57 protein-coding genes and 1 pseudogene (1 of these 58 only partly in view) are annotated in these 57671 nt (G+C 47.8%); 44 read left to right on the forward strand and 14 right to left on the reverse strand.

The window, feature by feature from the left end; genetic code table 11:
• The 18 genes from rlmD to cyoE all read left to right on the forward strand — a co-directional run.
• Positions 1-970, forward strand: partial view of a 23S rRNA (uracil(1939)-C(5))-methyltransferase RlmD gene (rlmD, locus tag AR442_RS03665; RefSeq protein WP_014417212.1) — the 3' portion only. 431 nt of this gene lie to the left of the window's left edge; the window shows 970 of its 1401 coding nt (coding positions 432-1401); its start codon lies beyond the left edge, outside the window; its stop codon occupies positions 968-970.
• Between the two features lie 392 nt (positions 971-1362).
• A complete protein-coding gene (locus AR442_RS03670) occupies positions 1363-1662 on the forward strand; it encodes a YfzA family protein (RefSeq protein WP_021493861.1) in 300 nt (99 codons plus the stop codon).
• A gap of 839 nt (positions 1663-2501) precedes the next feature.
• On the forward strand, positions 2502-3485 hold the full coding sequence (locus AR442_RS03680; protein ID WP_007408522.1) for a tRNA dihydrouridine synthase: 984 nt from the start codon (positions 2502-2504) through the stop codon (positions 3483-3485).
• Positions 3486-3641: 156 nt separating this feature from the next.
• Positions 3642-4121, forward strand: coding sequence for a DUF6884 domain-containing protein (locus AR442_RS03685; protein WP_014417213.1), 480 nt, complete (start codon positions 3642-3644; stop codon positions 4119-4121).
• 276 nt (positions 4122-4397) lie between these two features.
• Complete coding sequence (gene acoA / locus AR442_RS03690; protein WP_053285219.1) at positions 4398-5399, forward strand: acetoin:2,6-dichlorophenolindophenol oxidoreductase subunit alpha; 1002 nt, start codon at positions 4398-4400, stop codon at positions 5397-5399.
• Between the two features lies 1 nt (position 5400).
• Positions 5401-6429: an acetoin:2,6-dichlorophenolindophenol oxidoreductase subunit beta gene (gene acoB / locus AR442_RS03695; protein ID WP_007408525.1), complete on the forward strand. Its 1029-nt coding sequence runs from the start codon at positions 5401-5403 to the stop codon at positions 6427-6429.
• Positions 6430-6443: 14 nt separating this feature from the next.
• Positions 6444-7637, forward strand: coding sequence for a dihydrolipoamide acetyltransferase family protein (locus AR442_RS03700; protein ID WP_022552767.1), 1194 nt, complete (start codon positions 6444-6446; stop codon positions 7635-7637).
• 14 nt (positions 7638-7651) lie between these two features.
• Positions 7652-9031, forward strand: coding sequence for a dihydrolipoyl dehydrogenase (lpdA, locus tag AR442_RS03705; protein ID WP_053285218.1), 1380 nt, complete (start codon positions 7652-7654; stop codon positions 9029-9031).
• Positions 9032-9137: 106 nt separating this feature from the next.
• Positions 9138-10946, forward strand: a complete 1809-nt coding sequence (locus AR442_RS03710; protein ID WP_053285217.1) for a sigma-54-dependent Fis family transcriptional regulator — start codon at positions 9138-9140, stop codon at positions 10944-10946.
• Positions 10947-11011: 65 nt separating this feature from the next.
• Positions 11012-11194 (forward strand): H-type small acid-soluble spore protein, encoded by a 183-nt coding sequence (locus AR442_RS03715; RefSeq protein WP_003155535.1) that lies wholly within the window; start codon positions 11012-11014, stop codon positions 11192-11194.
• Positions 11195-11364: 170 nt separating this feature from the next.
• Positions 11365-12714, forward strand: coding sequence for a maltose-6'-phosphate glucosidase (gene glvA, locus AR442_RS03720; RefSeq protein WP_053285216.1), 1350 nt, complete (start codon positions 11365-11367; stop codon positions 12712-12714).
• A gap of 68 nt (positions 12715-12782) precedes the next feature.
• Entirely contained in the window at positions 12783-13544 is a 762-nt protein-coding gene (locus tag AR442_RS03725) for a MurR/RpiR family transcriptional regulator (protein WP_014417219.1), read from the forward strand.
• Positions 13545-13560: 16 nt separating this feature from the next.
• Positions 13561-15147, forward strand: a complete 1587-nt coding sequence (locus AR442_RS03730) for an alpha-glucoside-specific PTS transporter subunit IIBC (RefSeq protein ID WP_053285215.1) — start codon at positions 13561-13563, stop codon at positions 15145-15147.
• A gap of 137 nt (positions 15148-15284) precedes the next feature.
• Positions 15285-17018, forward strand: coding sequence for an ABC transporter ATP-binding protein (locus AR442_RS03735; RefSeq protein WP_053285214.1), 1734 nt, complete (start codon positions 15285-15287; stop codon positions 17016-17018).
• Complete coding sequence (locus tag AR442_RS03740) at positions 16999-18816, forward strand: ABC transporter ATP-binding protein (RefSeq protein WP_053285213.1); 1818 nt, start codon at positions 16999-17001, stop codon at positions 18814-18816. The genes AR442_RS03735 and AR442_RS03740 overlap by 20 nt, the downstream gene beginning before the upstream one ends.
• A gap of 167 nt (positions 18817-18983) precedes the next feature.
• Positions 18984-19388 (forward strand): DoxX family oxidoreductase CatD, encoded by a 405-nt coding sequence (locus tag AR442_RS03745; protein WP_012117101.1) that lies wholly within the window; start codon positions 18984-18986, stop codon positions 19386-19388.
• A 16-nt stretch (positions 19389-19404) separates the two neighbouring features.
• On the forward strand, positions 19405-20262 hold the full coding sequence (gene catE / locus AR442_RS03750; protein WP_014417223.1) for a catechol 2,3-dioxygenase: 858 nt from the start codon (positions 19405-19407) through the stop codon (positions 20260-20262).
• Between the two features lie 363 nt (positions 20263-20625).
• The gene (gene cyoE / locus AR442_RS03755; protein ID WP_053285212.1) at positions 20626-21573 is read left to right on the forward strand and encodes a heme o synthase; all 948 of its coding nucleotides are present in this window, start codon (positions 20626-20628) and stop codon (positions 21571-21573) included.
• Between the two features lie 37 nt (positions 21574-21610).
• On the opposite strand, the gene AR442_RS03760 is transcribed toward cyoE, so the two are convergent.
• A complete protein-coding gene (locus AR442_RS03760) occupies positions 21611-22162 on the reverse strand; it encodes a PadR family transcriptional regulator (protein ID WP_014417225.1) in 552 nt (183 codons plus the stop codon).
• 233 nt (positions 22163-22395) lie between these two features.
• On the opposite strand from AR442_RS03760, the gene AR442_RS03765 reads away from it, so the two are divergent.
• The 5 genes from AR442_RS03765 (at position 22396) to bstA (ending at position 27591) form a co-directional block, all read left to right on the forward strand.
• Positions 22396-22998 carry an NAD(P)H-dependent oxidoreductase gene (locus AR442_RS03765; protein ID WP_007408540.1) on the forward strand — a complete coding sequence of 201 codons (603 nt, stop codon included), beginning with the start codon at positions 22396-22398 and terminating at the stop codon, positions 22996-22998.
• Positions 22989-24077 (forward strand): acyltransferase family protein, encoded by a 1089-nt coding sequence (locus AR442_RS03770; protein WP_053285211.1) that lies wholly within the window; start codon positions 22989-22991, stop codon positions 24075-24077. Before AR442_RS03765 ends, AR442_RS03770 begins: the two co-directional genes overlap by 10 nt.
• Before the next feature lie 241 nt (positions 24078-24318).
• Entirely contained in the window at positions 24319-26730 is a 2412-nt protein-coding gene (locus AR442_RS03775; RefSeq protein WP_022552778.1) for a PEP/pyruvate-binding domain-containing protein, read from the forward strand.
• Between the two features lie 22 nt (positions 26731-26752).
• Positions 26753-27025, forward strand: a complete 273-nt coding sequence (locus tag AR442_RS03780; RefSeq protein WP_007408543.1) for a ribonuclease inhibitor Barstar — start codon at positions 26753-26755, stop codon at positions 27023-27025.
• 23 nt (positions 27026-27048) lie between these two features.
• Positions 27049-27591, forward strand: coding sequence for a bacillithiol transferase BstA (gene bstA / locus AR442_RS03785; RefSeq protein ID WP_022552779.1), 543 nt, complete (start codon positions 27049-27051; stop codon positions 27589-27591).
• On the opposite strand, the gene AR442_RS03790 is transcribed toward bstA, so the two are convergent.
• Both AR442_RS03790 and AR442_RS03795 read right to left on the reverse strand, forming a co-directional pair.
• Positions 27551-29143 carry an MFS transporter gene (locus AR442_RS03790; RefSeq protein ID WP_014417230.1) on the reverse strand — a complete coding sequence of 531 codons (1593 nt, stop codon included), beginning with the start codon at positions 29141-29143 and terminating at the stop codon, positions 27551-27553. The genes bstA and AR442_RS03790 overlap by 41 nt on opposite strands.
• Positions 29144-29252: 109 nt before the next feature.
• Positions 29253-29735 (reverse strand): MarR family transcriptional regulator, encoded by a 483-nt coding sequence (locus AR442_RS03795; protein ID WP_014417231.1) that lies wholly within the window; start codon positions 29733-29735, stop codon positions 29253-29255.
• Positions 29736-29903: 168 nt separating this feature from the next.
• Between AR442_RS03795 and mprF the strand changes: the two genes are divergently transcribed.
• From mprF to AR442_RS03810, 3 genes are all read left to right on the forward strand, one after another.
• Entirely contained in the window at positions 29904-32474 is a 2571-nt protein-coding gene (mprF, locus tag AR442_RS03800; protein WP_053285210.1) for a bifunctional lysylphosphatidylglycerol flippase/synthetase MprF, read from the forward strand.
• A gap of 93 nt (positions 32475-32567) precedes the next feature.
• Positions 32568-33452: a PhzF family phenazine biosynthesis isomerase gene (locus AR442_RS03805; protein WP_053285209.1), complete on the forward strand. Its 885-nt coding sequence runs from the start codon at positions 32568-32570 to the stop codon at positions 33450-33452.
• A 76-nt stretch (positions 33453-33528) separates the two neighbouring features.
• A complete protein-coding gene (locus AR442_RS03810; RefSeq protein ID WP_007408549.1) occupies positions 33529-34113 on the forward strand; it encodes a nitroreductase family protein in 585 nt (194 codons plus the stop codon).
• A 39-nt stretch (positions 34114-34152) separates the two neighbouring features.
• Here AR442_RS03810 and AR442_RS03815 read toward each other — a convergent pair whose 3' ends face one another.
• The 3 genes from AR442_RS03815 to AR442_RS03820 all read right to left on the reverse strand — a co-directional run bounded on the left by AR442_RS03815 (position 34153) and on the right by AR442_RS03820 (position 35482).
• Positions 34153-34344 (reverse strand): YfhD family protein, encoded by a 192-nt coding sequence (locus tag AR442_RS03815; protein WP_003155508.1) that lies wholly within the window; start codon positions 34342-34344, stop codon positions 34153-34155.
• A gap of 70 nt (positions 34345-34414) precedes the next feature.
• Positions 34415-34525 carry a YfhE family protein gene (locus AR442_RS19765; RefSeq protein ID WP_003155504.1) on the reverse strand — a complete coding sequence of 37 codons (111 nt, stop codon included), beginning with the start codon at positions 34523-34525 and terminating at the stop codon, positions 34415-34417.
• Between the two features lie 57 nt (positions 34526-34582).
• Positions 34583-35482: a TIGR01777 family oxidoreductase gene (locus AR442_RS03820; RefSeq protein ID WP_053285208.1), complete on the reverse strand. Its 900-nt coding sequence runs from the start codon at positions 35480-35482 to the stop codon at positions 34583-34585.
• A 91-nt stretch (positions 35483-35573) separates the two neighbouring features.
• Here AR442_RS03820 and recX point away from each other — a divergent pair, with 91 nt between their 5' ends.
• The 3 genes from recX to AR442_RS03835 all read left to right on the forward strand — a co-directional run bounded on the left by recX (position 35574) and on the right by AR442_RS03835 (position 38025).
• The gene (recX, locus tag AR442_RS03825; RefSeq protein ID WP_053285207.1) at positions 35574-36365 is read left to right on the forward strand and encodes a recombination regulator RecX; all 792 of its coding nucleotides are present in this window, start codon (positions 35574-35576) and stop codon (positions 36363-36365) included.
• A gap of 6 nt (positions 36366-36371) precedes the next feature.
• Positions 36372-36686: a YfhH family protein gene (locus AR442_RS03830; RefSeq protein ID WP_007408553.1), complete on the forward strand. Its 315-nt coding sequence runs from the start codon at positions 36372-36374 to the stop codon at positions 36684-36686.
• Between the two features lie 145 nt (positions 36687-36831).
• On the forward strand, positions 36832-38025 hold the full coding sequence (locus AR442_RS03835) for an MFS transporter (protein WP_025284446.1): 1194 nt from the start codon (positions 36832-36834) through the stop codon (positions 38023-38025).
• Between the two features lie 39 nt (positions 38026-38064).
• Here the strand turns inward: AR442_RS03835 and AR442_RS03840 are convergent, their stop codons facing one another.
• The 3 genes from AR442_RS03840 to AR442_RS03850 all read right to left on the reverse strand — a co-directional run bounded on the left by AR442_RS03840 (position 38065) and on the right by AR442_RS03850 (position 39625).
• A complete protein-coding gene (locus AR442_RS03840) occupies positions 38065-38454 on the reverse strand; it encodes a DUF2606 family protein (RefSeq protein ID WP_053285206.1) in 390 nt (129 codons plus the stop codon).
• Positions 38417-39328 carry a trypsin-like serine peptidase gene (locus AR442_RS03845; RefSeq protein ID WP_029973980.1) on the reverse strand — a complete coding sequence of 304 codons (912 nt, stop codon included), beginning with the start codon at positions 39326-39328 and terminating at the stop codon, positions 38417-38419. The genes AR442_RS03840 and AR442_RS03845 overlap by 38 nt, the downstream gene beginning before the upstream one ends.
• A gap of 144 nt (positions 39329-39472) precedes the next feature.
• Positions 39473-39625: a small, acid-soluble spore protein K gene (locus AR442_RS03850; protein WP_003155495.1), complete on the reverse strand. Its 153-nt coding sequence runs from the start codon at positions 39623-39625 to the stop codon at positions 39473-39475.
• Positions 39626-39748: 123 nt separating this feature from the next.
• On the opposite strand from AR442_RS03850, the gene AR442_RS03855 reads away from it, so the two are divergent.
• The 6 genes from AR442_RS03855 (at position 39749) to AR442_RS03880 (ending at position 45765) form a co-directional block, all read left to right on the forward strand.
• Positions 39749-40018 carry a YfhJ family protein gene (locus tag AR442_RS03855; RefSeq protein WP_003155492.1) on the forward strand — a complete coding sequence of 90 codons (270 nt, stop codon included), beginning with the start codon at positions 39749-39751 and terminating at the stop codon, positions 40016-40018.
• 131 nt (positions 40019-40149) lie between these two features.
• Complete coding sequence (locus AR442_RS03860) at positions 40150-40677, forward strand: SH3 domain-containing protein (protein ID WP_053285205.1); 528 nt, start codon at positions 40150-40152, stop codon at positions 40675-40677.
• Positions 40678-40762: 85 nt separating this feature from the next.
• A complete protein-coding gene (locus tag AR442_RS03865; protein WP_053285204.1) occupies positions 40763-41098 on the forward strand; it encodes an SdpI family protein in 336 nt (111 codons plus the stop codon).
• Positions 41091-41951 carry an alpha/beta fold hydrolase gene (locus AR442_RS03870; protein ID WP_053285203.1) on the forward strand — a complete coding sequence of 287 codons (861 nt, stop codon included), beginning with the start codon at positions 41091-41093 and terminating at the stop codon, positions 41949-41951. The genes AR442_RS03865 and AR442_RS03870 overlap by 8 nt, the downstream gene beginning before the upstream one ends.
• 211 nt (positions 41952-42162) lie before the next feature.
• The gene (locus AR442_RS03875; RefSeq protein ID WP_003155484.1) at positions 42163-43143 is read left to right on the forward strand and encodes a glycosyltransferase family 2 protein; all 981 of its coding nucleotides are present in this window, start codon (positions 42163-42165) and stop codon (positions 43141-43143) included.
• A 36-nt stretch (positions 43144-43179) separates the two neighbouring features.
• Positions 43180-45765 (forward strand): YfhO family protein, encoded by a 2586-nt coding sequence (locus tag AR442_RS03880; protein WP_053285202.1) that lies wholly within the window; start codon positions 43180-43182, stop codon positions 45763-45765.
• On the opposite strand, the gene AR442_RS03885 is transcribed toward AR442_RS03880, so the two are convergent.
• Positions 45762-46745, reverse strand: coding sequence for a metal-dependent hydrolase (locus AR442_RS03885; protein ID WP_017419155.1), 984 nt, complete (start codon positions 46743-46745; stop codon positions 45762-45764). The genes AR442_RS03880 and AR442_RS03885 overlap by 4 nt on opposite strands.
• A gap of 225 nt (positions 46746-46970) precedes the next feature.
• On the opposite strand from AR442_RS03885, the gene mutY reads away from it, so the two are divergent.
• Complete coding sequence (gene mutY / locus AR442_RS03890) at positions 46971-48068, forward strand: A/G-specific adenine glycosylase (protein ID WP_053285201.1); 1098 nt, start codon at positions 46971-46973, stop codon at positions 48066-48068.
• Between the two features lie 6 nt (positions 48069-48074).
• Here the strand turns inward: mutY and AR442_RS03895 are convergent, their stop codons facing one another.
• Entirely contained in the window at positions 48075-48299 is a 225-nt protein-coding gene (locus AR442_RS03895) for a hypothetical protein (protein WP_013351495.1), read from the reverse strand.
• A gap of 81 nt (positions 48300-48380) precedes the next feature.
• Between AR442_RS03895 and fabL the strand changes: the two genes are divergently transcribed.
• The 5 genes and pseudogenes from fabL (at position 48381) to AR442_RS03920 (ending at position 52288) form a co-directional block, all read left to right on the forward strand.
• Positions 48381-49133, forward strand: a complete 753-nt coding sequence (gene fabL / locus AR442_RS03900) for an enoyl-[acyl-carrier-protein] reductase FabL (protein WP_017419158.1) — start codon at positions 48381-48383, stop codon at positions 49131-49133.
• A gap of 83 nt (positions 49134-49216) precedes the next feature.
• Positions 49217-49369, forward strand: a pseudogene (locus tag AR442_RS03905) (gamma-type small acid-soluble spore protein); the annotation flags it as partial.
• Between the two features lie 160 nt (positions 49370-49529).
• Positions 49530-49796 carry a YgaB family protein gene (locus AR442_RS03910; RefSeq protein WP_003155476.1) on the forward strand — a complete coding sequence of 89 codons (267 nt, stop codon included), beginning with the start codon at positions 49530-49532 and terminating at the stop codon, positions 49794-49796.
• A gap of 135 nt (positions 49797-49931) precedes the next feature.
• The gene (gene ntdP / locus AR442_RS03915; RefSeq protein WP_003155475.1) at positions 49932-50462 is read left to right on the forward strand and encodes a nucleoside tri-diphosphate phosphatase; all 531 of its coding nucleotides are present in this window, start codon (positions 49932-49934) and stop codon (positions 50460-50462) included.
• 83 nt (positions 50463-50545) lie between these two features.
• Positions 50546-52288 carry an ABC transporter ATP-binding protein gene (locus tag AR442_RS03920; protein ID WP_017419159.1) on the forward strand — a complete coding sequence of 581 codons (1743 nt, stop codon included), beginning with the start codon at positions 50546-50548 and terminating at the stop codon, positions 52286-52288.
• A 79-nt stretch (positions 52289-52367) separates the two neighbouring features.
• Here the strand turns inward: AR442_RS03920 and AR442_RS03925 are convergent, their stop codons facing one another.
• The gene (locus tag AR442_RS03925) at positions 52368-53432 is read right to left on the reverse strand and encodes an aromatic acid exporter family protein (protein ID WP_007610190.1); all 1065 of its coding nucleotides are present in this window, start codon (positions 53430-53432) and stop codon (positions 52368-52370) included.
• A gap of 209 nt (positions 53433-53641) precedes the next feature.
• Complete coding sequence (locus tag AR442_RS03930) at positions 53642-54931, reverse strand: glutamate-1-semialdehyde 2,1-aminomutase (protein WP_007408567.1); 1290 nt, start codon at positions 54929-54931, stop codon at positions 53642-53644.
• Between the two features lie 157 nt (positions 54932-55088).
• Here AR442_RS03930 and bcp point away from each other — a divergent pair, with 157 nt between their 5' ends.
• Positions 55089-55562: a thioredoxin-dependent thiol peroxidase gene (bcp, locus tag AR442_RS03935; RefSeq protein WP_003155466.1), complete on the forward strand. Its 474-nt coding sequence runs from the start codon at positions 55089-55091 to the stop codon at positions 55560-55562.
• Positions 55563-55686: 124 nt separating this feature from the next.
• Positions 55687-56124 carry a peroxide-responsive transcriptional repressor PerR gene (perR, locus tag AR442_RS03940; protein ID WP_003155465.1) on the forward strand — a complete coding sequence of 146 codons (438 nt, stop codon included), beginning with the start codon at positions 55687-55689 and terminating at the stop codon, positions 56122-56124.
• A gap of 34 nt (positions 56125-56158) precedes the next feature.
• Here perR and AR442_RS03945 read toward each other — a convergent pair whose 3' ends face one another.
• The gene (locus AR442_RS03945) at positions 56159-56512 is read right to left on the reverse strand and encodes a YgzB family protein (RefSeq protein ID WP_022552794.1); all 354 of its coding nucleotides are present in this window, start codon (positions 56510-56512) and stop codon (positions 56159-56161) included.
• 202 nt (positions 56513-56714) lie between these two features.
• On the opposite strand from AR442_RS03945, the gene AR442_RS03950 reads away from it, so the two are divergent.
• Positions 56715-57599 carry a nucleotidyltransferase-like protein gene (locus AR442_RS03950; protein WP_014417244.1) on the forward strand — a complete coding sequence of 295 codons (885 nt, stop codon included), beginning with the start codon at positions 56715-56717 and terminating at the stop codon, positions 57597-57599.
• Positions 57600-57671 lie beyond the last annotated feature (72 nt).

Raw genomic sequence — 57671 nt, forward strand, 5'->3', positions numbered from 1 at the left:
CCAAGTCGGACGCTCGCAAAGCGGCAGCATCATTGCCGGCTTATACGGACTTGATTCCCATAAAATCGTCCCGATTAAGGAATGCATTGTCCAGCATCCGGCGACAAACAAAACAACGGGTATCGTCCGCCGTATTTTGGAAAAACACAACGTATCTGTTTATAACGAACGGACCAAAAAAGGCGATGTCCGCACCATCGTGACGAGAGTCGGTTTTGAAACAGGCGAAGTGCAGGTCGTGCTTGTCACCGCGAAAGAGACACTGCCGAATAAAGACGAGATCGTCAAAGCCATTCAGAACCGTCTGCCGGAAGTGAAATCGATTATTCAAAACATCAACGGCGCGCGCACATCCGTCATTTTCGGTGACAAAACAAAAGCGCTGGCCGGAAGCCATGCCATTCAAGAAGTGCTCGGTGACGTGTCCTTTGAACTGAGCGCCCGCGCCTTCTTCCAGCTCAACCCTGAGCAGACGGTTAAGCTGTATGACGAAGTGAAACAAGCGGCTCAGCTGACAGGAAAAGAAAAAGTCGTAGACGCGTATTGCGGCGTCGGTACGATCGGCATGTGGGTTTCAAACGGCGCAAAAGAGATCCGCGGCATGGACGTCATTAAAGAATCAATTGACGATGCGAAGAAAAACGCCAAAAAACACGGCATCAAAAACGCGGCATATGTCACAGGAACAGCCGAACACTGGCTCCCGAAATGGACGAAAGAAGGCTTCCGCCCTGACGTGGTCATCGTCGACCCGCCGAGAACGGGCTGTGACAGAACATTTTTAGATACCATCAAAAAAGTAAAACCGAAACGCTTCGTCTACGTATCCTGCAATCCTTCCACATTGGCGAAAGACTTGCAGACGCTGTCGAAGGACTATCGCGTCGAATATATTCAGCCTGTTGATATGTTTCCGCAGACGGCTCATGTGGAAGCCGTGGCGAAGCTTGTATTAAAATCGTCTAACTAAAATAAACAATTCGTAATCAGACCTGGATTTCGGTATAAACATTTCCGATTTCCGGGTCTTTTTCATGTTTTGCCCTTGTCCTGACTGTTTTTTGTCTTTATTTAACTGATAAAAAGAGTTGAAAAAACGGCGGGGAAATCGAGTGGAAAACAACCAAGCAGGCTGCTTTCTATTAACACTTTCTTTTTTCCGTTTGGAAACGGCATTACAGATAAAATATGAAGATCTTGTTGTGAATCAGAAGCAATAACAAGTCGTTCAAGTTCTGTGAATACTTGTAATTTCAGTTAATATTTTGTAAACTTCTTTAATAAGTAATTATCGCGACAATCATGCTTCATCATATAATGATGTTAGATTGTCACTTGCTAAAAAGTATTGGAGAAAAGGAAATGGATAAAGTAAACAAAAAACGACCGTTATTTAAAAGAAGTTGGTTTCAAACGTTGTTGGCATTTTTAGTTTCACAGCTTTATTTTAATTTTGCAGTATTAACGGGATGGGGTCCTAATTATAGAGAAATGAATGGATTCCCAGCAAACATAGTTGAACTGGATTTCTTTCAAACATATCTTTCATTCTATGATAATCCATGGTTTAATATTGTCACTGTTTTCTTGGGGGTTTTCACTGTTATACACATAATCACAGGTATAACAAAGGATATTCGAAATGAAAGCCATAACTTCTGATGCCTTATTTAATGATGAAAGAAACTTTCTTATTAATCTTATGAATGAAGACTGCGGCAATTAGTCAGCAGTCTATTTTATTGGTTCTGGATCAGGATTACCGAATCGTAATCTTATACAAACATATATAGGTGATTGTATAAAGATATTAACATAAGGGGTTTGAAAGCCAATCGACCCTTAGTACATATACTGTATAGAGCCAGAAGCCACTTGTTGCGTTGGTTATATTTCTAAACCATGAGCAAATCTCAAATGGTCCAGATTGAAGTTTTGAATTCTTTTAAGTTCGAGTTTATTTTCTCTTCCCATCCCCTTACTCCATACCATCCCCAACTCATTTTGCTTAATCATATTATTTCTTGAAATTCGTTTTCCGCAAATGATATTGAGATACGGATATGGTGCAGCGTTAAATATTTTATCTTCGATAACAGGACAAATATTTTGCATTGGTAATAGGGAGAACTCATATGATATTCTATTTAGGTTGGAATCCTTTTTGTCCAAAAAGAGCAAAAGTAAGGCCGCTAAGAAAGATGAAGGTCAGCGCTACTACTAATAAACCACAATATAAAAAAATAGGTGTAGATAATCATCACACTTTTTTCTCTTTCGAACCGATTATATGGTTAAGGAGTTGTAAGGTGTTCTATCATATCTATTCTACTTCAGTTTGCTTTTCACTTTTTAACGAGTAAAAAGTGAAATGTTCAAAATTTACTATCGTTTGATAAGAAGTGCTGACACATGCTATAAGTGTAAAAGAAGCATGGTCAGTTTTTAATTTTGGGATAAAGGTTTGGCTGTATCCCATCATGAAAGGATTTGGATTTGTTATGACCGATAATTTCTGGCGTGAATTACCACGGCCATTTTTTGTACTGGCACCAATGGAAGATGTGACGGATGTCGTTTTTCGCCATGTTGTGAGTGAAGCAGGCAGACCTGATGTGTTTTTCACAGAGTTTACAAACTCAGAAAGTTATTGTCACCCGGATGGGAAGGATAGTGTGCGCGGCCGTTTGACTTTCACGGAGGATGAACAGCCGATGGTTGCCCACATATGGGGAGATAAGCCTGAAAACTTTCGCCAAATGAGTATTGGGATGGCCGAATTAGGGTTTAAGGGCCTGGATATCAATATGGGCTGTCCTGTACCTAATGTGGCGGGGAATGGAAAGGGAAGCGGCCTGATTTGCCGTCCTGAAGTTGCAGCCGAATTAATACAGGCGGCGAAAGCAGGAGGTCTGCCGGTAAGTGTGAAGACCAGACTTGGCTACACGGATATAGACGAATGGCGCGGCTGGCTGACACACATACTGAAACAAGACATTGCGAATCTTTCCATTCATCTGCGTACAAGAGCGGAAATGAGTAAAGTAGATGCGCATTGGGAGCTCATCCCGGAAATCAAGAAACTTCGTGATGAGATAGCGCCGGATACCCTTTTGACGATCAATGGGGATATTCCTGACCGTGAAACCGGCTTGAAACTCGCTGAACAATACGGTGTTGACGGGATTATGATTGGACGAGGCATTTTTACCAATCCATTCGCCTTTGAAAAGGAGCCGAGAGAGCATAGCAGTAAGGAATTGCTTGATCTTTTGAGATTGCATCTGGATCTTCATGATGAATATTCAAAAGCAGAAGCTCGAGCATATAAACCGCTCCCCCGCTTTTTCAAGATATATCTCCGCGGATTCCGGGGAGCAAGTGAATTAAGAAATCAATGCATGAATACAAAGTCAACAGATGAAGTGCGTGCATTGCTCGATGACTTTGAGAGAAAGTATCTTGATGGGATGGAGCAAGAGTGACATAAACAACCTTCATCCGGCCCGGATTTCGATTTGAATTCCGGGTCTTTTTGTGTGCAGTTTTTACCCAGACAGATCCATGGCCAGTTTCGTCATGCAGAAATAAACGAATAATGGTACATTGATAGGAGATACATCATAAAGGGGGAGAGAAAAATGAAACGACTGTGCATCATCCCCTGCGGCAAGAAAAAAATTTGGGATGTCCATTCAGATACAGGTCCGGTAAGGGCGGAAGACGCTTATCTCAGCCCGTTGCATCAGGCGTGCGAGCGATATGCGAAAGCATTTTTCGATGAGTGGGTGATTTTGTCGGCGAAGCACGGATTCCTTTGTCCGGATGATATTGTTCCCGGAAATTACGATGTCACTTTTGGAACCGGTCATCCGGAGATCATGGCAGCGGACGAGCTGCGCCGTCAATTTCATGAAAAAGGCTTCTCCGACATCGAAGAGCTTGTCATGCTTGGCGGGAAAAAATACCGAAGCGTCCTAAACGCCGTCATCGGAGAGCATCAGCATATCACCTGGCCTCTGTCATCGTATAAAGGCATTGGCTACATGCTTCAAGCGCTGAAACGGGCTGTTGAAGAAAAGCATGAACTGCAGCACGTGGATATGAAAAAAAGAGTGTAACCACTCAAACGCCACGATAGACTGTATGCAGAAGAATGAAGCAGTTAAAAGATTTCCGAGGAAATAAATACGTCGATCATTGTCAAAGACAGGGTGATGCCCGGTCTTTTTTGTATGCCATAAAACGAGACAAAGGGAACAGATCGAGACAAAATGAGACACCTGTCTCAAACTGTCTCCATTGTAAAAATAAAAACATTCATTTTACGGGCTTCAAAGGCTGGCATGCTTCTTGCATTTATAAGTGTGAACCCTAAATAGAAGGAGGCGCACAAAATGGAATTGTTAAAACGAGAAGGCTTGTCATTAACTGAGGAAAAAGCGCTGTGGATGTACCAAAAGATGCTGGAAATCAGGGGCTTTGAAGACAAAGTGCATGAACTTTTCGCACAAGGAGTGCTTCCCGGATTCGTCCATTTGTATGCCGGTGAAGAAGCGGTAGCTGCGGGGGTGTGCGCTCATTTAGATGATGGCGACAGCATTACAAGCACACACAGGGGACATGGCCATTGTATCGCCAAAGGCTGTGATCTGGACGGCATGATGGCGGAAATATTCGGAAAAGCGACCGGACTGTGTAAAGGCAAAGGCGGTTCTATGCACATTGCGGATCTTGATAAAGGCATGTTAGGCGCAAATGGAATCGTCGGGGGCGGATTCACGCTCGCATGCGGATCAGCGCTCACGGCTAAATATAAACAAACTAAAAATGTAAGCGTTTGCTTTTTTGGGGACGGAGCCAATAACCAAGGGACTTTCCATGAAGGGCTGAACTTAGCGGCAGTATGGAACCTTCCTGTCGTGTTCATCGCCGAAAACAACGGCTACGGCGAAGCCACGACATTTGAGTACGCGTCAGCCTGTGATTCAATCGCCGATCGGGCGGCTTCCTATAACATGCCGGGGGTCACGGTGGACGGAAAAGATATTTTAGCGGTTTATCAGGCAGCCGGGGAAGCGATAGAAAGAGCAAGAAACGGCGGAGGCCCGTCTTTGATTGAATGTATGACTTACAGAAACTACGGACATTTCGAAGGAGATGCCCAAACTTATAAAACAAAGGATGAAAAGGCTGAGCATCTTGAAGAAAAAGATGCCATTCAAGGCTTTAAAAACTATCTTCTAAAAGAAACAGATGCAAATAAACTGTCAGACATCGAACAGCGTGTCAGCGAATCGATTGAAAAAGCCGTCTCGTTCAGCGAAAAGAGTCCATATCCGAAAGAGTCGGAGCTGTTGACAGACGTCTACGTGTCATATGAAAAAGGGGGAATGTGAGATGGCGAGAGTCATAAGCATGTCGGACGCGATCAATGAAGCAATGAAGCTTGCGATGAGAAAAGACGACAATGTGCTTGTAATCGGTGAAGATGTCGCCGGGGGAGCGGCGGTCGATCATTTGCAAGATGATGAAGCATGGGGCGGTGTACTGGGGGTCACAAAGGGGCTCGTACAGGAATTCGGGCGCAGCCGAGTGCTGGATACACCGATTTCTGAGGCGGGCTACATGGGTGCGGCCATGGCTGCGGCATCCACGGGGCTGAGACCGATTGCAGAACTGATGTTTAACGATTTTATCGGCACGTGCTTTGATCAGGTGATCAACCAAGGGGCGAAATTCCGCTATATGTTCGGCGGTAAAGCGCAAGTGCCGATCACCGTCCGCACCACATACGGAGCCGGGTTCCGGGCAGCCGCTCAGCATTCGCAGGCGCTGTATGGCCTGTTCACCAGCATCCCGGGTCTGAAGACGGTTGTGCCGTCCAATCCATATGACGCCAAAGGTTTGCTGCTTTCGGCAATAGAAGACAATGATCCGGTATTCTTTTTTGAAGATAAAACGTCCTACAACATGAAGGGCGAGGTGCCGGAAGATTATTATACAATCCCGCTCGGAAAAGCGGATATCAAACGCGAAGGCAGCGACATCACGCTGTTTGCGGTCGGCAAGCAGGTCAATACCGCGCTTGAAGCGGCTGCGCAGCTTTCTGAGAAAGGCATCGACGCCGAGGTGCTTGATCCCCGGAGTCTGTCTCCTTTAGATGAGGAAGCGATTTTCACATCGTTAGAAAAAACAAACCGGCTGATCATCATAGACGAAGCCAATCCGCGCTGCAGCATCGCCACGGATATTGCTGCGATTGTCGCCGATAAGGGCTTTGATTTGCTTGATGCGCCGATTAAGCGGATTACAGCGCCGCATACACCGGTGCCGTTTTCGCCGGTGCTTGAAGATCAATATTTGCCGACACCAGACCAAATTGTCAGCGTCACGCTTGAATTGCTTGGCGAGCCGGCAATGAATTAAAGGAGGGATATAGAATGGCTGTAAAAGTAGTAATGCCGAAGCTGGGAATGGCGATGAAGAAAGGTGAAGTATCCGTCTGGAATAAAAAAGTCGGCGACCCGGTTGAAAAGGGAGAAAGCATCGCCAGCATCAACTCGGAAAAAATAGAAATGGAAATAGAAGCGCCTGAAAGCGGCACGCTTCTTCATATTAAAGTCAAAGAGGGGGAAGGAGTCCCGCCGGGAACGCCCATCTGTTATATCGGGGAAAACGGCGAAGAAGTGCGGGAGAAGGAGGCGCCGGCTCCTGAAAATGCAGGGAAACCGCAATCTGAACCTGAACATATGCCCGCTCCCAAAGCCGGGCAAAAGCGTAAACACCGCGTGAAAATATCTCCCGTTGCCCGAAAAATGGCGGAGAAAGCCGGGTTGAAAGTTGATACGCTGAACGGGACGGGGCCCGGAGGCAGAATCGTAAAAGCTGACGTCATCAAGGCCATGAAGACGGAATCTGAACCGCAGTCTTCGGTTCAGACGGCACAGCCGGAGGGAAAACCGGCTTCAGCGATGAGAAAAGTGATTGCAGACCGAATGCACAAAAGCCTGCAAAACAGCGCCCAGCTGACGCTGACGATGAAAGCGGACATTACGGAGCTTGTGAAATGGCAGCAGCAGCTCGCCGACAGCGCGAAAAAGCGGAGCGGTGTTAAACTGACGATCACACATTTCGTATCCCGGGCCGCGGTGCTCGCGCTGAAACAGCATCCTGAGCTGAACAGCTCTTATCAAGAGGAGCGGATCATCACCTATCCATATGTCCACCTCGGGATGGCGGTTTCTCTTGAAAACGGTCTCGTCGTGCCGGTGATCCGGGATGCGGAAAAGCTTTCATTCCTTGAGCTTGCGGATCACATCAGCACATCGGCACGCCGGGCGCGGGAAGGCAATGCTTCCGGAGATGACCTGCACGGATCGACATTTTCTATTACAAATCTCGGGGGTTACGGAATTGAGCATTTCACCCCGATTCTTAATCCGCCTGAAGCCGGTATTCTCGGAGTAGGCGCAAGCTATGAAACGCCGGCGTTTAAAGGAGATGAGCTTGTTAAAAGCACCATGCTGCCGCTAAGTCTTACCTTTGATCACAGAGTATGTGACGGCGCACCGGCTGCGGACTTCCTGAAAACGGTCAAAGCGCTGCTTGAAGAGCCGGCCGGATTGATTTTATAGAGAGGGTGAAGAGATTGACACTAGCCATTATCGGCGGCGGGCCTGCCGGATATGCAGCTGCCGTGACTGCCGCGCGGAGGGGAGAAGAAGTCGTTCTGATCGACAAAGGGCCGCTCGGAGGCACTTGTCTCAATGAGGGGTGCATCCCGACAAAGTCGCTTTTGGAAAGCGCGAATGTGCTCGATAAAATCAGGCATGCAAATACATTCGGCATCGAACTGCCGCAAAACATTACACTCAATTGGGCCCGCATGCAGGGGCGCAAACGGCAAATCGTCAGCCGGCTCGTGCAGGGAATTCAATACTTAATGAAAGCAAATCAGATTAAAGTCATCAGCGGGACAGCTTCATTTCTCACAGAGCAGACATTGCTTGTTGAAGGAGAAGGAGGCGCAAAAGACATTCTGGAAGCGGATCGGATATTGATTGCATCCGGATCTGAACCGGCGGAGCTGCCGTTTGCCCCATTTGACGGCGATTGGGTGATCGACAGCAAAGATGCGCTTTCTTTACAGAAAATCCCTTCTTCTCTGCTTATTGTCGGGGGAGGTGTGATCGGCTGTGAATTTGCCTCTTTATTCAGCCGGTTTAAAACGAAAGTGACGGTGATTGAATCGGCTGACCGGCTGCTCCCGGCAGAAGACGGGGAAATCGCCGCCGTTTTCGAAGACTCTTTAAGAGACAGCGGGGCTGATATTCAGACAAAAGCCGCCCTTCAACGGATTGATAAAGAAAGGAAAACTGCCGTGTGGACAAAAGACGGCAAAGAAATTGAGGCGCAGGCTGATCACGTTTTGGTTGCAATCGGGAGAAAGCCGCGTTTGCATGGCTTGAATCTGGAGCAGGCCGGCATCCGGTATTCTCCGCGCGGTATTGAAGTCAATGACCATATGCAGACCAATGTGCCTCATATATACGCATGCGGCGATGCGGCCGGAGGAATGCAGCTCGCGCATGCCGCCATTCATGAAGGAATCACAGCCGCCGCGCATGCCACGGGAAAGGACAGCAAAGTCGATATGCGGGCGGTGCCCCGCTGTATTTATACATCGCCGGAAATGGCCGCTGTCGGGCTGACGGAAACACAGGCGAGAGAAACATACGGAGATGTGAAAATCGGAGAATGTTCATTTTCTGCTAACGGAAAAGCGTTAATTAAACATCAGCATGGCGGCAAAATGAAAATCATTGCCGAACCGGAATTCGGAGAAATCGTCGGCGTGTCAATGATCGGGCCGGACGTGACGGAATTGATCGGTCAGGCGGTCATGATGATGAACGGTGAAATGACGGCGGATATGTCGGAGCACTTTATCGCGGCGCATCCGACTCTGTCAGAGACGCTTCAGGAAGCCCTGCTGAATGTCACCGGACTTGCGGTGCATTCCGTATAACCGGAATACCCTTTCTCAGATGAGAAGGGGTATTTTTCGTTGAAAGCGCTTTATTTTTCCCCTACAATATATGAAAAGATGGTCTGAACAGGGGGGAGCGAATACAATGAATGTCATTCGGAATGATTTTAAAACCTGGAAGCGCTTTGTGAAAGAAGGCGTGCTTGATGAATCCCGTATTCAGAAGCGGGTGGCGGCCTCATGGCACCGCTGCAAAAAAGCCGACGTCAACCCTTATCTCGAAAAGGGGCCGAATGTAATGCCGGCAGATCATTTAGAAAGGCAGGCCGAAAAGCATGCGTTATTTTTAGCGGCCTCAACGCCGTATGCAGAAAGAATGAAAACGGCAATGCGGGAAATGGAAATGATGGTTCTCCTGATTGATTCAGACGGCGTTGTCCATTCAGTTGACGGCCACCCGCGCACCATTCATGAAGCGAACCGCATCAATTTCTTAAAAGGCGCCCGCTGGACGGAAACGGCCGTCGGCACGAATGCGATCGGGACGGCTCTTTATACAAATGAGCCGGTCATGATACACGGCTCTGAACATTATTCGCTCGCTTCTCATCAATGGAGCTGTTCCGCCGCGCCGATCCGTTATGAAGACGGACGGCTGGCGGGTGTCATTGATATTTCCTGCCCCGCCGCCCGCGCTCAGCCTTTTATGCTCGGAATTGCCTCCTCCATCGCTTATACGGCGGAACGGGAGCTTGCCCTAAAGATCAAAATGACAGAACTTGACATGATCAGCAAATTCGCCGGGCTTACCCGGTCTCACGATCCGATCGTGCTTTGCAATGAAATGAGCCGGGTTATCGCCGCAAGCCGTCCCGTTCAGCATTTTACCGGACATACGCTGCGCGAGCTTGAGGAACAGGGCTTTCACATCAAGCAGGCGAAGCGGGAGGAGAACGGCTACACGTGCATTTACTTGTCCAAACGAGAAGAAAAGCCTTCTTTTATATTCCATGGTGCGGCAGGCAAAAGCCCGTCATCCCGACATATGCTCCAGCAGCTGGAGCTTGTCGCCCGAACGGACGCAACCGTCTGTCTTACGGGAGAAACCGGGACGGGAAAGGAGGTTGCCGCCCGGGCGATTCACAACAACAGCTCCAGGAAAAACGGTCCGTTTATCGCCGTCAATTGCGGAGCGGTCCCCGAAAAGCTGATTGAAAGCGAACTGTTCGGCTACTCGGAAGGCGCCTTCACCGGGGCCAAACGGAAAGGACATAACGGCGCTTTGCAAAAAGCCGATAAAGGCACGCTTTTCCTCGATGAAATCGGAGAAATATCACACTCCATGCAGGTCGCTCTGTTACGGGTGCTGCAGGAACGGAAAGTCACCCCGGTCGGCGGGACAAAAGAGATTCCCGTCGACATCAGAATCATCACTGCCACCCACACTGATCTGAGACAGCTTGTCGAATGCAAAAAGCTGAGAGAAGATTTATTTTACCGGCTTCACGTCTGTCCGATCCATCTCCCTCCATTAAGAGAACGCACCGAAGACATTCCCGGACTCTTCCTTGAATTTCAGCGAAATCGCGGCTGGCGGGGGGAGCTTCCTGATGACTTTTTAGACCTATTAAAGAGCCGGAAATGGCCGGGGAATATCAGGGAATTGTTTAATGTATTTGAACGTCTTTCCGTCATGTTCCCGGACGGACGGCTGTCAGGGCGCCCCATCGCAGCCCTGCTTGAAGCGTCAGGTCTTAAAGAGGCGGCCGAGTCTTATGAACAGGAAGAAGCGTCCCCCGTCTCCATCCGGGAGCACATTCAGAAAAACATCATCGTAAACGCGCTTGAATCAGCGAAGGGGAATGTCACGCTGGCCGCCAAAATGGCCGGAATCCCGCGGAGCACGTTTTACAAACGCCTCAAAAAATTCAAACTCACCGCCGGACAATTGTAAGAAACAAGCATACTTCTCTTGGCTGCCGGACACGTTATGTGTGAGGCCTAAAGGAGGTTTGAAACGTGAATACACAGCGTGCGAAAGACATTTCGGAATCCGCCGCCATGGCGTATGTGACATATGAAGGAGTCCCGATTTATATTCAGCATGTCAACGAAGACAAGGAAACAGCCAGAATTTTTCCGATCGGAAATCCACAATTTGAGCAGGAAGTGCTGCTTTCTGATTTACAAGAGCATTTTTGAGAATGGGTCTGCTGATGACAGCAGGCCTCTTTCGTACCTGTGGGAACTTTCCCGCTTTTTGAGAAAAATAACTAAAAATGATTAAATGATCTAACTCCTCCAAACCCGGTACAGATCGGACCTTCTCATGATATAAATAAAATGTAAACGTTATCAGAGGAGGGCTTCACATGACAGACAAATCATTCTCAATCGTTATTGCAGGCGGCGGCAGCACATTTACCCCCGGAATTGTATTAATGCTTTTGAATCACCTGGAAGAGTTTCCGATCAGAAAGCTGAAACTTTATGACAATGATAAAGAAAGGCAGGAGCGGATTGCGGGTGCGTGTGAGGTATTCATAAAAGAAAAAGCGCCGGACATTGAATTTTTGGCGACTGATGACCCAGAGACGGCTTTTACGGATGTTGACTTCGTCATGGCGCATATCCGCGTCGGAAAATATGCGATGCGCGCACTCGATGAACAAATCCCGCTGAAGTACGGCGTGGTCGGCCAGGAAACATGCGGGCCGGGCGGAATCGCATACGGCATGCGCTCTATCGGCGGTGTTCTGGAGATTCTTGATTATATGGAAACGTACTCGCCTGACGCATGGATGCTGAATTACTCCAATCCGGCGGCGATTGTGGCTGAAGCTACACGGCGCCTCAGACCGAATTCAAAAATATTGAACATCTGCGACATGCCGGTCGGAATTGAGGATCGCATGGCGAACATCCTCGGATTATCTTCACGGAAAGAAATGAACGTCCGTTACTACGGCTTGAACCACTTTGGCTGGTGGACGTCCATCACAGACCGGCATGGCAATGATTTAATGCCGAAGCTGAAAGAGCATGTCCGTGAATACGGCTACGTTCCGAAGACGGAGGTTGAACAGACTGAAGCAAGCTGGAATGACACATTCAAAAAAGCGCGCGACGTTCAGGCGGCTGACCCGGATACGCTTCCGAACACATATCTGCAATATTACTTATTCCCGGATGATATGGTGAAAAAATCAAACCCGAACCATACGAGAGCCAACGAAGTCATGGAAGGGCGCGAAGCTTTCATTTTCAGCCAATGCGATATGATTACGCGCGAACAATCATCGGAGAACAGTGAAATTAAAATTGATGATCATGCTTCCTATATCGTCGACCTTGCCCGGGCCATCGCTTACAACACAGGGGAGAGAATGCTGTTAATCGTTGAAAATAACGGCGCGATCGCAAACTTTGATCCGTCAGCCATGGTTGAGATTCCTTGTCTCGTAGGTTCAAACGGACCTGAACCGCTCTCAATCGGGAACATACCGCAATTTCAAAAAGGCCTGATGGAACAGCAGGTGTCTGTCGAAAAACTGACGGCTGAAGCGTGGGAAGAGCGGTCATTTCAAAAGCTGTGGCAGGCGCTGATCCTGTCAAAAACAGTGCCGAACGCCCGTGTGGCAAAACTGATTCTTGAAGATCTGATGGAGGCTAATAAGGACTACTGGCCTGAACTTGATGTAAGTCCATCTCATATTTCTTGATGACAATCGTCCCCGTTTTCTTTATCTGTTATTCTATATAATAGAAAGAAAACGGGGGGATTTTTGGGATGAGTCTTGAAGAACTGGTTAACCAGCATTACGCGAAATTAAATGACAACGATTTTTATATTTTAAAATATATATTGAATCATAAACATACGTGCTACCATCTCGGTATCAATGACATGGCGAAAGCCTGCAATGTCTCTCGGTCTTCCATCCTGCGGCTCGCCCAAAAACTGGGCTTCAGCGGCTACAGTGAATTCCGGGTTTTTCTGAAATGGGAGGATCAGCCTGAAGAGGGCGAGAATATGACGTTTGAAAAGCTGCTGGATGATATTGAAGCCAATGTAAAATACGTGAAGTCAAAAGATATGACGGAGATGTGCCGGCTGATAGATGAAGCAAAACGGATTTTCGTTTACGGATCGGGCACGGCTCAGAGGGTGTGCGCCCGTGAGCTGCAGCGGATGTTTGTATCCCGGCGGAAGTATCTGATTTTAATTCAGGACATTATAGAGTTTGATATCATGTGTGATGATTTTAAGGTTGATGACGTATTCATCATTATTTCTTTATCAGGTGAAACACCCGAATTAATTCCGCAGGTAAGGACCCTGTCCGCAAAGGGAGTTCCGTTTATTTCAATCACCAATCTGAAAAACAACGTACTGGCGCAAACGACGCCGTATAATCTTTATGCGACCAGCAAGCCGGTGACGTTAAGCGATAAAACGGAAATCGTCGCATTTGCCCCGTTTTTTCTGGTGGGCGAAGCGTTATTCCGTGCATATGTTGATTATAAAGAGCTCGAAAATTTTGATAAATAGCGGGAGGTCACGTGAAATGATGCAAAAAGTCCAGCGCTTCGGCAGCGCGATGTTTGTGCCTGTTTTATTATTTGCATTTTCCGGTATTGTTGTCGGTCTGAGTACGCTGTTTAAAAATAAAACGCTGATGGGGCCGCTGGCTGATCCTGACGGGCTTTGGTATCAATGCTGGTACGTCATTGAACAGGGCGGCTGGACCGTCTTTAATCAAATGCCGCTCCTGTTTGCGATCGGCATACCTGTCGCTTTAGCGAAAAAAGCGCAGGCACGGGCCTGCTTGGAAGCGCTTACAGTTTATCTGACATTCAATTACTTTATCAATGCGATTCTGACGGTTTGGGGCGGGGCTTTTCATGTCGATATGACTCAGGAAGCCGGCGGAACGAGCGGGCTGACGATGATCGCCGGCATCAAAACGCTTGATACGAATATTATCGGCGCCATCTTTATTTCATCTATTGTCGTGTATTTGCACAATCGTTATTTTGATAAAAAACTGCCGGATTTTCTGGGGATTTTTCAAGGATCTTCATACATCGTTATCATTTCTTTCTTCATTATGATACCGATTTCACTTGCGGTGGCATACGTATGGCCGATGGTTCAGTCCGGAATCGGATCGCTGCAAAGTTTTCTCGTTTCTTCCGGGGCGATCGGCGTGTGGATTTACACGTTCCTGGAGCGGATTTTAATCCCGACCGGTCTGCATCATTTTATTTACTCGCCGTTTATTTACGGTCCGGCTGTGGCTGAAGGCGGTATCGTCACCTATTGGGCGCAGCATCTCGGGGAATACTCTCAAAGCGTCAAACCGCTGAAAGAATTGTTCCCGCAGGGGGGATTCGCGCTTCACGGCAACTCGAAAATCTTCGGCATTCCGGGAATCGCGCTCGCTTTTTACGTCACGGCTTCAAAGGAAAAGAAAAAAATCGTCGCCGGCCTTTTGATTCCGGTCACCTTAACGTCCATTGTCGCGGGAATTACAGAGCCGATTGAATTTACATTCCTTTTTATCTCGCCGTTTTTATTTGCGGTTCATGCTTTGCTTGCCGCTTCCATGGCAACCGTCATGTATATGGCCGGCGTCGTCGGAAATATGGGAGGCGGTTTGATCGAAGCTGCGACCTTGAACTGGATCCCGCTGGCGTCAAGCCACGGCTTGACGTATGTATACCAGATCATCATCGGGTTGTGTTTTACCGCTATTTACTTTTTCGTCTTCCGTTTCCTCATTCTCAAATTCAACATCGCCACACCGGGCAGAGAAAAAGAGGAAGGGCAGGAAACAAAGCTCTATTCGAAAAAGGAGTACAGAGAACGGAAGCAGGCTTCAAAAGAAACAGCGGCGGCAGACGAAACACAGCGGGATACAGCCGCTTTGTATATTGAAGCGCTGGGCGGAAAGGACAATATTACGGAGGTCACCAACTGCGCCACCCGTCTCCGCGTCACTGTCGCTGATGAATCAAAGGTCAAAAGTGACGCCGATTTCAGAGAGCTGGGAGCCCACGGCGTCGTCAGAAAAGGCAGGGCGCTTCAGGTCATTGTCGGATTAGGCGTTCCGCAAATGCGGGAGCGTATTGAACAGCAATTGGATCAATAAGGTCAAAACCTTCCCCTCCCCGGGAAGGTTTTATCTTTTTCGCAGATTATTGAAAAAACGGCACACCAAATTTCTTTATTCATTTGCCGGAAAGGCATAAAATAATAATATTGAACAAAGGATTTGGAGGCTTACACATGTCAAAGGCTTTATCATATGTAAAACCGTATTCTCTTTTGGCGGGAATCGCTCTGTTTTTCATGCTCATCGAGCTTGCGGTAGAGCTGATACAGCCCCTGCTGATCGGGAAAATCATTGACGAAGGAATTTTAAAGCAGGATCTCGGTACGGTTTGGCTGTGGGGCGGCGTGATGATCGGACTGACCGCTGTTTCATTCGCATCGGGCATTTTAAATTCATTCTACTCCGCCCACATCAGCCAGAGCTATGCGTATGATACGCGAAAAGGGCTTTTTCAAAAAATTCAATCCTTCTCTTATTCGACGTTTGCGCAATTCTCATCCACATCGTTTATCACCCGGCTGACAAACGATGTGACACAGGTCCAGAATATGCTTTTTATGAGTCTCCGGTTTATGCTTCGTGCGCCGTTAATGATCGCGGGCGGCATTATTCTCTCGCTGACCGTCAATGCGAAACTCGGGTTTTTTCTGCTGATCACGGTGCCGATTTTGCTTTTGTTTTTGCTGTGGGTGCTGAAAAGAGGCGGCGCGCTGTTTCGGTCTGTGCAAAAGCGGCTTGATCAGGTCAACACGATCATGCAGGAAAACCTGACGGCGATCAAACTGATTAAAGCGCTCCTCCGTGCAAACCACGAAGTGAAACGTTTTTTGAAATCGAATACGAAGCTGATGGAAAAAACGGTCTCCGCTTTTCGTCTCGTGGAAGCGGCGATGCCGATTTTAATGCTGCTGATGAACATTTGCATTTTGTTTATCTTATGGTTCGGCGCCAAAAGCATTGCTCAGGGCGGAGCGCAGGTCGGCGATGTCGTTTCCGTCATTAACTATGCGACGCGGATTACAGGCGCGCTGTCCGTCCTTCCTTTTCTCACCATGGTATTTTCCCGGGCGAAGGCTTCCGGAGAAAGAATCGGCGAGGTGCTGGAAACAGAAGGCGGCGAGGGAACGGGGCAGGACCCGGCACGGGCGCTTGCAGGCGGGATTGAGTTTCGCGAAGTGTCCTTCCGCTATCCGGGCATGGAAAAAGACGCGCTGCATCACGTGTCCTTTTCTGCCAGCCCGAAAGAAACGGTTGCCATTATGGGCGCGACAGGTTCAGGGAAATCAACGCTTTTTCAGCTGATTCCGCGCCTGTACACGGCTGATTCGGGCAGTATTTTCATAGACGGCAAACCGATCGGTGAATTCTCCGCTTGCGGGCTGCGCAGGGAAATCGGCTATGTTCCGCAGGAAGTGCTTCTGTTTTCGGGCACAATCCGTGAAAATATCGCCTGGGGGCGGGAGGATGCTTCACTAGATGAAGTAATGGAAGCGGCCAAAGACGCGCAAATCCATGACACGATTATGAAGCTGTCAAACGGATACGACACGGTGCTGGGACAGCGGGGCGTCAATTTGTCAGGCGGGCAGAAGCAGCGGATTTCCATCGCGCGCGCTTTTATCAGAAAGCCGTCCCTCCTGCTGTTAGATGACAGTACGAGCGCGCTCGATCTTCAGACGGAAGCGAAGCTTTTACAAGCGATCAGATCCTATGAATGCACGACACTGATTATTACGCAGAAAATAACGACTGCGATGAAGGCTGACACCATCTTATTGCTTGAAGACGGCGAACTGCTGGCCAAAGGCACGCACAAAGAGCTGATGGCACAGTCTCATCTGTACCGGCAGATTTATGAATCACAATTCGGAAAGGAGGGAGCTGACAATGCAAAAAGACATTCGTAAACCTTTCCGATATCCGAAAATACCGCTCAAATCAAATGAAGGCGGCAGAAAACGCGCGAAAGCAAAAGATACAAAAGGCACGCTGCGCAGAATCTGGTCTTATGTAGCCGAGAAAAAAGGGCTTTTAACCCTTGTGATCATCATGGTAGTCATAAGCGCCATATTCGGCCTGCTCGGACCGTTCGTCATCGGGAAAGCGATTGATCATTTTATCGTCGGACAGACGACAGACGGATTGGCGGGGGTGCTGTTCATCTTGTTTGGGATTTACCTCGTGCAATCATTGTCCTTATGGTTTCAAAACTATTGGATGATCAATATCTCGCAAAGCATCGTGTTTAAAATGCGGAGCGAGCTGTTTACCCATCTGCATGAGCTGCCGATTCCGTTTTTTGATAAACAGCGGCTCGGGGACTTGATGAGCCGGGTCACCAATGATATCGAAAATGTCAGCTCCACTTTAAATACATCCGTCATTCAAGTGCTGTCGAGCGTCATTACATTCGTCGGCACAATCGCCGTCATGCTGTACATGAGTCCGCTTTTAACATTGATCACGCTTTTGATTATTCCGATCATGCTTTTGAGCATTAAATGGATCACCAACCGGACGGGACTGCTGTTTAAACAGCAGCAGAAAAACCTCGGCGAGCTGAACGGTTTTATTGAAGAGTCGATATCAGGGGCGAAGGTCATTAAAGCCTATTCGAGGGAAGACCGCGTCATGGAACAATTTTTAGAAAAAAACGCGGCGTTACAGTCATCGGGGTTTTGGGCGCAGACAATTTCGGGATTCATTCCGAAAGTAATGAACTCTTTAAACAATTTAAGCTTTACGATTATAGCGGCGGTCGGCGGGCTGTTTGCGCTGAAGGGGTGGATTTCAATCGGTTCCATCGTCGTATTCGCCGAATACTCGCGGCAGTTCACGCGCCCTTTAAATGATTTAGCCAATCAGTTCAATACGATGTTATCGGCCATCGCCGGGGCTGAACGGGTGTTTGACGTGCTGGATGAAAAAGAGGAGCGGGAAGATGAAGAGCATGCGCTGTACCAGCCGATCAAAACGGGAGAAATTGAATTCCGAGATGTCTCCTTCGGCTATCAGGAAGACAGCCTGATCTTAAAACACCTGTCCTTCAGCGTTCCGAAAGGACAGTCAATCGCCTTCGTCGGACCGACCGGAGCGGGTAAAACAACCGTTACGAGCCTGATCGCCCGTTTTTACGAGCCGAATAACGGGAAAATTCTCATTGACGGAACGGACATCAAAAAACTGACGAGATCCAGTCTGAGAAAAAACATGGGGTTTGTCCTGCAGGATTCCTTTCTCTTTCAGGGCACCATCAGGGAAAATATCCGTTACGGCCGTCTGGACGCATCTGATCAAGAGGTGGAGGCAGCCGCAAAAGCCGCCAATGCCCACGGATTCATCGAACGGCTCCCGAAAGGCTACGATACCGTCCTTACCCAAAACGGCGCGGGCATCAGCCAAGGACAAAAACAGCTTATTTCCATCGCGAGAGCTGTGCTGGCGGACCCGGTGCTGCTCATTTTGGATGAAGCGACGAGCAACATTGATACGGTGACGGAAGTGAAAATACAAGAAGCGCTCGGCCGTTTAATGGCGGGCAGAACAAGCGTCATCATCGCTCACAGGCTGAACACGATTCAAAAAGCCGATCAGATTCTTGTACTGAAAGACGGCGAAATGGCTGAAAAAGGGACCCATGCCGAACTTCTCAGCCAGAACGGGTTTTACCAAGAATTATATGAAAGCCAGTTCCGGGAATCATAGATAGGGAAAAAGACCTCCGACAGAGTGCGGAGGTCTTTTTTTCGCGAAGGCAAATAGTACTTTTAAGTTATTTTCGTTAAATGTAACAAAATTACTTGACGTAAATAAGTTATGTATATATACTAGCTTACATAAAGTAAGTGATAATAATTTTCAAGGAGGATTTTATGAATAAATCATTCGAAACAGGAACACTGCTTTTAAGGGTTGTAACAGGTATTATCTTTTTTGTTCACGGTTTATCCAAGTTTCAAGGGTTGGAAGGAACTGCGCAATTTTTCCAGAGCATCGGGATTCCGGCCTTTATGGTCTATGTCATCGCGACGATTGAGCTTGTCGGCGGGGTTCTGATCTTTTTCGGTTTGGCAACGCGCATTATCGGCGTTCTGTTTGCCGTCACATTAGTCGGCGCCATTTTCACGGCGAAGCTTTCCTCACCATTTATGGGCGGATCGGAATTTGATTTCATCTTACTGGTTGCGTCAATTCACTTAGCGCTTTCAGGAAGCCGTCTGCTTTCATTGGATCAGCTCCTTTTCAAATCAAAAAAGGGAGAAACTTTTTCAGCATAAGAAAGAAGGCGTTCAAATGACCGGCATTCATCAAGATACGGCAATCGGTTATGTCAAATTGACCATTAAAAATATGGAACGCTCGCTCGACTTTTACCGGAATGTAATCGGCTTTCAAGTCATCTCGCAGACAGATCGTTCAGCAAGACTGTCAGCAGACGGAAAACGCGTTCTGCTGGTGCTTGAAGAAAATCCAAGCGCCGTCGTTCTGCCGGAGCGGTCTGTCACCGGCCTGTACCATTTCGCGATACTTCTGCCTGACCGGAAAGAACTCGGCATCGCATTGGCCAGGCTGATTGAAAACGGCATCGCGCTCGGTCAGGGGGATCACGCGGTCAGTGAGGCTCTTTACCTGTCTGATCCGGACGGCAACGGTATTGAAATATACGCCGATCGTCCCCGCAGCACGTGGCGCCGGGATGCAGAGGGCAATTATGTCATGCAAACGGCGCCCGTCGATGTGGACGGGCTTTTGGAAGAAGCCGGAGCTGAACGGAAAAGCCGTCTCCCAGAAGGAACTGTTATCGGCCACATCCATCTTCATGTGACGGACTTACAGGAAGCCAAAGCGTTTTACACCGATATTCTCGGTTTTGACATTGTCGGCAATTACGCGGGCATGTCCGCTCTGTTTGTTTCGGCGGGAGGGTATCACCATCACATCGGTCTGAATATATGGGCCGGAAAACATGCGCCGCCGAAACCGGGAAATGCAAGCGGGCTGGATTATTACACCATCGCGCTGCCGCATCAAAAAGAGCTGTCACGTGTGACAAAAGCGCTGACCGATGCCGGCTTTGAGATCGAAGAAAAAGAAGAGGGCGTATTCGTCAAAGACCCTGTATCAGGGGCGGATATCGCATTTACACTGTAAGAAACAACCCTTGCCGTCTAACCGGCAAGGGTTTTTATTTTTCTGAAGTTTTCTTGAAAAGGCTCGGTAAAGAAGAACATCTGTGACTTAAGAGAGCGAACATCTCAGTGAGGCGCAAAAATGACGCGTAGAGGCCGCCATCGCCGGCCCGAGCTCAGGGCATCCGCTGGATTGAAAACTGTGTCCGTTCAGCAGATCGGGGAGCCGTATGGGCAGACTTTGAATAGAAAAAGGCAAAAGCCGCATCCGGTCACAAGATGCGGCTTTTCGTACACAATTTACAATTGTGTGAAAAATGTCCAAAACAATTGTACTTCCTGATTCTTCCTGATATGATAAGCCGAAAAAGGAGAACCTGAACAAATGAACTCAAATGCAGCACAGACGGAACAGTCTATGAAGCATAACGGAAACCGGATGACGGTCAAGGACTTTATCATTCTTGCCAAACCGGGGATTATCATCTCAAATTCACTCGCCGCATTGGGCGGATTTTGGATCGCATGGCTTCAGCCGGAAAGGACGGGCGGAGGGCCCGGTATATTTGCCGCCATGGCGGTTGCTATGATCGGAACGGCGTTAGTCATGGCATCAAGCACTGTTTTTAATAACTTCTTTGACCGCGGCATGGACGCAAAGATGGCGCGAACCCGCACCCGCGCAAGCGTCACGGGGAGAATACCGCCGCCGGTCATGATCCTGTACGGCACATGTCTCGGCGCATGCGGATTCATCATGCTTGCTTCGCTAAATGTACTGACCGCCGTTCTTGGGCTGCTTGCATTTTTGCTGTATGCCGTCGTTTATACGCTTTGGTTTAAAAGACAATCCGTCTGGAGCACATTTGTCGGCAGCTTTCCGGGGGCGGCTCCGCCTTTAATCGGTTATTGCGCGCTGACCGGGTACATTGATATGCCCGCGATTTTGTTATACGCGATTATGTTTTTGTGGCAGCCGCCGCATTTCTGGGCGATCGGAATCAGGCGAAAGGAAGAGTATCGTGCCGCCGGCATTCCGCTTTTGCCGATCATAAAAGGCAATCGCGTCACAAAAATAAAAATGCTGCGCTATATCGCCGTTCTGACTGCGGTTTCGCTGCTCGTTCCTCTTTATATAGACGTCAGCCCGTTTTATACCGCGTCCGCTCTCCTGCTCGGAGCCATCTGGCTGTACCGGAGCGTCAAAGGCTTTCAGGCGGCGGATGACACGCAATGGTCGAAGGGGATGTTTTTTTATTCGATTGTGTATTTCAGTCTGCTTTTTCTTATTTTAATGGCTGATTCGTTTATCAATGCGGTTCTCAGAACGTAAACAGGCGGCCTGCAGATACAGAGCCGCCCCGTTTTGTTTATGCTTTTTTGATGAGAGCCAAAATATCTTCAAGCCAGGAAATATAATTCCGTTCCCGCTCAAGCGCTTTTGTCAGTACGAGATAATGGCCGAAATCAGGAGAAGAAAAAGAATCCGCCTCCGCGGACGATGTCATCAGTTCTTGATAACTGTTTTCCAGATCGGACAATTTCTCCTTCCGCTTTACGAGCTGATCGGTGAATAGTTCATCCGCTTCTTCCTGCGTCAAAGCTGAGATGAAATAAGCCTTCAGCATAAATTCATCCTTCACCGTTTCCGGAATCGGGTCTTTTTTCGTCAGCCAGGCAGCAAGCTCCAGCTCTCCCTTGCCAGTCAGCGTGTACATTTTTTTCTCAAGCTTCGTTCCTTGAATCGCAGTGCGAAACGTAATAAATCCCTCAGCCGTCAGTTTTTTTAATTCCGGATAAATCTGGCTGTGCTTTGCGCTCCAAAACTGGCCGAGCTCTTCCTTAAAATAGCTCGATATATCATATCCGCTCAATTCGCCTTTTCGCAAAAGCCCTAAAATCGCGTACTTTAAAATTCTCATGTTGTCCTCCAAGCCCATTCATTTGACAGCTAGTATACCATACCGCCGCTCAAAAACGCAGAAGTGCCGGATGCTTGTCATTGAATCTGCGGCGGCAAAATCAGCGAAAATATGCAGAAAGGGGTTATCGAAACGGCAGCAGTACCGGAAAAAGCCTTTCTCATGTCTTTGCCTCATTCATATGACAACATGATATAATCATTGTAAAAATTAATAAATACTGGGAGGGACATATGAAGACGGTGATTGTGTATGCAAACCCGGATGAGAACAGTTTCAATGCGGCTCTCGTAAAATACGTCGTCATGGCTTTAAAGGACAGCGGCCAAAGCTATACGGTCATTGACTTATACGCCGACCAATTTGATCCCGTGCTGAAGTACGGCGGCGAAAAAAAGCGCTCTGACATGAACCGGGACGCTGAAACGAAGAAATACCGGAAACTGATGAAAGAAGCGGATCATCTCATTTTCATCTACCCGCTGTGGTGGGGAGGCGTTCCGGCGATTATGAAAGGCTTTTTTGACAGAGTGCTTGTCGCCGGAGAAGCCTACACATATGAAAACGGCCGCGTAAAAGGACTGCTCCGGGCAGAGACGGCACAGGTCTTTTATACGGCGGATTCCCCGGGCTGGTACTTAAAGTGGTTCCGGAAAAACTCGGACTGGATTACGCTGAAAAAAGGCATTCTGCAATTTTGCGGCATTCAAAAAGCCGAGCGGAACCTTTTTTCTGTCGTCAAAACGAGCACACCCGAGCTGCGGGAAAAATGGCTGCGCCAAGCATACGCTAAAGTCCGGCGCGCTTGTGAAAAAGGAGCGGCCGCATGCAGATAAAAGAAATTTTCGTGATTCGCTGCCTGTCCTGTTTAAGTGTCGTTCTGCTTCACGTTGTTTCAATGGTGCTGATGATTCAGGAAGAGTCCTTAGCCAGTGCCGCCCATACGGTTGATGCTTTTCGGACCCTGTTGATGTTCAGCACGCCGGCGTTTATCTTTATTTCGGAATTTCTGCTTGCCAGGTCATACCCGGGAGGCGTTCCCGCTGGTTTTTTAAAGAAAAGGGGCAAAGTCATTTTCGTGCCGTTTCTGTTTATTGCCGCGGTGGATGCCATTTTAATGAAAAGCGTGGCGGAAGAAGGAGCCGGATTCGTTTCAGTGATCGGTAAATTTTTAGAAAATGTGTTTTTAGGAAACTTCATCGGCTACTTCATTCTTGTGATCTTTCAATTTTACATTCTCCATATGCTGCTGCACCGCTGGCTGAACAACACATCTCCCGTGTGGGTGCTGTCTGTTTCATTTATCATCAACGCTGTCTATCTGGCTTACTTTTCCATCTTTCATCCGCCGGCATCATCGGGGCTTGATTCTATTTTTCCGTTCTTTTGGGTTCCGTTTCCGGGCTGGGTGTTTTATTTCTGTCTGGCATTTTATTGCGGAAAGGAATATCCGCGTTTTTTAGCGCTCATCAATCAGTACCGTTATGCGGTTTACTTCAGTGCGGCCGTATCGGCAATATTGATTGTGGCCGTTTCATATATCAGCGGCGGCTCCATTTCCTCTAAGCGTCCGGATATTATGATTTACGCGGTCAGTATGATCTTTCTGTGTTTTCATCTGTTTTCAAAGCTCAAAAAAGTGCCCGCGATTGTGATGATGATCAGCAACTATTCGTTTTCAATCTATCTGCTGCACTCCTACTTTTTAATCAGCGGATATCTTCTGGAAGGCTATTTGCGGTCAATGTCTTTGCCAGCTGCCATCCTTCTTTTATTTTTGATCTGCACGCTCGGTCCCATTTTCGTATCTTGGGTGTGCAACCATTTCAGATACGGATACCTGTTTGTCGGGAAAGTGTATCAGCCGAAGCAGACCAAAAGAAATACGGCGGCGCATCAAGGCCGCACAGTCTGAAAAAAAGGCGGCGTTTCGGCCGCCTTTTTGATACGGGTCCGATTTATCAAGTTGTACATCCTGCAAACAAAGCCCCCGCCTGCGGCCGTTTTGACGGATGCATTTATGACAAAATAACGCCATCGATTTTCTCCCTTGTGAAGACCGATATAATGTATACTTATAGGAAATACTTTCAAAAAAAGTGAAAAAGAGAAAAACTGTGAGCTTGGATGAACGACTAAAAAGGAGCGGGGACATTATGAATGACTGTGTCAAAACATTCGGAGAACTTCCGGCCGAACTTTATTCCTTTGCGGGGGGAAAAGGAAGCATTCTCTCTAAAATGTATCAAAGCGGGTATCCTGTGCCTGAAGGGTTTGTGATTTTGCCGTCAGCCTTTCAGGACGGACAGCTCCGTCATCAGGCGAGAGAGGCTATTGATCAATATGTGAATTCCATCCGCAGCCGCCATGCATCTGCGTTGTTTGCCGTACGCTCATCCGCGCTGAGCGAGGATTCCGCTCAGGCTTCCTTTGCCGGAGAATTCGATACGGTGTTGAATGTCAAAACAGATCAAGACATGTCCAGGGCGATTGATGAAGTCCGCCGATCGGTACAGTCAGAAAGGGTAAAAGCGTACAGCGCCGTTCAGGGAATGGAAGATGAGCATGAAATCGCAATCGTCATCCAGCTGATGATACCGTCTGAGATATCCGGAGTGCTGTTTACCGCAGATCCGATTACGGGGAGCAGGCGGGAGATGACAGGCAATTACGTCTACGGTCTCGGGGAGCAGCTCGTTTCCGGGGAAGCTGATGCCTATTCTTTTAAACTGGCACGGCCTAAGAAAAAATATGACGGCCCCGCAGAATTTCGCAAATATGCGTCAACGCTCTATAAACTGGCGAAAAAGCTGGAAAAAGATCTTGGAGGGCCGCAGGATATTGAATGGGCCGCCGCGGGCGGGACATTGTATATTCTTCAATCCCGCCCGATTACGACCTTACAAGCCGGAAATCTGGAAACCTATGAATGGAATGATTCTTTCAGCGGTGATTTTTTATGGACAAACACAAATATAGGAGAAGCGATTCCCGATGTGATGACGCCGCTGACATGGTCGCTCCTCCGGAATCTGGATGAAGAGTCGGGCATCATTCCGGGCTATTATGTCTGGTCCGGCAATATTTGCGGCAGAGCCTATAACAATATGAGCCAGCCTCTTTCCGTTCTCGCCGCTTTCGGTCTGAATCCGAAAGGCGGAAAAATAGGAAAAATGATGAGCGATACATTGGGAGAAATCCCGGCGGAAATGAAGATTCCTTTATATCCGTTCTCAAAGTATGAACTTTTGAAGATCATCCCGAAAAAACTGAAACCGTATCTGTCGAAAATGAAGCACGCGAAAAAAAACATGTCCTCCTATTTGGACGAATCGCCGGAGTGGTGCCGGAATATTGAGGAAAAGCTGAAACGTGCCGAAACGGAGCGGGCATTATTAGCGATATGGAATGATGAGGTCTATCCGTATTTATGCAACGCGTGGTTTGCGTTAATATCCGGCGGGCGTGATTCTGCGCAATCCTCTTCGTCATTAACCTCCCAATTAACAAAACTCGCAGGGATAGAAGATGCGAATCTCCTGCTTTCCAATCTGAGGGGAAAAGGCGGACTGGCCAGCCTGGAGCCGATTATCGGCATTGATCAAGTCATGAAAGGCCGTATGAGCGAGGAAGAATATCTCAGGAACCAAGGCCACCGAGGCCCGCATGAATACGAACTTTCCATACCGCATCCGGGAGAAAACCGGGATTGGCTGACGAAGCAGATCAAAGAACACAAGGAGTCGGGTATTGATGCCGAACAACTGCTTTTGAAACAGCAGCGGGCGCATGAACAGGCCTTCCGAAGATTTGAAGAAAAGTTTCCTCATAAGGTCAAATGGCTCAAAGCCAAAATGGAAAAAGCGTCAGAATACGCGAATATTAGAGAAACAACCAGATCCGAATTTGTCAGGGTGTACCGGACAGCCAGAGCATTCGCGCTCAGAGCGGCGGAAATGACCGGCATGAAGGACGATATTTTTTTCTTGTATCTGCATGAAATAACCGATCTGCTCGCGGGGAAAGAGCCGGCGGTTGCGTCGATTCAAGCGAGAAAGCAAAACTATGAAACCTATAAAAAACTGCCGCCGTTCCCATCCGTTATTAACGGAAGATTCAATCCGTTTAAATGGGCTGAGGAGCCTGACAGAAGAGCGGATTATTACGATGCTTTTATGCCTGCGGAAACTGATGATGCGCATACTTTAAAAGGTTTCGCGGGAGCGGCCGGGAAAGTGGAGGGCATTGTCCGTGTCCTTGATGCTCCGGAAGACGGGGATTCTTTTGCGGCGGGGGAAATTTTAGTGACTACGACAACCAATGTAGGCTGGACCCCGCTTTTTCCAAGAGCGGCTGCCATCATAACGGACGTCGGCGCCCCTTTGTCCCACGCGGCGATCGTCGCCCGGGAACTTGGGATTCCTGCCGTTGTAGGGTGCGGAAATGCAACGTCAAAACTGAAAACGGGGGACAGGGTGGCCGTTGACGGCGGGCAAGGCATCGTCCAGCTGGAACCGCGGCAGACTCCGGCCACTTCTGAAGAGGAAAATGGTAAACTGATAGAATAAAATCATGGGAAAGGAGCCGCGCATGAATAAAGCAGTTATTAACGGGGAGCAAATCAGAAGTATGAGCGACCTGCATCAGACATTGAAAAAGGAACTTGCCCTTCCTGAATACTACGGTGAAAACCTTGACGCTTTATGGGATTGTCTGACCGGCTGGGTGGAGTACCCGCTTGTTTTGGAATGGAGACAGTTTGAACAAAGCAAGCAGCTTACAGAAAATGGTGCCGAGAGTGTGCTACAGGTCTTTCGTGAAGCGAAAGCGGAAGGCTGCGACATCACCATCATACTTTCATAATACGATCAACGGGAGAGACAAAAATGGAAAAACAAACCCTCAGCTATCCGATTGGAGAGTATCAGCCGGCTGAATCGATTTCGGCCGGACAGAAACAAGAATGGATCAATGCGCTCGAACACGCTCCGGCCAAACTGAAACAAGCTGTCAGAGCGATGTCGGACAGTCAGCTTGATACGCCGTACCGCGAAGGGGGATGGACTGTCCGCCAAGTGGTTCACCATCTGGCGGACAGCCACATGAACGGCTATACCCGGTTTAAATTGAGCTTAACGGAGAATGAACCGGAAATCCGCCCTTATGATGAAAAAGGCTGGGCCGATCTTCATGATTCCAAAACCGCCGCTTGCGGGGATGCGCTTGAGCTGTTAACGCTCCTGCACAGAAGATGGGCCGCTCTTTTGCGCTCCATGACGGAAGCCCAATTCAAACGGACATACTTCCATCCTGTATCTAAAGAGACGGTTACGCTGGAACAGGCGCTCGGACTATATGTCTGGCACTCTGAACATCACATCGCCCATATTACTGAGCTTTCCCGGCGGATGGGCTGGCATCTGTCTTAGAGGATGCCGGCTTCCGGAAAAACGCCAAAACAGCCGCAGACACAATCGTGCATAATGAAATGACGGCGGCTGCCGTATAAAGATGGTGGTAGCCGCTGGAAATGCCTGCTTCAATCGCATCAGAAACCGCTTTTTTGACGGCGGGAACGGGGATTCGGCTTACCTGCTCCTGCAACGAAGAAAGTCCGCCGCCGATATCGGGCGTTTGCGCCTGATCAGCGGGAATGCCGCTTTTCGCTAAACGGTTTTTGATGTCATCTCCGATCCGGTCAAAGCCCGCTGTAATGAAGCCGGCATATAAAGCCGGAGCGAGCGTCAGCCCGACCTGCCTTACGAGTGACAGCGTGCCGAGCGCTGTTCCTTTGTTTTGGCCCGCCGTTTCTGATACAAGCACATTCAGCGGAGCCCCGAGCAGAAATCCGAAACCGATCCCCGCAATGACACTCGCTGTGACAAATTCCCATTTATCCGTCACCCATAACGGAAACAGGCTGAAGCCGACAAATGCGATGGCGCCTGATACAACCGCGGAAAAGACCGGCCCTTTTTTATCCGTGATCGCCCCGCCGAGCCACGCTCCGATTCCTGACGCCAACGCGAGCGGCGTCATCCAATAACCCGCTTTCTCCGCCGATACGTGCAAATATTGCTCCGCATAAGAAGGAATAAAAATGACCGCAGCGAGCAGCCCTCCCGATAAAAATCCGATGACGAGCGTCCATTGAAACACTTTATTTTGCAGCAGCGAGTAGGCGAGAATCGGATCGCCCCCTCGGTTTTCAACCCGCTTTTCGACCTTAAGCAGCACCAGAAAGAGAAGTGCCGATCCCAAAAGATACCCGTACACCTTTACGTCCATTATGCTTTCTGACAGCTTCGCCCCATTGAGATTCGTGATACCGATCATGCAAGATAAGATCGCAAGAGACAGCAGCATTGTGCCGGCGAGGTCAAGCCGTTTCGCCCCAGGCTCTTTCGTTTCAGCGATAAACAAACCGCCGCACACAACCAAAGCGGCGGCAATCGGCAGGTTAATTAAGAACAGCCAATGCCACGACCCGGTTACATCAAGCAAAAAGCTCCCGATATTCGGTCCGAGGACGGCCGCCATACCGTTCATCGCCCCTAAAAGCCCGAGAGCTTTCCCCTGTTTCTCCTTCGGAAGCACGGCCAGCACATGCGAACTCCCGATTATAAAAATTCCGCCGCCGCCAAGCGCCTGAATGAGCCGTGCCGCCAAAAACATCGGGAAGCTCTGACTGAGTGCGACAAGCAAAGAGCCGAGTCCGAACAGCCCGACTTCAATCATAAACAGCTTTTTCCGCCCGTATCGGTCCGACAGCTTGCCGACAATCGGCACACTGACACTGAGTCCCAATGTGTAAAGGGTCACTCCCCACGATCCCCATGAAGGAGAAACATCAAAAGAGCTGTTAATCGTCGTCAGAGCAGCGGAAATAATTCCGTTGTCCAGCGCCGCCATGAACACACCGATCGTAAAGAGAGTGATGGCCCGGCTCTGGTTTTTTTCTGTTTGCAATGGCTCCGGCATACTGATCAATCCTTCCGTTTTTTAATTCACTTCGAATATATTATTCACTTCAAGTGAATTAAATGTCAAACAAAAAAAGGCCGCCGATACAGGCAGGCCTTTTTCATCTCTATCCCTGTTTGGAAGAATCAAGCGCTCTTGCCAAAATGGCAAGCCCTTGATTGACCGTTTGTTTTTCTTCAGCGGTCAGCGTTTCCAATGAACGCTTCAATTTTACATGTCCTTTTTGATAAAGGCTGCGGAAAATATCTTTCGCGTTTTCCGTTAATTGAACGACGACTGAACGGCGGTCTTCTTCTGACGGAGCGCGTGTAATGAAACATGATTTTTCTAAACGGTCAAGGAGCCCCGTCGTATTTGAAAGGGAAGCGCCCATTTTCTCCGCTATGTCACTCACCTTAAGCGTCCCGTGGTTGTTCAGAAGCATCAGCACCTTCATTTGCGGCATGCTCATATCAAGCTTCATCCACTCCGACACATCGCCGAGTCCCGCCGATGTCATCACTTTCATGTACAGCACCCAAATATCCCGTTCCTCAGGAGAAAAAATATCGCCGCCTAATACCGTTGTATCATGCAGATTATAATCCATCGTCTCACTTCCTCATTCATACTCCTGCATACCATATTACTGATTTTAATCAGAGAAAGAAAGTTGCAGGCGAGTTTTGTTTGAATGTGAGGTGGTAGTGTATAATATGTTGGAGATTATTGGGGGAATTATAATAAATAAGCTATTTTATGATGATTGGAGAGAACATTGCTGACTAAAAAGAATGCCTTATCGATATTAAAAGTATTATTTCCTATTGCAGTTTTGCTTTTAGTCATTTATCAGTCCAAAAAGGAATTGACAGACCTTTCTTTTAAACGAACGCTGTACATTATTAACGGGATTGAGCGTTACGATTTATTTATTCTCGTTCTGCTCGGCCTTCTTGCCGTCAGCGCGATGTCCTTTTATGACTTTGTGCTGAAACGGACGCTTCGCCTCAACATTCCGAATTGGAAAGTATTCAGGGTCTCCTTTATCGCCAATTCCTTTAACAATGTCCTTGGATTCGGCGGTCTGGCGGGCGTCGGGCTGCGGACGATGCTTTACAAAGAACATACGAATGACGTAAAACGCCTCGTCGCAGGCATCGCCTGGCTTACGTCCTCAGCGCTGCTCGGGCTGTCCGTCTTCAGTATTCTGACCATCGCCCGGGTTCTGCCGGTTGGAGAGATTACAGGTGAGAAACCGTGGTTGTGGGCTGTTATCGCGGGAGTGGCGCTTATTGTGCCGGCAGCCTTAATCGCCGCTGGGATCAACAATAAAAAAGCTGGCGCAGAAGACGGTGAAGCAAAACCGAGGCATCCGGTTTTTTCTTACATCGGGGCATCGTTTGCCGAATGGTTCGCGGCGGCTGTCGTCATGTATTATTCTCTGTATGTCATGGGAATTCACGCGGATGTCCGCCATGTATTCGGGGTATTTGCCATTGCCGCTATCGGGGGAATCATCAGCCTTGTGCCGGGAGGATTCGGTTCGTTTGACCTTCTGTTTCTGCTCGGCATGCAGAATATGGGCTTTCCGCAGGAGGCGGTCGTGACATCCATCGTCATCTACCGGATTGTGTATTCATTTATTCCGTTTGTGTTCGGGCTGTTCTTTGCGGCCGGCGACTTAACGGAAAATACGCTGAAACGGCTGGAATCAAATCCGAAGATGGCGCCTGCCGTGGAAACGACGAACGTGCTTCTCGTATTCCAGCGCGCTATCTTGATCAGGGTGCTTTACGGTTCGCTGTCGCTTTTGGTTTTCGTGTCGGGAGTCGTCGTGCTTGCGTCCGTCGCCCTGCCGATCGACAGGGAGACGGTCATTCCGCACATTCCGCGCCCGGCGCTCCTTGCGTTTAACGGGTTATCGCTAAGCGCGGCTTTGATTCTATTAATTTTGCCGATTGAATTATACAAACGGACGAAACGTTCTTATTCAATGGCGGTTGCCGCGCTGGTCGGCGGTTTTGTGTTCAGTTTCTTAAAAGGAATGAATATCAGCGCGATCTTTATTCTGCCTGTCGTCATCGTATTGCTTGTGCTGTTAAAGCGGCAGTTTATCAGAGAGCAGGCATCGTATACGCTCGGCCAGATGATTTTTGCGGCCGCTCTGTTTATTATCGCCTTGTTTAACTACAATCTCATTGCCGGCTTTATTTGGGATAAAATGAATCGGCTCCTTCGCCACGACTATTTCGTCCATAACAATTCGCACATTACATATGCCACGATGACGGCCATTATTGTTGTGCCGCTGTTTTTCCTTGTGTTTACGTTCTTTTATCATAAAAGATCGAAGCCGATCGGAGAAGAGGCCGATCCTGAACGGCTGAAGTCCTTTTTGGCGGAAGAAGGCGGAAATGCCCTCAGCCATCTCGGCTTTCTCGGGGATAAGCGGTTTTATTTCTCAAGCGACGGCAAAGCGCTTTTATTGTTCAGCCAGATTTCCAGAAGGCTTGTCGTGCTCGGTGATCCGTCAGGACAGAGAGACTCTTTTCCGCTTGTGATTGAGGAATTTCTGAATGAAGCGCATAAGCAGGGGCTGAGTGTCATGTTTTATCAGATCGAACGTGAAGATCTGGCGCTGTACCATGACTTCGGCTATAACTTCTTCAAGCTTGGAGAAGAAGCGTTCGTGGATATGGAGGCATTTACGCTGTCAGGTAAGAAAAAAGCGGGGCTGCGGGCGATTAACAACAAATTTGACCGCGAAGGCTACACGTTCCATGTCGGGGAACCGCCGTTTTCCTCCGAGTTTATCGCCAAGCTGAAAGACATTTCGGACGAATGGCTCGGTCCGAAAAAAGAGAAAGGTTTTTCCCTCGGTTTCTTCGACCGGGATTATCTGGAACAGGCGCCGATTGCTTACGTGAAAGACGCGGAAGGGGAGATCATCGCTTTTGCCAACCTGATGCCGATGTATCAGGAAGGCGAGATATCAGTCGACTTGATGCGTTATCGGAAAAGCGCGCCGAACGGTATTATGGACGCGCTTTTCATCCGTCTGTTTCTCTGGGCGCAGGAAAAAGGCTATACCACCTTCAATATGGGCATGGCGCCTTTGTCAAACGTAGGTACGGCTTTTACATCTTTCTGGTCGGAAAGAATCGCGGCCGTCATCTTCAACAACGTCCGGTATATGTACAGCTTCAGCGGGCTGCGGGCCTTTAAAGAAAAATACAAACCGGAGTGGCGCGGGAAATACTTGGCGTACCGCAAAAACAGATCGCTGTCCGTCACGATGATCCTCGTCACCCGCCTGATCGGAAAAACCAAAAAAAGACGCCGTTAAAGGCGTCTTTTTTTTTGAATAATTGACTAAAAATTCTAATTTCACTCTGTTATACTGAATAACATGATCATAAGGTGAAAGGAAGGCTGATGAATGAAACAGGCAACCGTGTTTAAATATGAAGCGTTTTCCGATATTCCGGATTTGGGAAATCCCGCGGGAATCGTCTTTAACGGAGATGATTATTCAGATGAAGAGATGCAGATGATCGCCGAAATGGCAGGGTACAATGAAACCTCATTTCTCTGTAAAAGCGGAGAAGCCGATCTGCGCATCCGCTATTTTACACCCGGCCATGAAATGAATTTATGCGGACATGCTACTGTCGCCTCTCTTTACGCATTAATTGAAAAGGGAAGGCTTCAGGCTGATCAGGCATATCAAATTGAAACAAAAGCCGGCATTCTTCCCGTAAAAGCCGCTGAACGAAACGGCCGGGTATACATCACGCTCGAACAGGCTCCCCCGCAATTTCTGCCGTTTACGGGCGACAAAGAAAAGCTTGCGGCCTCGCTCGGGATTACGGCTGAGGATTTTCACAGCGGGCTGCCGATTGTTTACGGATCAACGGGGATCTGGACACTGATTGTTCCGCTGAGATCACTTAAAGCATCACGGAATATGGTGCCGGACAACGCACAATTCCCCGCTATTTTGCGCGATCTTCCGAAAGCGAGCGTTCATCCGTTTTCTCTGGAAACCGTTCATCCGGAAAGTGATCTGCACGGACGCCATTTTTCTTCCCCTTTCTCCGGTACGACCGAAGATCCGGTCACGGGAACCGCTTCAGGCGTCATGGCGGCCTATATGCGGCAATACGGAGGCTCCGAAGCCGAATGCCTCACGATTGAACAAGGCCATGAAATCGGGAAAGACGGAAAAGTGGAAATCAGGATTACAGAAGATAACGAAAAGATGAACATCGAGATGACGGGAACGGCCGTGTATGCCGAAACAATCAATTTTCAGCTTCCGTAACGGTTTACAAAAGCCGGTCGTATCCGTTATATTATAAATGATAATCATTTTCATTTGGATAGGAAGGTGAATCGGCATGCCGAAAACCGAACAATTACAGCAAAACGAAAGTCTTGCACATACAATCAGAAACAGAAGATCCATCCGGTCGTTTAAACCGGAAACCGTACCTTCTGAAGTCATATTAGATATGCTTGAAACGGCCGTTTACGCACCGAACCACAGACTGACGGAGCCGTGGCGTTTTATCTACGCAGCAAGCGAAGCGGGAAAAGCAAAGCTTGCGGACAGCTACGTCTCATTTTTCAAAAAGATAAAAGATGATTTCAACGAGGAAAAAGAGCGGAATATGAGAAAAAATCTCAGCGCCGTTCCGGGATTTTTGCTGGTCGTCTTAAAAGAAGATGAAAATGAATTTACGAGAAACGATGATTTCGCGGCGCTGAGCGGCATGATTCAAAACCTTCAGCTTCTCGCACATGAAAACGGCATCGGCATGGTCTGGAAAAGCGGCCGCATTATGTATGACAAACAGGTGCACCAAGACTTCGGCCTTGCTGACAATGAGCGCTTTGCCGCCATCATTCAAACGGGCTATCCGGATGAACAGCCTAAGGCGAAAGAACGGACGCCGGCAAAAAGCCTGTTTACCGAACTGTAAAAAAAATCCCCGTCTCTATACAGAGGCGGGGATTTCGTATTAGCGGGTTTTGCTTTTAGCTCTGTTGTCAGCGGCTTTCATCCGCGCCTGCGCTTCACGGTCAGCGGAATCAGCAAGCTCGCTTGAATATTCCTCATATGTGCCGTCTGTTTCGCGTTTCAAAGCATCCGGAACTTGAGGAAGTTTTTGTTTGTTTTTATCACGGTTTTTGTGAGTATGATTTCTGCCCATATCAATCGCCCCCTGAAAAAAGTGATATCAAACAAACATAGTATCTGCCCGGTCCCGATCTTTATTCAGTTTATTTCCGTTTGGCTGCTCTTTCCGCTTTTTTGAATTCACCGGAATAAAGGACTTCCTGCATTTTTTTCAGATTGGCTCCCTGTTGATGTTTTTCGCGCTTCTTTTCCATAAAAGAAGACCCTCCTTCAAAACAGAATACCAATAGGATTGGCTTTTATTTCCGTTTTTATGCAGATAAGAGATCCTTTAAAGCGAAATCAAGCTCTCCATACGTAAATTGAAAACCGGATGTCAGCGCCTGCTTAGGCAGGGCGCGCTGGCCTTTTACGATCAGCAGGCTCATTTCTCCCAAGGCCTTCTCCAGAAAAAGTTCCGGTACGGGAATCCAATGGGGGCGGTGCAGGACGCCTGCGATCGTCTTTCCGAATTGCTTCATTTCTACGGGGTTCGGCGATGTCACATTCATGGGACCGGACAAGTCATCATGCTCCGCCACAAAAGCAATAAGTTCCGCGGCGTCATCCACATGAACCCATGACAGCCATTGCCGTCCAGAGCCGATGGTGCCGCCGGCTAACAGCTTATAAGGGAGAACCATGAGCGGCAGGGCGCCTTTTTCACCGAGCATCACCCCGAATCTGGCATATACCGTCCGGATGCCGAGCGCTTCAATTTTCTGGCCTTCACGTTCCCACATATGAGCCGTATGACTGAGAAAGTCTTCATTTGACGTATCGGACTGTTCGGTGAATGTTTTCTCTGTGCTTGTGCCGTAAATGCCGACGGCGCTGGCCTGAATCAAAGCCCGGGGTTTTTTCGGCTGCTGCTTCATAATCCGTCTGACTTCTCTCGTCGCTTCTATTCTGCTTGAGATGATTTGTTCCTTCGTTGTGTCCGTCCAGCGGTCAAAGATGGATTTGCCGGCGAGGTTCACCCATACATCAATAGGGGGAAGCTCGCGCTCAGGCGCCGCGTTTTCGGCCAGCCATTGAACATATGTCACATTTTTTTGTTCGGTTTCTCTCTGTTTTCTTGATAAAATATAGACATGATGTCCCCGGCGGGTCAACACACCTGTCAGATGCCGGCCCAGAAAACCGGTGCCGCCTGTCATCGCGATATTCATATCCATCTCTCCTTACACGTTGATATATATACTGTACCTCATTTGCCAAAAAGAAAAACGCCTGAACATCGGGGCGGGAAAGGAGACCGGGATGCCGTTTATTACAAAAATATCGACCCAAAAGAAAAATACCGAGCGCTTCAACATCTTTCTTGATGAGAAATATGCATTCAGCGTCGACGCCGACGTGCTTGTGCGTTTTGACCTGAAAAAAGGGAAAGAACTCGACGAGCTTGACATTCTTGAAATCCAGCACGGCGATGACGTGAAAAAAGCCTTTAACCGCGCCGTAGAATTTTTATCATACCGGATGCGCTCTGAAAAAGAAGTCCGGGATCATCTGAAGAAAAAAGAAACACCGGATATGGTCATTTCTGAAGTCATCCATAAACTGTACGATTACAGCTACTTAAATGACAAAGAATTTGCGGAAGCTTATGCGAGCACCCACAAAAAAACAAACGGCAAAGGCCCTGACGTCCTGTTCCGCGAGCTGAAAGCGAAAGGAATAGACGACGATACCATCAAGGAGACGCTCAGCGCGTTTACATTTGATGAGCAAATACAAGAAGCGCTGAAACATATCGGCAAAATCCTCAAAAAAGACAAAAAGCTGTCCACAAAAGAGATCAGACAGCGGGCGCAGATGCAGCTTCAGCGAAAAGGTTTCCCTTTCGACGTCATCAATGCCGCTCTGGAACAGACGGAGTATGAAAATGATGATGAAGCCGAGATGGAAGCTCTGAAGGCTCATGCGGAAAAAGCGATCAGGAAATACCGCTATGACGGCAGTTATGAAAGCGGAATGAAGGTCAAACAGTACTTATTCAGAAAAGGATTCTCGATTGACGATATTGATCAATTCTTGCAGGAAGAGGAGTAAACTGAAATGGACAAACGATACAGTCAAATGACGCCTCATGAACTACAGACCGAAATTGCGGGGCTGACGGAAAAAGCGCGAAAGGCGGAACAGATGGGCATTGTAAATGAACTGGCCGTGCTTGAACGGAAAATTACGATGGCCAAAGCTTACATGCTGAACCCGGAAGACTTTCGGCCCGGCGGGGTGTATCAGATAGAAGGTTCTGATGACACTTTCCGCATTGATTACATCAACGGCGTATTCGCCTGGGGACACAGATCTTCCCCGTCTGACGGGGAAGAAGCACTGCCGATTTCCGTTTTAAAAGAAAAAAAATAACAAAAGAGGCCGGTTCCGGCCTCTTTTTCTTTTCGGGCACATTCGTTTCAACCTTTCAGTAAAAAATGATTGAATTCATTTTTGATATCTTTTAAGATGGAATTCGTTGTTTTTTTTAATAAAAAGGAGGCGATTCGCGTTGAATATCAAAATGAAACAGCCATCTGTGAAATTAATGATTTTTGTTTTAATGATTTGCACATTTTCCATCGGGTATACGGAATATGCTGTCATGGGTATTCTGACGTCGATTGCCGATGACTTTCATATACATGTATCTTCAGCGGGCATGCTTGTTACGGCGTACGCGGCAAGCGTCTGCCTGACGGGCCCGATCGTAACCATTATCGCGGTTAAGCTGCCGAGAAAGCCGGTGCTGCTAGGGTTGATGGGCATCTTCGTCCTTGCCAACCTGATGAGCGTCTTTGCGCCAAACTTCGCCGTGCTGGCGATTTCCAGAATTTTATCCGCATCCATCCACGGAGCTTTTTTTGCGATCGCCATGGTGTTTGCGAGTGAAATGGTGCCGCCTGAAAAACGTTCCGCCGCCGCGGCTTCCATGAACGGCGGATTAACCGTGGCGCTGATGCTCGGTGTCCCGTTCGGCTCTTATTTAGGGGATGCCCTTAACTGGCGGGCCGTCTTTTTCATTATTTCCGTTTTAGGCATGATCGGGCTGATCGGACTGATGCTGGTCGTGCCGAACCGGAAACCGAAAGTGATCCCGATGCTGATGAATGAATGGAGTGTCTTTAAGCATAAACAAGTGATTTTTTCCTTTGCGATCACCATTCTCGGCTACTCAGGCGTATTTATCGCTTACACGTTTATTGAGCCGATTTTAAGAGATTCAGCGGGGTTCGGCACAGTCGGCATTACAGGCGCATTATTTGCCTACGGTCTCGGCGGAGTGGCGGGGAATTTTTTCGCGGGCAAAGTGCCGCTCAAACTGCTGACGCGCACGATGATCGGTGTGATGATCGGCTTGATCGGCGTCTTGGCGATTTTCCCTTATATCGCCGTTTTTCCAGCCGCCGCCGTTTCAGCGACATTTTTATTCGGCGCATGTGCGTTCGGCACGCCGCCGCTTTTGCAGACCAAGGTTATTTCTTCCTCTGAAAACGGCACGACAATCGCCGCTGCGGTGAGCGTTTCCGCCTTTAACCTGGCAAACGCGCTCGGCGCCTGGATCGGCGGGTTGATTCTCGGGGGAACGGGATCTTACTCATGGCTGTTTGCCGGCGGTGCGCTGATGACGGCTCTCGGCCTTGTGCTTTCCACGTTCGCTCATCTGTCTGAGAAGAAAGATGTCTATGAATACCAAGTGCATAAAGGATAACAAAAAGCTTGCAGGGGATATTCCGCCTGCAAGCTTTTTTCAGTGTTTCAATGTAATGCTGATCACCGTATGTTTATCACTCTCAGCTAAGGAAATATTCCGGGTTTCCGGTACCCCGTCTTTTTCAAAAACGACGGCATAGGTTCCTTTCGCGCCGCTTTTCCATGCAATATCGCCGTGGTGATCAGTCTTGCCTATTATCTCTCCGCGGTCTATATTCGGCTGATGATCTGACTCCGCCGCTTTCATCACGGTGACCGTCACACCGGCCGCCGGTGAACCGTCTGCATCCTCAACATGGAGCGTAACGGGCAGTGCTTTTTTGGCGGCGGAATCATCCGCTTTGCCGCATCCGCATAAAACGGCCGCGGCGAGCAAGAAAACAAAAGCTTTATTGATTTGACCAATATTGAATGTTGTCGAATACACTGTTTGTCACCCTTGTTCCCAGATTATAAGACGACCCGCCGTTTGTATGAATGGCAATGGCGGTCTGGCCGGTGTCGCTGTAATTGCGGTAAACGGGCGATCCGCTCTGGCAGCCGAACGTATCTGTCGTGTAGGTGAGTTTATATGTCTCGGCAGAACGTATCGGCTTGCTGTCCGACCACATGGAACCGGACACTTTGTCGCACGGATACCCTGTCACGGTTGAGGAAAGCCCGGCCGGACTGGAACTGTTGGTCGTCCGGTAGCCGTACCAGCCGACAGTATTCCCGGGCGACCCGTTTACTTTGATTGCGCCGTAGTCGTAGTTTGTGTCACCGTTTTCTGTCCACCCTTTGACGCTGTAGAATGTCTTGCCTGAATAAGAGCCGTACGGGTACGATGACCCGTTGCGGCCGGGAGCTGCCGTAATTTTCGATGCCCAGCCGTTTTTCTGATCATACACGCAATGTCCCGCCGTAACGATCGTGTCGGCATTGACAAAAAAACCGGTGCATCCGTAAGTGCTTGTGCTGCCGCTGTATGTAACGGTCAGCTGTGCTGTCGCGCGATATGGAAATGATGTTGTAGGAGAAATTCTGATTCGTTCGTCTGTCCCAATAATACTGGAAGGCTTTAATGACTTGATGTCAGCTTTGCTGTTTTGTGCAAGCTGTCTTTTGGTGAGGCCCGTTCCTTCATAAGCGGGGGATGTCTGTGTTGTTTGTACAGGCTGATTCAGATGTGCGTCAAACTCCTCACCGCTGTTTGATACAGATGTCTGCGGACTGCCCTCTGCTTCTGCTGAAACAGCAAATAATGAAACTGACAGTAAGAATGCGGTAAGGCTCAGCAATCGTTTTGAAACTGTCTTCATTTTATAAAACCCCTCCTTTTTTGTCTACCGGCTTTCGGTTGAACATTTAACATATTATGGAATTTATTTAGCGTTATGACCTCAAAAGAATGTTTTTCTCCGCAAAAAAGAGACCGGATCATTCCCGGTCTCTTACGGTGTGTGTTATCGTCTGCCTGAAGCTCTCATGCGCTCTTGCGGGTGCGAATTAATTGAACCGTCCGCCCGTTTAGAAGCGTAGTCATCCTTTGCACGCGGTTCGCCTTCAAACTTATTATTGTTCTGATTAGGAAATCCTTTTGCCTTGTTCCGGACCATTTGTTTTCCCCCTCGGCCAATATCAAAAGGTTGCGCCTTCTGGACTGAAGACGTAAAGTTAGTATATGCCTGTGACAAGCTGCGTAAAAGCAGCAGGTTTTCCCAAGGAAAGGAGACAGAGACATGAATACATATATCGACAAACTGACGAATTTGCTGCTTGAGAAAAATGACATGCTCAGCTATTTGCAAGCGCGAACTTGGGTTGAGCTTTTATGGGGAGATTTCGAAGCGACTTACGCAAAAGCCGGCCGCCCGTATCAAGGAGAGCAAATGACGGAACGCGTCGTCAAGGAATGGATCGAATCATACGGCAGCAAGCTCCATATGTTCCAGAGCGTTCGGGAAGACGTTTCTCATTATTTGGATCAAAGCAGGGGCCTCCTGCATTAACATAGCAGTGCGCCCGCCGGATATATTCCGGCGGTTTTTTCTTTTTATAAAAGAAATGGGAAAATCATGTTTGACGACCCGCGGAATGTGGAAATGTGTAATAACTTATAAAATAGCGGGGAGGAACCACAATGAACATGAAAAAGGGGTTAACCGCATTTATTCCGGCCGCAGGACTTTGCTTATTTTTAGCCGCAGGCACCGTTTTTTTCGATCCGGCAGCGAATGCCGCAGCAGTTCACCAGACAAAAATAGACACCGCAGCAGATACATATATCGTGAAAGCAGGAGAACTTAACGTCCGCAAAGAACCAAATAAACAAGGGGCGATTATCGGCACGCTTCGTTCAGAGGATTCCGTAAAGGTTAAACGGCTTCAAGGAGCAGATTGGGCTGAGATTGACTACAAAGGTCACAAAGCCTATATCTCCACACATTTTCTGATGAAGCAGCCGGTGAAGGCGGTGACGGCGAAACAAACCGCTTTTTATACGCCGACTTTGGAAACCGGCAAACAAAGGTCCGTTAAAGCGGGTGAAACCGTCAATGTGCTCGGCTGGGGGTTCAGCCATGACGGAGGGTTTGACCGTAAATGGGCGTACGTCACATACGGCGGGAAAGCAGGTTATGTGAAAACGGCCGACTTAACTCAAAAATAAAGATTCAGGCAGGCGAATGAGCCTGCTTTTTTTCTGAAACCTTCCGCCTTTCCTTTCGTAAAAGATGAAAAGGAGAGTGAGGGATATGATAATGGTGATCGGCGGCCTTCTGATGGCTGCAGCCGGCATTTCAGTCACATTTTTTCCGCCGAAGTCGATCAACAGCCTGTACGGATATCGGACGAAGCGCTCTATGGCGGATGAGTCGCAGTGGAGAGAAGGCAATCGATTCAGTGCGCTCCTCATGATTTTGTTCGGCCTTATTTCGGCGGCAGCTGGATTTGCGGGCAGCCTGCTTATCCGGCTGACTCAGCCGTTCGCCCTGATCGTTCAGGCCGTATTGTTGATTGCGATCAGCGTACTGATCATCGTCTTAACAGAAAGAAGATTGAAACAAACGGGGAGGAGAATCGATGAATGACATTACGTTTCACATGATCGAAACAAACGGAGTGACGCTGCACACGGCTTCAGCCGGTCCGAAAGACGGTCCTTTGGCGGTGCTGCTGCACGGGTTTCCGGAATTCTGGTACGGCTGGAAGAGCCAGATCAAACCGCTGGCGGATGCCGGATATCATGTTGTCGTGCCTGATCAGCGCGGCTATAATCTCAGTGACAAACCGGAGGGCATTGAAAACTATACCATTGATACGCTCAGAGACGACATTATCGGGCTGATCACGCATTTTACAGATGAAAAAGCCGTCGTCATCGGCCACGATTGGGGAGGAGCCGTGGCCTGGCATTTGGCATCCACGCGGCCGCAATACGTTGAAAAATTGATCACGGTCAATATCCCGCATCCGGCGGTTATGCGGAAGGTTACACCGTTCTACCCGCCGCAGTGGAAGAAAAGCTCTTATATCGCGTTCTTTCAGCTTCCGGAAAAGCCGGAACGGAGATTGTCTGAAGACGATTACCGCGTATTGGATCACGCGATCGGCTTATCCGAACGCCCGGCGCTTTTTTCACGGGAAGATATCGGCAGCTACAAAGAAGCATGGGGCAGAAAAGGAGCGCTCACGGCGATGCTGAACTGGTACCGGGCGATCAGAGCCGGCGGTTTAGGCCCTGCCGTTCCGCTTAAAATGCCCGTTCCGTACCGATTAATATGGGGCGTCAATGACCGCGCGCTGAGCAAAAAGCTTGCCAAGGAAACAAAACGGATGATTCCAAACGGCGACTTAATCTTTATAGACGATGCCTCACATTGGGTCATTCACGAAAAACCGCGCATCGTCAGTCATTTGATTCACGAATACCTTCAGCAATAAAGTCTGTCCCGCGTACAGACTTTTTCTTTTTTTTCTCATATCTGCCGAAAAACATGACAAAATATAAACCATATGCAGAAAAAAATTTTCTTTCCCTGTAACAAAAAAAGGGTTTAAACGTCATTAAAAAAAGGAAAAGCCTTACTGAAGTTTTGCGGACAATTCCTTTAAGGACGTCCTAAAAAAAGAATAATACAAAGAAGGTGCCTTCATGAAACAAAGGTTAATCTCAATTATTATTCCGTCTTACAATGAAGGGAACAATGTCAAGCTCATCCATGAATCTTTAAAAAAAGAGTTTCAGACGATTCATTATGACTATGAAATTTTCTACATCAATGACGGAAGCGCGGATGACACCCTTCAGCAGATTAAAGAACTGGCCGCCAGAAACCATCGCGTCAAATACATATCTTTTTCCCGCAACTTCGGGAAAGAAGCGGCTATTTTGGCAGGATTTGAACACGTGCAGGGCGAAGCGGTAATCGTGATGGACGCCGATCTGCAGCATCCGACCCATCTGCTGAAAGACTTCATTCAAGGCTATGAAGAAGGGTATGACCAAGTCATCGCGCAGCGCAACCGAAAAGGGGACAGCCCCGTGCGTTCCGTGCTTTCTTCCCTGTATTATAAATTTATCAACAAAGCCGTCGAAGTGGACCTGCGTGACGGGGTCGGAGATTTCCGCCTGCTGAGCCGGCAGGCCGTTGATGCCCTTTTGAAGCTGAGTGAAGGGAACCGTTTCTCGAAAGGGCTGTTCTGCTGGATCGGGTTTGACCAGAAAATCGTATTTTATGAAAATGTCGAAAGGAAGAACGGCACGTCCAAATGGTCATTCAGCAATCTGTTCAACTACGGAATGGACGGGGTCGTCTCCTTCAACAACAAGCCCCTGAGGGTATGCTTTTTCACCGGTATTCTGATATTGCTTCTGTCGATGGTTTATATTGTAACGACCTTTGTTCATATTCTGACACACGGCGTGTCCGTACCCGGATACTTCACCATTATTTCCGCCGTGCTGTTTTTAGGGGGCATCCAGCTTTTGAGTCTCGGCATCATCGGAGAATACATCGGCCGGATTTACTATGAAACAAAAAAACGCCCGCACTATTTAATTAAAGAAGCGAATATAACATACGGAGAACAAAATGAAACGAATTATACAAAAAAGCGCAAGTGGAACCATTAAACAGCCGCCGCTGTGCGCAGGGTCTGGGGACGTTGTATGAAAAAAAATAAATGGATCTTGCCGGCAGCCTGTGTGCTGGCTGCGGCAGCCGCTCATATTTTTTTCTTAAAAGAGTGGTCGGCAGGCCGCTATATGACGGGGTCTGGAGACGGGATCGCCCAAATGGCGGTCTTCAAAAAGCTGCTGTTTGATCAATATATGAACGGCAGGCTGTTTTACAGCTATTCGTTCGGACTGGGCGGGGGCGTGTACAGTCAGCTCGGCTATTATTTCTCTACTTCATTTCTATTCCTGTTTATCTCCGCCGCTGTCCGCTTTTTGCAGCTTATTCAGCTGACGGGCGAGGCTGATGCGCTGTTCTGGGCGCAGGCCTCCGTTTTTATCAGCATCGCCAAGCAGAGTTTTATCATATTCACGGCGGCGTGTGTGTTCCGTTATTTCGTCAAACGGACGGTGCCTGCTTTTACCGGCGCCGTGTTGTACGGGGTCTCGATTATCTACTTCCGGCATGAGGTATATTGGGACTTTTTCACTGACAGTATGGTGTGGCTGCCGCTGCTCGTGCTCGGCGCGGAAAAAATCATCAGGGAAAAAAAGCCGTCGTGGTTTATCTTCGCCTGTGCGCTGACATTGATCAACAACTTTTATTTTGCGTATATTAATCTGATTTTCATCGGCATTTATATCTTATTCAGGTGGGTGATCCCCCTTGAAGGCAATGAGGCGAAAAGACTCACTCAATGCAGGATATTTATTCTGTCGGGTCTTCTCGGGTTCGGCATAAGCGCAGTTTCTTTTATTCCTGTCGTATACGGATACCTTCATAATCTGCGGCCGCCGTATTCAGAGCATATTGCATGGCTTGATTTTTCCGACAACATTTTATTTTCAAGCCGGATTATCATCCTGCCGGCGGCTTTTTTGCTCTTTCTATTTACATTTTCTTTATACAAAAACCGCTTGTTCCGGCTGTTTGCGGGAATCAGTCTGCTGTATATTCTGTTTCACTTCAGCCCGTTCGCGGCAAGTGCCTTTAACGGCTTTTCAGCTCCGCAGAACAGGTTTGAATACGTCCTGTGCTTCACGATTGCCGGAACGGTTTCAGCCGGGCTTTCTAAGCTTTCAGACATCAGCATGAAGAGTATGCTGATGTCCGCCGTACTCGTCGTTCTGCTCTATTGGAGCCAGGTGAGGCGGTACAGTCTGGATATTTCTGATCACGCCAATCTGCCCGTCATTCTTCTTCTGGTGCTGACCATAGCCGCTTTCTTCGCAGCAAAGACAAGACTGAAAGGCGCGGTGCCCGCCGTCTATGCCGTCATTTTGCTTACGGCGGTGCTTACGGCTAATACATATGAAAAATATGCTTTATCAGAAGGCGGGAAGATTTATACGGTATCGCATACATTTATGACGGGTGCTGACTATAAAGGCAAAGAGCAATCAGAGCTCATTCAGCGTCTGAAAGCAAAAGACCCTGATCCGTTTGCCCGTTTAGATTGGATGAACGGTGTTTTCAATAACACCCCGATCATATACGGATTCAACGGATTCAGCGTATACTCAAGCATACTGAACCGCAATCTGCTGTCCTTTTACTGGAACGACCTCCGGATTGACATGGGCAGAGAAAGCGTCAGCCGCTATGCGACATTAGGAAACAGGGCTAATTTATACAGCCTGCTTTACGGAAAATATTATATGACGGAAAAAGCAAACGAGGCCGGCGTGCCGTACGGGTTCAAAAAAATCATGGAATCATCCCATTATGCGGTTTATCAAAATCAATATATGCTTCCGTTCGTACGGACAGCCGATCGCGTATATAACGAGGGCGGTCTGAAAAAAGCGCCCGCCCTTGCCAGGGAACGGGCAATGCTTGACGGGATCGTCACGGAATCAAGCACAACCAACACGAAAAAAGCGCCTGAGGCGAAAAATATGATCCGCCATGCAGAGGTAGCGGCCGAACATGGCGATTATCATAACGGCATCCTGACGGTAAACGAAGACGGCGGCGGCCTGATCATTAAGCCGCAAGCCGCTAAGATGGACGGCGGCGATTATTACGTCAGCTTTTATTTGAAGAATAAAGCGAAGGACCAGGGCTTTACATTAAAAGTGAACGATTACACGACAACGAGAAAATCGAATCAATCCATTTACAAAACAGGTGTCAACGATCTTACTGTGAGAGTGCCGAAAACAAAAAACATCCAAATCCGTCTGCCGAAAGGATCGTATCAGCTTGACAGACTGGCGCTTTATGAAGAACGGTACGATACGCTGAAAAGCGCATACCGAAAAGCGGAAAAAGAACCGCCGGCCGATCTCAGCTGGCGCGGAAATACGCTTCATATCTCGTATGATAACAAAACCCGCGCGCCGTATATCATGCTTCCGATTCCATATGAAAAAGGCTGGGAGCTGAAGATAAACGGCAGAAAAGAGCAAATTGAAAAAGCGGATTATTCCTTTATCGGATTTAAAGCGCAAAAAGGAAAAAACGATATTCAATTAACGTATTACCCGCCGTTTTTTAAACCCGCGGCCGCTCTATCGGTAATCAGCCTCGTGTTTGCCGCTATATATGTGAGAAGACAAAAAAAGCCCGGCTCTTAAACAGAGCCGAGCTTTAATTTTTTCTGCAGTTTTTCCTCGCTGAAAATCCAGCCCGTGTAAGAAGAGAGAAGCTCTAAATCATGACTGAGATGGACGATGGCGACAAAAGGATAGTGGCCTTTGCTTCGGTAGCGCAAATCAATAAAGCGCACCTCATAATGATCTTTAAAGGTATCGACCTCCCACCTGTAAACGGGGGAAAAGGAAAGAAAGGCTGCAATATTTTCGTCCTGTTTCGCGGCCTTCATCACATCGGTTTCCGGAACGGGCACGCGGTTGAATGTATCCAATATCACGACATGGCCGTCAAGGCTTCTGCCGACATAAAAGGCATGCGCCGTCGTCACGGCGATACGCCACTGCCTGAATTTCATCGTCGGCGAAATAATGATGGTTTCAATCTCCTCTTCAATCATCTCGCGCAGCCTTCGCTTTATCCGCAGCTGCATCAAAAACCGGACGGCGTAATATCCTGCGAGGATGATATAAAGCATCAGAAATGTCACGCCCGGATGACCTCCGATATACCACACGGCAATCGCGGCCAAATGGCTGACGAAAATAAACGGATCAAAGGTATTGATTAAACCGAGAGCGATCCATTTTCTCGAAAACGGGCGGATGGCCTGCGTGCCGTACGCGTTAAAAATGTCAACAAACACATGCAAAACGACAGCCAGAAGCGTCCACAGCCACAGGTGCAATAAGTTCGCTTCCGGATAAAACATAAACAAAATACCCGGAATCAGAACGGACCAAAATAATACGGCGGGAATGGAGTGCGTGAACCCTCTATGATTTCGAATATAAACGGCATTATTTTTCAGCTTCAATATGGTATCAATATCAGGTGCCTGAGAGCCGGCAAGAGCGGCGATCATAACTGCCTGAGACATGGGGGTGTGCATGCCGACGGCAGGATCAAGAGTTGCGATTCCGCCAAGCGCGATACCCATGACAACGTGAGTGCCAGTATCCATTGTTGACCTCCTAGCAGGCGTTAAAAATCAGTCGCCCGCATATTTCGCATTATAAGATATTCCCCATTTTCTGTTTGCCCAATCATGGCGTTTATCCGCCGTTCTCATATGTTTCCGCTTTTTCTTTATCACTATTTAATGTAACATATTATCGTAACGTGCCCTAAGTTTACACCAAAATACGGTGTCAAGAAAAGCGGAACCCGAAACATCTGAGGAGAAGATATGAACGCACTTGAAGAAAAAATGAAACAAAAAGATATAGACAAATTTCGCGAGGACTTAATTACATGGTTCGAAAGAGAACAGAGAATTCTGCCGTGGAGAGAAAATCAGGACCCGTATCGGGTGTGGGTGTCAGAGGTGATGCTGCAGCAGACGCGCGTAGAAACCGTTATCCCTTATTTCCGGCGGTTTGTTGAGCAATTTCCGACCGTTTCGGCGCTCGCTGAAGCTGATGAGGAAAAAGTGCTCAAAGCCTGGGAAGGGCTAGGTTATTACTCCCGTGTAAGAAATCTGCAAAGTGCCGTAAAAGAAGTGCATGAGCGATACGGGGGAGTCGTCCCTGCCGAGGAAAAGGAATTTGGCGGATTGAAAGGCGTCGGCCCTTATACAAAAGGCGCCGTGCTCAGCATCGCATACAACAAACCGATTCCCGCCGTAGACGGCAATGTGATGCGTGTCATGTCGAGAATTCTTTCCATATGGGACGATATCGCAAAACCTAAAACGAGAACCATTTTCGAACAGGCGGTATCCGCTTTCATTTCTCATGAAAAACCATCTGAATTCAATCAGGGTTTAATGGAGCTCGGCGCGATCATCTGCACCCCGAAATCGCCGTCCTGTCTGCTTTGCCCCGTACAAAAGCACTGTTCGGCATTTGCGGAAGGGACAGAGCGGGAGCTGCCCGTTAAAAGCAAAAAGAAAAAGCCCGGAATAAAAACAATGGCAGCCGTTGTGCTGACAGACGATCAAGGCGATGTCTATATTCATAAACGGCCGCCAAAAGGCTTGCTCGCCAACTTGTGGGAGTTTCCGAATACCGAAACCCAGAAAGGAATCAAAACCGAAAGAGAGCAGCTTGAAGCCTATTTAGAAAAAGAGATGGGAACAACCGCTGAAATCGGGGAGCTGGAAGGCATCGTAGAACATGTTTTCACCCATCTCGTCTGGAATATTTCGGTCTTTTTCGGTAAAGTAAAACAAGTGTCGGATACAACGGAACTCATACGGGTCACAAAAGAGGAGCTCGAGGAATACGCATTTCCCGTTTCCCATCAAAAGATATGGAAAATGGCGGAAGAAAGCGGCCGCCTGTAAAAAGCGTCAGTCATAGCTGACGCGAGTGCCGTGGCCGTAATCCGCTTCATTCCGTTTCAGTCCGCCGCGGGCTTCGATTTCCTGAATCAGTTCCCGGTATTTGGACTGGCCTTCTTCGTTTAAATACGGCATAATTTGCTGGAAGGCATGATGGAAATAGGCGAGCTCTGAATCTTTCCAATCTTTTTTGGGCATCATGGCCAATTCGCCCATATCACGTCCGACATACATATAAAAGACCCCTTTCAACACATATTGCTTTTATTGTTTGTTGAATGAAAAGAACTATACACAGCAAGGAGCTGAGGAAAAATGGAACAAAATAAATGCGCACTGGTCACGGGAAGCAGCCGCGGCGTCGGGAAAGCAGCCGCCATCAGACTCGCGGAAAAAGGATACAACATCGTCATCAATTACGCCCGCAGTAAAAAAGCGGCATTAGAAACCGCCGAAGAAATTGAAAAACTCGGCGTTAAAACGCTCGTCATTAAAGCCAATGTCGGCCAGCCGGCAAAAATCAAAGACATGTTCCGCCAGATTGACGAAACATTCGGCAGACTGGACGTGTTCGTCAATAATGCGGCTTCAGGCGTGCTGAGACCGGTTATGGAACTCGAAGAAACACACTGGGACTGGACGATGAATATCAATGCCAAAGCATTGCTTTTCTGCGCCCAGGAAGCGGCAAAGATGATGGAGAAAAACGGAGGCGGCCACATCGTCAGCATCAGCTCGCTCGGCAGCATCCGCTATCTTGAAAACTATACGACGGTCGGTGTCTCAAAAGCCGCTTTAGAATCGTTAACCCGTTATCTGGCGGTTGAGCTGTCTCCGAAAAATATCATCGTAAACGCGGTGTCAGGCGGAGCGATTGATACGGACGCGCTGAAGCATTTCCCTAACAGAGATGAACTGCTGGAAGATGCCCGCCAAAATACGCCGGCCGGCAGAATGGTCGAAATTAAAGATATGATCGATACGGTGGAGTTTTTAGTTTCTTCAAAAGCGGACATGATCCGCGGTCAGACCATCATAATTGACGGCGGACGCTCTCTGCTCGTATAAGTTTTAAAAAAGATGAATAGCCTTATCATCTCCTGCGCATTCTAAAGTGCGTGGAGGTGATAACAATGGCAAACTCAAAATTCAGCAAAACAGACGTTCAGCAGGTGAAAAGACAAAACCAGCAATCAGCTTCCGGTCAGGGTCAATTCGGCACTGAATTCGCCAGTGAAACTGATGCGCAGCAGGTTAGAAAGCAAAACCAATCTGCTGAACAAAATAAACAGCAAAACAGCTAATCACTGAAACGAAAAAGCACTTCATCTTCGGATGGAAGTGCTTTTTTCTGTTGCCGAAACGACAAAACTTGTGATTCCTCTACAGAATGAGTCAAAGGGTTTTCCGGCGGAAAATCGAAATGGTAAGGAGTATCAACCTAAAAGCCTAAGGAGGAACCCGATGTCAGAGTTTGAAAAGCTTGTAAGTGAACAGATGAAAATCATGGATCAGCTTCTCGAGCTGCAGTCAGAACTTGACCGCTGCCGGCAGGTGGAAGCGGAACTCATCAGTCTGGAAAGAGATGCAAAGCTGGACAATGTACAGGACGAAATTGCGACAAAGCGAAAAGACCTGGCCGGCATACAGGAGTTATTCCAAAGGCAGACAGAGCAAGTCATCCAGTCTTATCGCAGCACGGAAAAGCCGTCTTCCTATGTGCAGAAATGAATGTGCCATTCCGGAAGCGGAGTGGTTCTTTTATTTTCATTTTTTAATTCGTAACGTTATAATAGTGAAAAGACTTGTCGGAAAGCAATTGCGGCTGCATTGACTGCAGGGCTTTACAGAAAGTAGGGGAGAAATATGGGATATCCCAAGGAAGGAGAAACCATTCAAATTCACAGCTATAAGCATAACGGGCTGCTTCATCGAATTTGGAATGAAACGACGATTTTAAAAAGTACGGAATTGTGTATCATCGGAGCCAACGACCGGACAATGGTGACGGAATCCGACGGACGGACGTGGGTGACGAGAGAGCCGGCGATCTGCTACTTTCATGCCCGTCAGTGGTTTAACGTCATCGGAATGCTGAGAGATGACGGGGTACACTATTATTGCAACATCAGCTCGCCGTTCGCTTATGACGGAGAGGCCATCAAATATATTGATTACGATTTGGATGTCAAGGTGTTTCCGGATATGACGTATAACATTCTTGACGAGGATGAATACGATGATCACCGCAAATCAATGAATTACCCTAAAGAGATCGACAGCATTCTGAAGGAGTATCTGAATACGCTGCTGCACTGGATTCATCAGCGGAAAGGACCGTTTGCTCCGGAATTTGTTGATATGTGGTATGAACGGTATCTGCGCTATACAAAATAAAGAATACAATAAAAAAACCTGTTGGGGTGTCAACAGGTTTTTCACATGGGCTCACACGCCTTAAAGAGAGAGGGGGATAAAGTGTGGGCGTAATCAGACGCTATATGCAATTTGTAAAACCTTATAAAAAACAAATTTTTATCACAGTGTTAATCGGCATCATAAAATTCTCCATCCCGCTGGCTCTCCCGCTTCTGTTAAAATACGTGGTCGATGACATTATTCAAGGGAGCGGAACGGCAAGCGCTAAAACATTATCGCTATTTACGATAATGGGTATCATGTTCGTGCTGTTTTTAATTCTGCGTCCCCCGGTAGAGTACTATCGGCAATACTTCGCGCAATGGACGGGCAGCCGGGTGCTCTACGATATCAGGGGGGTATTGTTTGATCATATTCAAAAATTGAGCCTGAGGTTTTATGCCAACACGAGAACGGGCGAAGTCATTTCCCGGGTGATAAATGATGTCGAACAGACAAAAGACTTTGTCATAACGGGACTGATGAATATCTGGCTTGATATGATGACAGTGCTGATCGTCATCTGCATTATGTTTACACTCGATGTCAAGCTGACATTGATATCTGTCATTTTGTTTCCGTTATACGGAATTTCAGTGAAATACTTTTACGGCCGCCTCCGAAAACTGACACGTGAGCGTTCTCAGGCACTCGCCCAAGTTCAGGGACATTTGCACGAAAGAGTTCAGGGGATGCCCGTTATCAGAAGTTTTGCCATTGAAGATTATGAACAAGCCAATTTTGATGAAAAAAACGGACATTTTCTGGACAGAGCGATCCGTCATACGAATTGGAACGCAAAAACGTTTGCAGTCGTGAATACCATTACGGATTTGGCGCCGCTGCTTGTTATCGCGTTTGCGGGTTATTTTGTCATAAACGGCCCGCTGACGGTAGGGACGATGGTTGCGTTCGTCGGCTACATTGACAGAATGTACAATCCGGTCAGAAGATTGATCAACTCATCGACGACGCTGACCCAGTCGATCGCTTCGATGGACCGCATATTTGAATTTATCGACGAGCCGTATGAACTGACTGATAAACCGAATGCAGTAAAAGCTGACGGCATTAAGGGCGAAGTTGAATTCCGAAATGTCTCGTTCCGTTATGAGGAAGGAAAAGAAACGATTTTGCAGGACGTTTCCTTAAAGGTGACAAAAGGGGAAACCGTCGCGCTCGTCGGGATGAGCGGCGGCGGAAAATCGACGCTTGTCAGCCTCATACCGCGTTTTTATGATGTATCCGGCGGCAGCCTGCTGATTGACGGCACAGATATTCGCGATTATGAAGCGAGAAGCCTCCGCAATCAAGTCGGAATGGTGCTTCAGGATACGTTTCTGTTCAGTGAGACAATTCGTGAAAATATCGCCATCGGTAAACCGGGAGCGTCTCTGGATGAGGTGGTTGCGGCAGCGAAAGCGGCAAATGCCCATGAATTTATTATGAACTTCCCCGAAGGCTACGAAACCAAAGTCGGCGAACGGGGCGTCAAATTGTCAGGCGGGCAGAAACAGCGGATTTCCATCGCGCGTGTATTCTTAAAAAATCCGCCGCTGTTAATCTTGGATGAAGCGACATCGGCTCTTGATCTTGAAAGTGAACACTACATTCAGGAAGCGATGGAAAAGCTTGCGAAAAACCGGACGACTTTTATCGTCGCCCACAGGCTGTCCACGATTACGCATGCGGATAAAATTGTCGTCATGGAAAACGGCGCCGTCGTCGAAACCGGCACGCACGAGGAATTAATGGCCCAAGGCGGCCAGTACAGACACTTATTTACGATTCAGAATTTGAACTGATACAAAAACGTATGCCGCCCGAATGGGCGGCATACGTTTTTTTGAATGCAAAAAAACCCGGTTTTACGGAAGCACCGGGTTACTCTTCGTCTGTTTCTAATTCGCTGTCTTTCGGGTGGTATGTCTGAAAACTCGTAATTAATGTATCGAGATGCTCCAGCTGCTCGCGGTATTCCGCAACCGCAGCCATAATGCTGAGCATATTGTAATCAAGCAGTTCATCCTCGCAGTTCTGCTGATTTTTCAAGAAAGACTTCGTCAAAAGCTGTTTATATCTTATGCTTTCTTCAGCATCGTCATCATGCGGTTTGATCTTGCCGACCGTCCGCATCAGAATCCTTTCATGCCAATGTAGCAGATAATCAATTTCTTCTGTCAGCGTCTCCTGAAATTCCTCCGGCATATGATAAATCTCGTTTTCATAGCGGTGCAGCTTTTTCAGCGTATCAAGCGCCCGATTCGCCGTAATAATCGCCTGTCTGAACAATACAAGCTTGCGCGACTTTACATACGTCGTTTTCTTAAAGTAGCTTCTCTCCTCTTTATAAAGAAGGTACGTATGATCAAGCTTCATCATCTTTTCCTTCAGCTTCTCAATATCCTCTTTCAATATCGAGTGTTCCGTGGACTGGCGCATCGTCAACCTGATCCATTTCATGATCTCATCGGTATATTCAACCGTATGATGAGTCAGCTTCGTTTCGTATTTCGGCGGAAGAAACACAAGGTTCACAATAAAAGAAGACAGCACGCCTAAAATAACGGTGCTTGTTCGTATCAGAGCGAACGTCAGGAAGCTGTTTCCCGGTGTTTCTAAAATTGCGATAACCGTCACGAGCGCAATCGAAATGGTGTGTTCAATTTTCAGTTTTAACATGATCGTGATGACAATCACTGCGGTCAATCCGATCATAATCGGACTCGGTCCGAAAATCAGTCCGAATGCCGTAGCGATGACAGCGCCGATGATATTTGCCTGAACCTGATCAATAATGATAAGAAAAGACCTGTAAATAGAGGGCTGTATGGCAAATATAGCTGCAATCCCGGCAAAGATCGGCGACGGAAGTCCGATCCATGATGCTAAGTAGAGCGCGAGCGTAATCGCAATCCCTGTTTTAAAAATGCGGGCACCAAGTTTCATTGGTTTGTGCGTGCATTCCTTTCTCTAATAAATTATGTGCCGAACGAACGGCTGACACTTACATTTCCCTGTCGGCTGATTTGCTAAACAATAAAGTAATATACAGGGATCATACCAATTATTCAAGGTCTTTTTTTGAAAAAACCATTATCTCACAAATCGGACAAAAAGAAAAAGCGGAAGCCCCGGGCTCCCGCTTGTTTCAGCAGTTATTTTTTCATATGTCTGAACGCATCTTCAACTGCTTGTAAAGTGGCGTCGATATCCTCTTCAGTATGTGCGGTTGTGATAAACCAAGCTTCATACTTCGATGGAGCGAGATTGATGCCGCGCTCAAGCATCAGCTTGAAGAACTTGGCGAATGCTTCTCCGTCCGTATTTTCCGCCTGCTCGTAATTGACGATCTTTTCATCAGTGAAGTAAACCGTGAGCGCGCCTTTTAAACGGTTGACGGTGATGGTAATGCCATGTGTCTCCGCATGGGCGAGAATGCCTTGCTCAAGTCTGGCGCCGAGCTCATCAAGCCGCTCATATACGCCCTCTTCCTTCAGGACTTCCAGGCAGGCGATGCCTGATAAGATAGATGCCGGGTTTCCGGCCATCGTGCCGGCTTGATATGCCGGACCGAGCGGAGCAACCTGCTCCATGATCTCTTTTTTGCCTCCGTAAGCGCCGATCGGCAAGCCGCCCCCGATAATTTTACCGAGCGCCGTTAAATCAGGCTTCACTTGAAGAAGATCCTGCGCGCCTCCGTACATAAAACGGAACGCCGTGATCACTTCATCATAAATGACGAGCGCGCCCGCTTTATGGGTCAATTCATTTACCTGTTCTAAAAATCCTTCTTCAGGTTCAACGATGCCGAAGTTTCCGACGATCGGCTCGACGAGAACCGCTGCAATTTCCGAACCCCATTTATCCAGCGCGGCTTTGTAGCTTTCAATGTCATTGAAAGGAACGGTAATCACCTCATTGGCGATGCTTTTCGGCACGCCGGCGGAATCAGGGGTGCCGAGCGTAGACGGACCGGAACCCGCAGCGACAAGTACGAGATCAGAATGGCCGTGATAGCAGCCGGCGAATTTAATGATTTTTGTCCGGCCTGTATAAGCGCGTGCAACCCGGATCGTTGTCATCACCGCCTCAGTGCCTGAGTTTACGAATCGTACTTTATCAAGTGAAGGAATGGCCTCCTTCAGCATTTTGGCGAAAGTGACCTCATGTTTGGTCGGCGTCCCGTACAGCACGCCGTTTTCAGCCGCTGTTTTAATCGCTTCAGTAATATGCGGATGGGCATGTCCGGTAATAATCGGGCCGTAAGCCGCTAAATAATCGATATACTGATTCCCGTCTACATCCCAGAAATAAGCGCCGTTCGCTTTTTCCATCGCAACGGGTGAACCGCCGCCTACCGCTTTATAGGATCTGGACGGGCTGTTCACGCCTCCGACGATATGCTCTAACGCTTCCTTATGAAGTTCAACTGATTTTGTATACAAAAAATGACCCTCCTAATATCTCCTTACATCATGTTCTATTGTAGCATGCTTCATTGCAAGCACAACGGTTCATGCTTCCAGAAAAGAGCGGGAGGATAACGGTTGTAATCTTAACGTGAATTGGATACGCTTAATAAAAAACCCGGAGGTATAAGAAATGACGATTGAAATCGGACAAACAGCACCGGATATGAAATTAGTGAATGACAGCGGGGAAGAAGTAGCATTGACGGATTTTAAAGGGAAGTACGTCGTTCTCTATTTTTATCCGAAAGACATGACACCCGGATGCACGACGGAAGCATGTGATTTCCGTGATCAGCACGAAAGTTTCGCGGGACTTGATGCGGTTATCATCGGAGTAAGCCCTGACAGCCGTGATAAACATGAAAAATTTAAGCAAAAACACGATCTTCCTTTCCAGCTCCTCGTTGACGATGAGCACAAACTGGCGGAAGCTTTTGATGTGTGGAAGCTGAAGAAGAATTTTGGGAAAGAATATATGGGTATCGAGCGATCTACTTTTTTGTTAGACAAAGAAGGCCGTCTTGTGAAGGAGTGGAGAAAGGTAAAAGTGAAAGATCACGTTGCCGAGGCGCTTCGCGAATTGGAACAAATTGCGTCTAATTAATGGACAAATGCTGAGCTCACGGGGTTTTCTTCAGATTACATTTGACAGGAGACCGGAAAAAGATGTACACTAATTATAAACATTATAAAGTAAGAATCTTTTTTAGAAGAGAGGTGCATGACGGATGGCTGCACATGAATTAAAAGAAGCCTTAGACACGTTGAAGGATACGGGAGTCCGGATTACTCCTCAACGTCATGCCATTCTGGAATATCTCGTGGATTCTATGGCACATCCGACAGCGGACGATATATATAAAGCCTTGGAAGGGAAATTCCCTAATATGAGTGTTGCGACAGTGTATAACAATTTGCGTGTATTCCGGGAAGCGGGGCTTGTAAAGGAACTGACGTACGGAGATGCGTCCAGCAGATTTGACTTTGTCACCTCTGACCATTATCACGCCATTTGTGAAAGCTGCGGAAAAATCGTAGACTTCCATTATCCCGGGCTTGACGAAGTGGAACAGCTTGCGGCTCACGTCACGGGGTTTAAGGTAAGCCACCACCGTTTGGAGATTTACGGCGTCTGCCAAGAATGTTCCAAAAAAGAAAACCACTAAACGAAGCTGACCGCTTTGATACGGTCAGCTTCGTTTATTTTACACTGTTTTTTCTGTTATAAGACTCATCGAACGCTTTGCCTTCCAATCCTTTATCCAATGTAAGCGGCTCTCTGCAATGCATGCACATATCCACTCTGCCCAGAATCTTCGTTTCTTTCTCGCAAGCGGGGCACATCACCCGGACCGCTTTTGTGGACAGCATGCCGATCCAAAAATAAACGGCGGTGCTGAGCCCGATCGACAGCAGGCCGAGAACCATAAACAAGCTGGCAAGCAAAACAGACTGCTTAAAGAACAGCCCGATGTACATAATGATAAACCCAACGAAAACCAAACTTAACGCAAACGTTCTGATCTTATTAATTTTGCTCGAGTATTTCGCCATGTCCATCCCCCTCTCGTTTAACTATAGCACAAAACAGATGGCATATTCTTCATGTTTTCGTAAGAAAAGGGAAGAATAAATATGGCACCTGAAAGGAAATTTGTTATAATAGTGCAATGTGTTTAGAAAAAAGGACTTTCATGTTTTATCATAGAAATGTAGAAACAATAGCTAGTGAAACAATCGCATTGGAGGAATCGTAATGGACAATCTTCTCCGTCCAATTTACCAAGAAAGAGCAAGTCATCCCGATACGCTGGCCGTCCTTATGATTGAGAGAAGGAGTAAAGCATCATCCATCACGGATAACTTTGATGCGGTCATGCTTGTCATTGTCAAACAGGCTGATGAACCTCTTTTTATAAAGCATTATGAATTCGAACAAAAAACCGCTTCTTTACATATTGTAACGGATGCTCTGCTTCAGGAATGGATTCTGCTTGGGACAAATAGAAGAGTCATAGATTGGATCATCAACGGCAAAGTGCTGTTTGACCGCAATGAATATATATCTGAACTCAATGACCGGCTCAGCACTTTTCCTTTCGCCGAGCGGAAATTAAAGATCGGAATGGAATACGGCAAGCTGATCAGAAGATTTGTAGAAGGAAAAGCGTTTTTTGAAGCTGATCATTTTCTGGATGCATATTATGCGGTAGTGCATGCTCTTCACCACTTGGCCCGCATAGAAGTGATTGACCGGGGGTTTTATCCCGAAACGACAGTCTGGAACCAGGTCCGTCACATTGAGCCGCAGGTATATAAGTTATATTCCGAACTTGTCGAGAGTCACGAAAGTTTGGAGAAAAGGCTCGAATTATTATTCTTAGCAAATGATTTTCTCATCCATTCAAAAGCTGAAATCGGTTCTGCGCACCTTTTTCAAGTGATGAAAGAAAAAGAAATGTGGCAGTTTGGAGAATTGCTACAGCACCCTGAACTGCTGCACTTCACCCAAGATCTTGGTGTCATGCTTGATTACCTGACGGAAAAAGGCTTTGTTGAAGTATCTCAAATAGAGACCAAAGGGCAGGAAGTATATCATCGAGGATATTCTTTCAAAAAAAGTGTTGACGCTGAATCATAGGCATGGTATATTATTAAACGTCGCTGATGCGCTTCAACAAAAAGCTCACAGCGGCGGAGAAATAAAAACAAA

It is taken from the genome of Bacillus velezensis (assembly GCF_001461825.1).
GTDB lineage: Bacteria > Bacillota > Bacilli > Bacillales > Bacillaceae > Bacillus > Bacillus velezensis.

Coding starts and splice junctions, on each gene's coding strand:
- AR442_RS03670 (WP_021493861.1), top strand. CDS start 1,363: ATGGATAAAGTAAACAAAAAACGACCGTTATTTAAAAGAAGTTGGTTT.
- AR442_RS03680 (WP_007408522.1), top strand. CDS start 2,502: ATGACCGATAATTTCTGGCGTGAATTACCACGGCCATTTTTTGTACTG.
- AR442_RS03685 (WP_014417213.1), top strand. CDS start 3,642: ATGAAACGACTGTGCATCATCCCCTGCGGCAAGAAAAAAATTTGGGAT.
- acoA (WP_053285219.1), top strand. CDS start 4,398: ATGGAATTGTTAAAACGAGAAGGCTTGTCATTAACTGAGGAAAAAGCG.
- acoB (WP_007408525.1), top strand. CDS start 5,401: ATGGCGAGAGTCATAAGCATGTCGGACGCGATCAATGAAGCAATGAAG.
- AR442_RS03700 (WP_022552767.1), top strand. CDS start 6,444: ATGGCTGTAAAAGTAGTAATGCCGAAGCTGGGAATGGCGATGAAGAAA.
- AR442_RS03710 (WP_053285217.1), top strand. CDS start 9,138: ATGAATGTCATTCGGAATGATTTTAAAACCTGGAAGCGCTTTGTGAAA.
- glvA (WP_053285216.1), top strand. CDS start 11,365: ATGACAGACAAATCATTCTCAATCGTTATTGCAGGCGGCGGCAGCACA.
- AR442_RS03725 (WP_014417219.1), top strand. CDS start 12,783: ATGAGTCTTGAAGAACTGGTTAACCAGCATTACGCGAAATTAAATGAC.
- AR442_RS03730 (WP_053285215.1), top strand. CDS start 13,561: ATGATGCAAAAAGTCCAGCGCTTCGGCAGCGCGATGTTTGTGCCTGTT.
- AR442_RS03735 (WP_053285214.1), top strand. CDS start 15,285: ATGTCAAAGGCTTTATCATATGTAAAACCGTATTCTCTTTTGGCGGGA.
- AR442_RS03740 (WP_053285213.1), top strand. CDS start 16,999: ATGCAAAAAGACATTCGTAAACCTTTCCGATATCCGAAAATACCGCTC.
- AR442_RS03745 (WP_012117101.1), top strand. CDS start 18,984: ATGAATAAATCATTCGAAACAGGAACACTGCTTTTAAGGGTTGTAACA.
- catE (WP_014417223.1), top strand. CDS start 19,405: ATGACCGGCATTCATCAAGATACGGCAATCGGTTATGTCAAATTGACC.
- cyoE (WP_053285212.1), top strand. CDS start 20,626: ATGAACTCAAATGCAGCACAGACGGAACAGTCTATGAAGCATAACGGA.
- AR442_RS03760 (WP_014417225.1), bottom strand. CDS start 22,162: ATGAGAATTTTAAAGTACGCGATTTTAGGGCTTTTGCGAAAAGGCGAA.
- AR442_RS03765 (WP_007408540.1), top strand. CDS start 22,396: ATGAAGACGGTGATTGTGTATGCAAACCCGGATGAGAACAGTTTCAAT.
- AR442_RS03770 (WP_053285211.1), top strand. CDS start 22,989: ATGCAGATAAAAGAAATTTTCGTGATTCGCTGCCTGTCCTGTTTAAGT.
- AR442_RS03775 (WP_022552778.1), top strand. CDS start 24,319: ATGAATGACTGTGTCAAAACATTCGGAGAACTTCCGGCCGAACTTTAT.
- AR442_RS03780 (WP_007408543.1), top strand. CDS start 26,753: ATGAATAAAGCAGTTATTAACGGGGAGCAAATCAGAAGTATGAGCGAC.
- bstA (WP_022552779.1), top strand. CDS start 27,049: ATGGAAAAACAAACCCTCAGCTATCCGATTGGAGAGTATCAGCCGGCT.
- AR442_RS03790 (WP_014417230.1), bottom strand. CDS start 29,143: ATGCCGGAGCCATTGCAAACAGAAAAAAACCAGAGCCGGGCCATCACT.
- AR442_RS03795 (WP_014417231.1), bottom strand. CDS start 29,735: ATGGATTATAATCTGCATGATACAACGGTATTAGGCGGCGATATTTTT.
- AR442_RS03805 (WP_053285209.1), top strand. CDS start 32,568: ATGAAACAGGCAACCGTGTTTAAATATGAAGCGTTTTCCGATATTCCG.
- AR442_RS03810 (WP_007408549.1), top strand. CDS start 33,529: ATGCCGAAAACCGAACAATTACAGCAAAACGAAAGTCTTGCACATACA.
- AR442_RS03815 (WP_003155508.1), bottom strand. CDS start 34,344: ATGGGCAGAAATCATACTCACAAAAACCGTGATAAAAACAAACAAAAA.
- AR442_RS19765 (WP_003155504.1), bottom strand. CDS start 34,525: ATGGAAAAGAAGCGCGAAAAACATCAACAGGGAGCCAATCTGAAAAAA.
- AR442_RS03820 (WP_053285208.1), bottom strand. CDS start 35,482: ATGAATATCGCGATGACAGGCGGCACCGGTTTTCTGGGCCGGCATCTG.
- recX (WP_053285207.1), top strand. CDS start 35,574: ATGCCGTTTATTACAAAAATATCGACCCAAAAGAAAAATACCGAGCGC.
- AR442_RS03830 (WP_007408553.1), top strand. CDS start 36,372: ATGGACAAACGATACAGTCAAATGACGCCTCATGAACTACAGACCGAA.
- AR442_RS03845 (WP_029973980.1), bottom strand. CDS start 39,328: ATGAAGACAGTTTCAAAACGATTGCTGAGCCTTACCGCATTCTTACTG.
- AR442_RS03850 (WP_003155495.1), bottom strand. CDS start 39,625: ATGGTCCGGAACAAGGCAAAAGGATTTCCTAATCAGAACAATAATAAG.
- AR442_RS03855 (WP_003155492.1), top strand. CDS start 39,749: ATGAATACATATATCGACAAACTGACGAATTTGCTGCTTGAGAAAAAT.
- AR442_RS03860 (WP_053285205.1), top strand. CDS start 40,150: ATGAACATGAAAAAGGGGTTAACCGCATTTATTCCGGCCGCAGGACTT.
- AR442_RS03865 (WP_053285204.1), top strand. CDS start 40,763: ATGATAATGGTGATCGGCGGCCTTCTGATGGCTGCAGCCGGCATTTCA.
- AR442_RS03870 (WP_053285203.1), top strand. CDS start 41,091: ATGAATGACATTACGTTTCACATGATCGAAACAAACGGAGTGACGCTG.
- AR442_RS03875 (WP_003155484.1), top strand. CDS start 42,163: ATGAAACAAAGGTTAATCTCAATTATTATTCCGTCTTACAATGAAGGG.
- AR442_RS03880 (WP_053285202.1), top strand. CDS start 43,180: ATGAAAAAAAATAAATGGATCTTGCCGGCAGCCTGTGTGCTGGCTGCG.
- AR442_RS03885 (WP_017419155.1), bottom strand. CDS start 46,745: ATGGATACTGGCACTCACGTTGTCATGGGTATCGCGCTTGGCGGAATC.
- mutY (WP_053285201.1), top strand. CDS start 46,971: ATGAACGCACTTGAAGAAAAAATGAAACAAAAAGATATAGACAAATTT.
- AR442_RS03895 (WP_013351495.1), bottom strand. CDS start 48,299: ATGTATGTCGGACGTGATATGGGCGAATTGGCCATGATGCCCAAAAAA.
- fabL (WP_017419158.1), top strand. CDS start 48,381: ATGGAACAAAATAAATGCGCACTGGTCACGGGAAGCAGCCGCGGCGTC.
- AR442_RS03910 (WP_003155476.1), top strand. CDS start 49,530: ATGTCAGAGTTTGAAAAGCTTGTAAGTGAACAGATGAAAATCATGGAT.
- ntdP (WP_003155475.1), top strand. CDS start 49,932: ATGGGATATCCCAAGGAAGGAGAAACCATTCAAATTCACAGCTATAAG.
- AR442_RS03925 (WP_007610190.1), bottom strand. CDS start 53,432: ATGAAACTTGGTGCCCGCATTTTTAAAACAGGGATTGCGATTACGCTC.
- bcp (WP_003155466.1), top strand. CDS start 55,089: ATGACGATTGAAATCGGACAAACAGCACCGGATATGAAATTAGTGAAT.
- perR (WP_003155465.1), top strand. CDS start 55,687: ATGGCTGCACATGAATTAAAAGAAGCCTTAGACACGTTGAAGGATACG.
- AR442_RS03945 (WP_022552794.1), bottom strand. CDS start 56,512: ATGGCGAAATACTCGAGCAAAATTAATAAGATCAGAACGTTTGCGTTA.
- AR442_RS03950 (WP_014417244.1), top strand. CDS start 56,715: ATGGACAATCTTCTCCGTCCAATTTACCAAGAAAGAGCAAGTCATCCC.